The organism is Granulicella sp. WH15 (assembly GCF_009914315.1).
GTDB lineage: Bacteria > Acidobacteriota > Terriglobia > Terriglobales > Acidobacteriaceae > Edaphobacter.
The window spans coordinates 2,011,472-2,067,317 of sequence record NZ_CP042596.1 but is presented as its reverse complement, the minus strand read 5'-3'; the positions used below and the strand labels follow the sequence as shown (position 1 = coordinate 2,067,317).

Genomic DNA, 55,846 nt, shown 5'->3' with positions numbered 1-55,846 from the left:
CGCGAAGGTCGGTTGATTTGCCTCCGGAGGCCGAGGCAATCATCCTTCGTACTTCTCGCCAGCATGGTCCGCGTGGGTTGGGATCGTACCTTGGTACTGACGGAACATGAATGCCGGCGGCGATCCGGTTTTTCGTAAGCCCCTCGCGTTCGGCATAACGAAAGAAGACGCGTAACGCCACGCACGCCGATACAACGGTACGCAGCTTGACCCTCGGAATGCAGTCTTCCGCGATGTAGCGTTCGACATCCTGAAGCGTGATGTCCGCAAATGACTCGCGTCTGTGTTCTGCCCATCGCAGAAACCAGAGCACCCGGTGTCCGCTATTGATGACACTCCCCGGCGTCATGCCTCGCGTCACCTTGATGTGAAAGATATAGCTCGGCATCAAGTCCCCGTAGGGCGTCGGTCGCTTTGGAGCCGCAAGGAAGAGGTTGCGATACTGTAGCCAATTAATCGCCGCTCTTCTGAAATCGTCGAATGCGACCGAAGAAACAATTCTTTCCGAGGAGGCTTCGATGCTTTGTTTCCAACGCAGGATTCCCTGATCGACTTCCTCCTGGGTCACCGTGGAGTTAGAGCGTAGGCCAAGAAGAGGAATTAAGTTCAGCAGTTTCCGGCTGATCGAATGCACCCTCTTTCTGCTGGTGCCCCGTTGGAGCAGGTGGTTCAGATACTCGTCTCGCTCCGCCAACAAAGGCGCGGAAATATGTTGCTCGTGATGGGCTTTTTGTTGGAAGGGATACTTATAACTCTTCATTTTCTCTCGCCCTACGCTAACACGCTACGGCAACCGCGCATGACCTTCCGGCGAATAGCGCCCTGAGCCGACCAAGATAAAGACCCGTATTGGGGAGGATGTTTCCTCCCCGCTGCGACCGCGTACGCGTTCTCCGGCTCCCACCTCAGCGGGGAGGTCCACCCTGTGCCAGAAGACTTCATACTTGACGAAAAGAGTTCATGGTTGTGATGAAGTCAGTGGTGATCCTAGTGAGCTTTTTACCGAGTTGCAACGAAAGATGAGAGTCAACGAGCTGAAGCGTTTGTATCAAACATTGGAACAACGCGAGCAGTGCCAGTCCAGCCACCCGTTCCGAATGTGTATCAACGACTAGGTGGTTGTCGTTGCGTGATATTGAGTCTCCGATACCGCTAACGCCCCAATGCTCCCAATCGGAAAGTTCAGCGTATGGGCCGTCGTACAGCTCTCGACCCGCGACATCGGCCATGTCCAACAGAGTGGTTCCACCGTACCATTTCCGATGATACGGATCGGACGATCCTAGCTTCGGCTTCTTGAGACGATGCAGATGTCCGAATGTATTCAAGCCGAGTTGATTCTGCGTGATGACCACCTCTTCGACGGACAAACCCTCTTGCAGACGGCCTTGAATAAGCCGCCAATCGTGGATGATCGCAAATGATCGCCAGCGTCGCGCCCTGGCTTCAGGATCATGCCATGTCCACAGAAGTTGATACAGACCATCAATCATCGTCCGCGCAAGGAGTCCGGCATCGCGCCTCGGTTCCAAAGACAGTAATGATTCAGCATGTTGAATTTGCTTGTAGAGAAACTGCATCGCCATGAAACCGAAGTCATCGTCCTCGCGGATAGGTACGCCTCTGGAAGATTCATCTGCCAATACGAGGATCATCCTCGCCTGGTCACGCAAGAAAGGGACTTCTCGCGGGTCGCGATGGAAGAGTTTGGTCGAATCCATCAAGCGATTCTAAATGGATACTCCGCCCTACAAGGCAAAGACAGTCAGTGAAGAGTATCCCGCTAGGAAAATCTCCATCGGTTTGAAGATCATGGCTTGATTTTCCTTACAACGAGGCGGCGAGGTTATGCACCCAGTGTCCTAGAGCCGGCAGAAACGGGGCGATCAGTGTCATGTGATTGGCGGCGGCGCTGATGAACTCTTCATACCTCTTCGTGCCAGATTCGCGCTCGGTCGAAACCTCAAGACCGTTGAGTGCTGTTTGCAGCCGAGTACGTTCCGTAGCGTCGGCAATCCCTTGCTCCAAGGCAGATCGAATCTCTCCGAACGGAGATGCCTGATGAACGACATTGGTCGAATTGTCGGTCGAGCTGAAATTAATCCTCGAATTAGGTCCGTGCAGATTGAAGGTCTGAGACACTTGCGCCTCCTTTGGCTTTTCCGCAGGCGGCGACATGGCTTGTTGCAGAGCCGCCGTGCCCGCCAGATTCTCTACTTCGAGCTTTAGTACCAGAGAATACTCCTGGCTAAAGACATCGAGCCACCGTAACGAAGTCTCCTGATCTGTTCGCTCCCATACGCGTTCCGGTTCGTATACGGCATATCGGGAGGGTTCCATCACGAGGAGGTGTGGAGCTTGCCATTTCCTCCAAAAGATTCGCTCTTCAATGTCTTCGTTCGGATCATAGGGCTGTTCGTCACAAACGCCCTTTACCCACATCGGAATTTTATGGCGATGATGGTCAATGAGTTCTTCAGAAAGCTGTTTGGCCCAGTCAATCGGGCCGAACGACACGTTCTTCCCGTTCGCGAAACCCATTTGCAGCAGGCCCTTGAAAATGAGCTGTATCTGGAACTTCAAGCCGTCCATGTAAAGGTCATAGAACGCTTTGAAGATCGCGGGTGGCGTCCGTCGCGAGAGCATCTTGTCAAAGCGTTGGCTTGCCGCAGGCCCCACTCGCTGTTTCAAGTGTGGAAGCGCCTCGGCATATTCTTGGAGGTTCCTGGTCCCCGCCTTGGGCGTTTGACCGTGGAGTTGCCAGAAGCACAACTGTTCTGTCGTCCAGCCGAATTGAAAATGAATGGTATCGAAGGATTTCCGAAGGTGTTCTACCGCCGCAGACAATTCGGAAGGAACTGTTGTCTTGACGACATCTGTTTGTCCAGACATGCTCTTGAACCTCGATCAGTGACAGCAGACGCTCAAGCGTGGGCCAGTTCGCGTTTGCTCTTGCTCGACTTTGCCGTAGATGCCTTGAGGGAAGGAAGTGCTTTCCCCGTCGCTTTCGGTGATGTCACCTTGACCCGCGCATCCAGGTTGAGCCGGGCGGCAAACTGAATCAACTTCGTAATGCTGATGCGGGAGATCCTTCCCCGCAGAAGGTTGCTTACGTCCGGTTGGTGCGCTTTGAGCGTCGCCACCAGATACGCTTGGGTGAATCCGTGTTGCTCGATATGCTGCACCAACGCTTGCCAAATCTCAGCTTTGACCTTCATCTCCAACGTCTCCGCAGGAGAGAAGCCGAGGTCGTCGAAGATGTCGCCCTTGGTGATGTGTTCCGGCTTATTGCTTGCGTTTTTCACGTTTCCGTTCCTCCAGAATCCTTTGCTTCACCTGCGACAACCGGCTCGTAGCGGTATTCAAATCCTTGCGCTCGGTTTTGGCAGTGTCTTTTTCAAAGCAGTCCAGCACGTAGATCGTGTCTTCGATGCGGGCTAAATACACCATCCGATACCAGGTCTTTTCGTCGGAGTCTTTCAGCTCGAACACGCCTGCACCGATGGACTGCATAGGCCGAACATTTAATTTCGCTGGCCGCCCGTTCTGCATCTCGCGTAACGAGTTGCCGAAATCCCATTGGATCGCCTTCGGCCATGACTTGAGGACCTTCCACGAGTCGCCCTCCCAGGAGATCGTAGCCAAGCGGTTTCGTTCAGTCGGCGGCACACTCTTACTTTATAGTATTCGTACTATAAATGCAAAAAAACAGAATAAGAAGAGCCCTTTCGCCGCGACCGCTGCTCATTTTCAATACGAGAGACCCCCGACAGAACTTGAAATGCCAGGTTTAGTCCTCGATTCATTTGATACAGCGTTTATGCGCGGGTATCGCCGCCGACTCATGTAGCTCCATCATCGAGACAGGTTGATCGCAAATGTGGCACTTTATCGCCGGGTTGGCATCTGTAACGCCACGCCGCCACGGCTCAACCGGGACGGTAGAGAATGTCACCGGAGCCGTGACGTGTTCACCGCCGAACTGGTCAACCAGTACCACGCGACGGGTAAGCCTATCGAGCCCCTTGACGATGATCGGCCTAACCGAAAAGTGAATCAGTGAGGGATCGTCATAAGGGCCGGCGACAATGAATGGGAAGAACACTCCGAATGGTTTCGTGCCCTTCAAATACGCCTGCACAATCTTCAATGGGACTTCTGACTTGTGAGCCAGGTTCGCATGAAGCGTCAGGTTGAGCATCGGCTCTTTCCCTTTAGCTCCGATGTGCCATTTGGGTTCAGGAGCAGTGAGGACAACTACTGACAAACTTGTTTTCTTGGACGGAGCAGCCGCCTTACCAAATAACTTTCTGATGCCGTTGAGCGGCGTATCTTCTAGCCAAGACCTGACGACCGTCGCTCCTGCCCAGCCCAAAACCGCAACCGCGGGGCCGACGACCCAGATCCACTCGCTCCAATCCATAAGAAAATTATAGGTTGCCGTGGCAAACGGCGGTGAACCCGACAGGACGACATGACCCTTAAAAGCTTTGCGAAAGCTATTTTCATCATCCTCTCGATTGCAACGGCGATCTGCGGTTTCAGGGCAGCACGTCTCTGGTATCTCTCAAGCCTGCCGACTCCGCCGGAGTTCGAGGAGCCACGGTCCTCCATTAGTGACGACATTGAAGGGCACGCGCTGGGTATTCTAGTCACCTTGCAGAGCACGCAGCAAGCGATAGCAGCCGCATCTCTCCTTAACAAGAAAGCCGCGATATGGAGCGCATGGACCGCCGGTTTCAGCGCAGCAGCGGCGTTCGTTTCTCTCTTTGAATAATGAAAAGCGCGTGAGCTGCCGCTAAGTCAGCCACCACACTTCACCCGCAGAGCCTTTAAGGTCGGGTCGAATAATCAACTTCCGCCGAGGGCCGATGCCGCAAGCTGACCGAGTGCGGGCAGGAAGGGGCCGAGGACCGTCATCGCATTAGCGGAAACTGAGAACAACTTCTGAAATTTATCCGAGTAGCTTTCTGTACCTGCCGACGTTTGAAGTTCGGTGACAGCAGACAGCATCTGCTCGCGCTGGGGTCCAAGGACTCCCGCTTCGATTGCAGACCTGATTTTGTCGAATAGCTCCGTCTCCCCGATGTTTGCGATATTGCTGGAGGAATCGACGCTCTGGAGATTGACGCGGGCGTTTGGGCCATGGACGTTGTAAATATTGGTGACGTTCGCGGCTGAGGCACGTAGCGATGGTATCGGAGTTCCGAGCTTTTCGACCTTCATTTGGTAGTTCGGGCTAATCGCTCCTGACAAGCCAGGATGATACCCGGTGTCCATCACCTGAAACCGTTCAAGTGTGCCGTTTGGTAAAGTGCGCTCGACCGTATCCCCATCCTCGACCTGAAGAGTGTGATTGAAGGTGGTAAGCGTCTTCTGCGAGAGAAGCCCTTTAAAATCAATCTTCCGTCCATCGTTCTTGACCAGCGTAAAAGGGTTGTTGGTCATTGCCTGCAAGCTCATATTCTCTCCCGCGCACCATCGCGCAATCCGATTATCTCAGGGAGGAGTTGCACTCCTCCCTGTCTCCAGCCGCTGTGCGTCTTCCGCCACCCACCACAGCGGGACGTTCCCTCCCGCAACGCCCTCCCTACAGGCCAAAGCCAAAAGCGATAAGGAGAGGACCGAATTTCTTCTTTTATCAAGTGCCCCCTTCATGCGGCTTTATGGCAGAGCCGGTCGGAACCCGTCAAGGGTGTTCGCTGACGCTCCATGAACGCGCAGACGTGCGCGCGCCCTTGACCGAACCCGCCTCGTCCCTGCCCGCCGCCAAAACCATGAAGGGGGGCACTCAACAAAAGAAATTTGGTTGAGAGCCAAAGGCGAACAGCCCTCCTTCACGGAGGAAACACCCATGCAGACCGTAGCCACCACCAGCACCCGTCGCCTCACCAGCGAAAACCCTGAACCGCCGCAGCAACGGCAACAGCCCCAGACGGCGAGAGAAGTGATCGCCGCCAACATCAAGAGCCTCATCGAGCAGCTTGAGGCCGGACACTCCGATGCACTCACCGCGTACCTCACGGCGATGAGCCGCTTCCATAACTACAGCTTTGGCAACATCCTCGAAATCGCACGGCAGAAGCCGGACGCTACGCAGGTGGCCGGGTTCTGGAAATGGAAAGAGGTTGGCCGCAGTGTCAAGAAGGGCGAGAAGGGCATCCGCATCATTGCCCCCATCGTCGGCGTTCGTCGCAAGAAGGACACCGAAGCCGACAAGGACGTGACCAAGCAGAACACGGCGGTCTTGGTTGGGTTCCGTTCGGCGCATGTCTTCGACGTGTCGCAGACCGAAGGCGCAGAGCTTCCCGAACTGCGCGAAATGTCCGGCGACGTGGGCGAGAACCGCGACCGCTTGCTGTCCTTCATCGAACAGCAGGGTATCGAACTTGTCTTTACCGAGAAGATTGCTCCCGCGCTGGGGATGAGCTACGGCGGGCGCATCGCCATCCTTCCGGGGCAGTCGAAGGCCGAGGAGTTCGCAACGCTGGTGCATGAAGTCGCGCATGAGATGTTGCACAAGGCTGAACGCCGCACCGCCACCACGAAGACGGTACGCGAGACCGAAGCCGAGGCGATTGCGTTTGTGATTGCCAAGGCCATAGGGCTGGACACCGGCACCGCTTCCGCCGACTACATCCAGCTTTACCACGGCAACGCTTCCTTACTGGCCGAGAGCTTGGAAGTGGTGCAGCAGACCTCCGCCGTCATCCTCGCCGCATTGAAGCCGCCGACCGCAGAACAGGCGGCGATGCCCGATGCAGAACTGGCTCAGGTGGCGTAATGAAAACAGTCCTTGCCATTCTCAAGAAGGCCGGAGGTTGGCACCACGGCCTTTACCTCACAGTCGAGAACCCACCGCATGTCGCCCTCGTGATTGACGCGATGGACGAGTCCGGCCCATGTGGTCTCCCGGCTTTGTCCGTCGCCCAATACGCCGACGCACTGGCGAAGCCTGAGATGTGTTTCGAGCTTGGCCTTGCGGGTGGAGCGCACCTTACCCCGTTTTATTACCGCGACGACCACGCGGGTGTCGAACAGTTCTCCCGCACCATCGACGGCGAGAACTATGTGTTCATCCGTGACCTCTACGACGAACACGAAAAGCTCGCCGCGCTGTGGGACAAGAATCTCCGCGCCCAGGGCTTTGCCGAAGCCTTCGCACGGCAGCGGCAGACCCCACGCGCCTGACCCGTTTCCGTTCCCCGGAGCGGACACAGGCCAGCGTGTACGCCCCATGACCCCATGCAGTGCAACCCCGCTCGAAAGGAGCCATCACCATGAATACCACCATCGTCAACGCCACCGAGTACCGCGACCTTCCCCTCACCATGCTCACCGAGTCCGCCACCAACCCGCGCCGTCTCTTCGAGGAGGCCAGCCTGAAAGAGTTGGCCGAAACCATCCGCAGCCAGGGTGTTCTCTCGCCGTTGCTCGTCCGTCCCTTGAATGAGCGCGGCTTTGAGATTGTCTTTGGCGCACGGCGTTACCGCGCCGCGAAGATGGCCGAAGCTGCCACTGTGCCTGTCCGCATCAAGTACATGACCGATGCCGAAGTGTTGGAGGCGCAGTTGATTGAATTATCTGTAGTGGTCAAGAGATTTCTTTCTGTTTTCGCGGGCCTGCACGTCATGGACATGTCCACGACGTGCAGATTTGTTATTTGAGGAAGGTATCGCAAGCTGTCCATAGGCTCGTTCCAGTTGTTCTTTGAGCTCGTTGTTGTTGGCTTCCAGATCCTTGACGCGGAGTCGCAGTGTGGCGATCACTCGCTCCTGCGAGATGAGCCGTCGATGGTTCGTATCGTTCTGCACGGGCGTCTTCGATACGGCGCGAAGCTTCACGATGCGATCTCGTAGAGGTTTGGTGCTGTAGAGCCAGGCGGTGGATACGCCGGCGTGGGCCGCGACCGTGCGGAAGTTGATCGCGATCTCTTCCACTTGCATACGACGGATGGCGGCTTGCGCTTTCTCCAGCGCGGCGGCGGTTCTGAGCTTTGCGCTACGCTTCAGCCCTTCTGTATTTCTACGCATGTGTCTCCTCCAGAGTGGTGATGATGTTTACCAGATTCGTTCGTTTGCGCGCATTCATCTCGCTTTGTCGCGTCCAGCCGTTCGCATCGGCTTTGGCGATGACGCGTTCGGTCTCGCGCAGTTCGGCACGATGAACGTCCAGGAAGGTGATGTCGGTGCGGAAGTGAGCGCAGTTCAGACAGGCGTTCGGATGAGGGCAAGGGCCAGCCACCGTGGGGATCGCACAGTAGCCATTGGTCAGAGCCTGCGCGAGCACGTTACGGGTGAACCACTGCAGCTCGACCGTATCGTTGACGCTGTCTTCCACGACCTTATGTCCAGCGACATCAACCAGCGTGCCTGCAAGATACTCAGAGAGTTTCTCCCGCATCGTGCTGTCGTGGATATGGGCGTAACGGCTGGTCATCTCGGGGCCCTTGTGCCCAGGTAGCGCTGGATGATGTGGTGAGGTACGCCGAGATTGATCATGCGCGTGCCCACCGTGTGGCGGAACTGGTGTGACTGGAAGCGGAAGAGGTTCCCATTCGCATCCGTGATGCGATGGTTGTAGGCGAGCTGATTGATGACCTGCGCGAAGCTGGCCTGGCGGATCGGACGACCCCGTTCGCTGGGGAACAGAAGGTAGAAGTCTCGATGACGTTCCCGAACTGACGCTTGCTGCTCCTGCACGACATGCGCTATCTCCTGCGATACAGGGATCGCGTTCTCCCGCCGAACCTTGCCCTGGAGGTAACGGAGATAGTAGATGCCACGCGCGTCCTGCGAGAGGCAGTCCAGCGAGAGCTGCAGCAGCTCGCTGATTCGCATGCCGCACTCTTGCAAGATGAGCACCTTCCGCATCCACGATGGCTTCAGGTCATGAAGGTGCTGGTTCAGTTGGTCGAGCACCGTCGAAGGGATATAACGAGGCTGATGCTTCATTGGCTGCGGAACCTCTTCGTCGTGGATCAGCCGCTCGGGACCAACCGGCAACCACCGCTCACGATGAGCCATTTCAAGGAACGTCCGCAGGTTGATGACATGGTTCTTTCTCGCGCCGGTACACACTCGGCTCGGAAGGTAGCTCAGATAGCGCAACAGCAGCGGACGCGTGATCGAACGGGCCGTGGCTTGAGGCTTGGCGGCAGCGAGGAACTCCGAGAAGCAGACCAGAGATTGCAGCCGTGTTCGACACGTTCCCTCCGCATAGATCGGGAGACTGTATGCAAGATGTGACTTTGCCGCGACACGGAGCCAGGGCTGCCTGATCTTCAGGAAGTTCAGCGGCCCCGGAGACAGCGTTGGGTTGTGCAGCATTGATACGCGTCGCAGATCCCATATGTCCTTTTCCTGCTCCGGTCGGTCATCATACGCGTCGCTCAGAACAAGGTATGCCTGCCGCAGAGTGCTGATATACGCGCTATCGCGCGGTGTCACACGCGGTTGCTGGCTGCTATCCATGCGATGGGTTATGCCCATGCGATACATCCCGCAGCGTCGAAGATAAGCCGTGTACGAACGCTTCCACGATTCCAGGTCACGCTCCATGAGCGATACCGGAAGATGCTTTAGGCTGTTGAGCCATCTCACGAGCAGATGCACCCTCGTCAGCTCTTGTGTGCTTGTCCACTGGCCCTCAGCGAACTTCTTCCAGAACGCATACTTCAGCTCTCCGTTGATCGTTCTCGACTTGCATTCGAGCCGGAGACGACGTTGGTTTGCCTTCAGCGATAGACCTTGCATCGGCAGCTCTGCATGTCCCAGACATCTTCCGCCCAGAAGCCCTTTAGTTGAGCGAGAAGGCGATGCTGCTTGGCGTGATTCCACTCCGCGCATCGGCGGCTCATCGTTCACGCTCCCGCAGATAGCGTGCGTACGCCGCTCCCATATCTTCACCGGACAGATGCGCGTAGGTGCTCGTCGTAGTCTGGATATGGGCGTGACCCAGCCGCTTTTGCACATAGGCCGCATCCCATCCAGCTCGCAGCAACTCGGTTGCATGCGTGTGCCGGAACATGTGTGGCGTTATATGCAGCCCAGTTCGCTTACCGAGAGCGCGGAACAGATCGATGACGGTCGCATAGTTCATCGGAGCCCCGATGCGGCCGCCCCAGCAGTTCACGAACACGTAGTCGTTCGAAGCTTCTTGGCACTCGTGCACGAGGTAGTCTGCATACAGCGACATGGCCTCCTTTGAGACATGGACGACGTAGGCGGTGCGCGACTTTGCGCGTGCCCCATTCAGATTTAGACGTGGAACGATTTCGATCTCGCCATCGAACGAACGGATATCTGCGTGTCGCAGGCCAAGCACTTGGCCGATGCGCATCCCACTTTCATACAGCAGGCACAACAGCAAGCGATCCCGAAGATGGATGCAGGCATCCAGCAGCCGCTGAACGTCGGCGGCTATAAGAACCTTGGGCAACAGCTTCGTTGTTCGCACACGCATCACAGCTTGTCGCAGAGATTGTGTCCGATTGATTTGGTGAAGAAACGGCTTGTAGGGACTCTTTGCTCCGAAGCGGCGTGAACGGCTGATCTCCGTCTCTACACCCAGCCTGTCCTGATATTCATAGAACGATCCCACTGCCGCCAGCACTACGTTGATTGTCGAGTCGGAACGCGGCTCCTTGGCCTTCCTCGATGACAGACGTAGCCAGCCCACGAATGTGGCCAGATCGGTCAGAGCCAGCTTCTTCCAGTTGCGACGGGAGTCTATCAGGAACTCGTGGAAGAGCTGAAGATGATGAGCATAGGCTCTGACCGTGTTCGGGGACCGCCCGAGATGGTGAAGATACAGCAGGTATTCATTGACTTCTGTAATGGGTCGTCCGCTCGCATCGAGGACGATCCAACTGCGCTCATGGCTATCTGCCATGATGATTCGTTGCACCTTGCTCACATCTACCCCCAGAGGTTGAGCGCCAGCCCGCATTGGCGCAGTTCGCTACGCTCACTGTGCCAATGCGGGCTACCTCCATCCGGCAAGCAGAGAACTTCACTTCCAGCTACACGTCATACACGCTCTACAGATAACAATTCCACGACGGTGTGAAATGGCACGTCGTGGACGTCATGGACTGCTTCTGAAGGACTAAAGATAAATTGAAAATCTCCAGCGCCGCGACGTTCACCCGATGGAAGAGGCCGAAGGGTACAAGCGGCTTCTCACACTGGACGAACCGAAGTACAGCATCGAGCAGATTGCCGCGAAGGTAGGTAAAACGCCCGTCTACATCGCGCAGCGGTTGAAGCTGACCGAACTGTGCGAGGCCGTGGTCGATGCGTTCTACCGCAGCGATATTGGTGTGGGCCACGCGCTCATGCTGGCGAAGCTGCCCGCCGACCTCCAGCAACAGGGACTCACCGCCTGTTTCAAGGAGGTACACACCAACCACAGCGACAAGCCCGCACGGATTCTCCTGCCCGTCCGCAACCTGCGTTTCTGGATTGAGTCGAACGTGCTCTTGCTTCTCAAGGACGCTCCGTTCGATAAGCGCAACGCTCATCTGGTCGCCATCGCCGGAAGCTGCGTGGACTGCCCGAATCGTACCGGGCATAACAAGCTCTTGTTTGCCGACCTCGGCAAGCAGGACGCTTGCACCAACCCAAGCTGCTATCAGGCGAAGGTCGAGGCGCACGTCGCCGCCACCGTCGCCGCCAAACCCAGGCTCGTGCAGATCAGCACCTTGCAGGGGCAGCAGCGCGAAGGCAGCCCCGTTCTCGCGCGCAACAAGTACGTGGCAATTCGGGAGGACAAACCGGAGGACAAGGCGCGGGCGCAGTGGCCGGAGTATAAGACGTGCAAGTTCGTCACCGAGGCCATCGTGACCGAAGGGCACGGACAGGGCACCATCCAGAAGGTATGCACCAACGCCGACTGCCCGGTGCATCACCCCAAACCCAAGAAGCAGACGCCGCAGAACGTCGCGGATAACGCCAAGTGGAAAGCCGAGCAGGAGAAGCGGCGCAAGGAGGAGGCGATTTCCAATACAACGGGCATCCGTGTTCTCTCTGCCATCGGCGCAGCCGTCCCGGTGCGTCTGATGAAGCGCGACCTGCTGTTTGTGGTCGACCGGCTGGCCGCGATGCTGGACGAGAACCGTCTCGCCATCGTCGCCAAGCAGCACGGCATCAAGAAGGTAAAGAACAGCGACTCCATCGGGAAGCTGTTTGTCGCTTTCCTGCGCCGTGCCGAAGAGAGCGTGTTGGGACGGCTGACGGTCGAGTTGACTATCGTGCTGGCCGCTGCCCGCAGTAATGCTCCGTCTGCGCTCAAGGATGCAGCGACCGTGTACAAGGTGGATACCGACGCCATCACCGCCAAAGTCCGCAAGGAGTTCGCGGAGAAGGAGAAGGCCAAGGCCGTCAAGAAACCGACTGTCAAGACCCCCACCAACAAACTCAAGAAGACCGCAAAGAAAGCAGCATAGCAAGTTCACTCACAGAAGGGCGGCGCGCCACGCCGCTCTTCTGTTTATGCTCGAAAATCGCGCAGGGAGAACCCGCTTTGGTTTCTCCCTGCACCCACATCCCGCTCCGCCGGCCCCCGCCCGCCTGCTGCGCGGCAGGAGTCAAGTTCCTCCTCCTGCACCTTCCCTTTAGTTACTCGGCCGTTGATGTATCCTCGTCCCCGAAGGGCGGCTACTTAGCTAAGAGCTTTCGAATTTTGAGATTACTCTTGGTCGATACCGCCTCGGCCACGACAATGTATCGACCATCTGGAGATACGGTAATATTTCGTCCCGAAAGAACGGCTCCGTCGAGATTGCCCAGTCGTGTAAACACGCCGTGGGCATAGCGTACGACCTCGTATGGCGACTCGGGAGTTTCACGCGTAGTAAAGTATAAGCCGCCCTGGGATACCGACCAGTTGAGTACAGGATCTGGCCTTATATGCTGTGTCAGAGCGGGAAGAGGGACCCAGCTTGAAGTAAAAACATTGAAATTGCCGACGTTATCCCCTCCGAAGATTAGATCTTCATCAGGCGAGGCTTCGGCAGCGAAGATATTCGGAAACAGCAGGCTCACATCTTGCGATTGCGCGTCGAATTTATAGAGTGCTAGAGACCCGTTCCGCGTTGAACTGAAGTAGATGCTCGAACCATCTTTAGACCAAGTTGGCACGCGATCCTCGTATGGTGAATCTATGAGATGCACCAGCTTATGATCTGAGGCTTGCACCATAAAGAGATTCGAATGCCCTTTCGGTCGAGCGTCGAAGATCAATTTCGTTCCGTCCGAGGACCAAGACACACCTCCCATCCAGTGCCCCTCAAAACTCGTGAGCTGAATGAGATTTGTGCCATCGGCATCTGCCATCCACACCGCCCAATGGCCTGAGCGATCTGACGTAAAGGCTATGTGTTTGCCATCCCGAGAGTAGACAGGTTCGTGGTTCCTGGCATTGGTCGGAAGAATCCAAGTGTCCTTACGGAGCCCCGATGGAGTGACCTCGTACCGTCTGAGAGCCCAGTTTTCGGTCGAATCGACATACACCAGCCAATCGCGAGAAGGTCCCGATGCGGGCTCCAAGACGTGGGCGCTGTCCGCAGGGAGCAGACGCGGAACTACGTCAGAGAAGGCGTTCATCGTCCACAAAATAGAAGATCCTTCACGATCTGACGCGAAAACCAAAGACTTATGATCCGGCAGCCAGCTTAGACCACGGATTGCGGACTGATCGTGGGTCAACTGTCTCGTGTTTCCGGTTGTTCTATCGAGAAGATATAGATCACCGCTTCCATGAGAAGTATAGTGTGCGTACGCAATGTACCTGCCGTCACCGGAATACCGGGGATAGAAATCCCGAAGATCCTTTGTGAGGTCGTATGGCGGTGTCAGGCGTTGAATCTTGTCTGTTTCGATCTCGACTTCGACGAGTGCGTGTTGATCGGTAAGGTCGGAATACACTAGATGCCGTCCGTCAGGAGACCAAATGGGACCGATATCGTCAAACACGGGGTCCAGGTCGCTGACCCAACTCCCCGCTGCCGCACGAAAGGTCTTCACTACCTTCTCAGCACCACCACCGCGGACTGGTTTAACGACGATGGATGCCAGATAGTCCTTAACTCTTATGAAAGCAATCCGCTCTCCGTCTGGTGACCAAGCTGGGGAGAACTCAGGATCGGGCGAGTTGGTCAGACGCCGGAGCCCGGTCCCGTCAGCATTGGTGATGTATATATCGTAGTTCTTCCCATTCGCATCCCAAACGAAGGCTATGGCATGTCCGTCGGGTGAGACGGCTGGACTCGATTCTCGTCCGGGCGCAGAGGTAAGAGCTGAAATGCTGTAGGCTCTTTGTTCAAACGGTAGATTGGAATGTCGGAAATAGAAAAATGCCAAAAGTGACACAGTAAGCAACAAGGCGACGGTCAAGAACGCTATGGCACGTGGAGAGCGACCCTTCGCCGCTGTGTCCTCATGGTCAAGTATCGGAGGTTCGATCTCGGCACTTCTCGGTGAAATCCGGTGTTCTTGGAAAACTAGACGAGGAACATAACTGCCTTTGGGCAGTTCGATTCGTACAGGATCACTATCTCCCGAAACCGCATAGTAACGGTCGAGCTTAGTTCGCAGACGCCCTACAGTGATTCTTATGCTCGGATCGACCTTGGGATCCCAATCGTCAGGAGAGTCCAGAACTTCGGCGGCAATTTCTCTTTCACTGAGGCCGATACCTGGCTTGGCAAACGAGTGGCGAACGATGAATAGGAGGATATCCTTCGCTCGGCCTGCCTTCGCGAATTCTGCGCTGATACATATTCGCTGTAAAGCTTGCTCTACGTCCTCTTGTTGCTTTCTTTCGTCAACCTGAGTTTGTCCCATCGTTTTACCCGAACGTACAACATCGATGCCTCGGGAGACATTTTTAGATGGTTTTCCCTCAGTCAGCAACACACAAAGTCACCGCCTCCTCAGAGCATCGCAAAACTGCTTGAATCAGAATCCAATTTTATCTGACTTGACCACTCAATCTGTTACAGCAGTGCAAATTCGTCGCGCCTCCCAGCTCATCCGAGGGCTGCACTCCATGATTCATCGAACTTTGACAATGCGGGTTCTGCCGACACAACTCGAGTACAAATCTAAAGCATGTCAATAACTTACACCGGTGTATACCGATGGCGATACACGTCTTAATCGCTGGTGTAGCTCAGCTCCGCAACTTGGATGCCCCTCATCGGCCTCCTTAGTGTGGTCACGGATAGCCCGCACATCGCTACTTCTGATCGGACAAATTCAGTCGTCTACTCTCAGACGTTTTGCGATTTGCTAGCGCCAACTTTGTTGACACTTTTGGAGGTAGGCCAATCTCATGGACACGCTCAGACGCACTCGTATAGAACCTCATCTAGAACCTCATCGTTTACCAATATCACTCACTGCCCTTTTCGCATTCTTACTGTTTTTCATAACGGCGCTTCCCGCCTTGAGCCAGGTTTCTGGCGGAAGCATCAGCGGTACCGTGATCGACCCTGCGCAGAGCGTGATCCCGCAAGCGCAGGTGACTGCCCGAAATACCGCTACGGGAGTGGAATCGAAGGCGACGACCAACCAGACGGGATACTATGAGTTTCCCGTGGTCGTGCCAGGAAGCTACGCCATTACCGTCCAGGCATCTGGTTTCGGAAATGCGGCGACCTCCACATTTGCCGTCATCACGGGACAGCGCTCCCAGATCAACGTGCAACTGAAGTTGGGTTCAGCATCCGAGAACATTCAGGTGTCCGCTACCACTCAGCTTTTGAATTCAGTATCGGCAGACCTGGGAACTGAAGTCGAGCCGCAAAAAATCAACAACCTTCCTCTGAATCAACGGAACTTCTTTCCGCTTATCGGTCTCCAGCCTGGAGTCAACGCGAATTCTGGCTCGACGACGCTCAACGGACGTGGTGGTTTTGAGGTCAACGGCGCCCCTGGGTTGGCAAACAACATTCTTATCGATGGAGTGGATGCCACATTCGGCGAATCAAACTCGCTTGGATCGGCGATCGGTGGCACGGGAAGCAACATCAACACCATGAGCGTTGATGCGATCGACGAGTTCCGAACGACGAGTGGTGTTCCTTCGGCACAGTATGGAAGGGCGTCCGGCGGCATTCTGACCCTGACAACCAAATCCGGCTCGAACCGCTTTCATGGCAACCTGTTCGAATACATTCGGAATGACGCCCTCGATGCGAACACCTGGAACAACAAGCATGTCACTCCCATAGTCCAGATACCCAAGCTTCGCTACAACGATTTTGGAGGTAATATCGGCGGACCTGTACTCCACGACAAGGCTTTCTTCTTCTTCAATTTTGAGGGCGACATTCAGAACAGTTCTCAAACCATGACTGGCGATACGGCGACCGCTGCCTTGATATCTTCTGTCAGTAACCCTGCGATAGGAACAGAACTATCGCTCATGCCGAAGCCGAACTCGACAACCTCGAATCCACTCATTGGTTTCTACACGGGAAATCGCTCCATCACTCTGAACGAGAAGGTGTACCTGGGTCGGTTCGACTGGAATGTGGGGTCTCACCGCATCATGGTTCGATACAACTACAACGACCAGGCTCACGAGATCCAGCAGTTTCGTGCGGACGACTTCCAGGGTTTTCCTCTGACCTCTCAAAATGCGGCCATCGAGGATGTCTGGACACCAAGCTCCAATTTTGTGAATGAATTCCGCCTAGGACTCAATAGAAATATCCTGAACCGCAACACGACGGGTTATTCTACCGATCCGACGCAGTCATGGGTCATATTGACTGGCTTTTTCAGCAGCGACACAACGCAATCGCTGCTCTCTTTCCAGTCGACAACATATGGACTTGTCGATAACCTGACATGGCTGCACGGCAAGCACACCCTGCGCTTTGGCACCGATGATCGCCTCGATCCCGCTCGGAGAACGCAGTTCACCAGCCCGCGCAGCACATATGCTTCTATCGCAGACCTCCAGACGGATACCCCACAATCGCTTGCCGTTAGCTTTGGCGGCCCGAAGCATCTCATCAGCTCACAGTGGGCTGGATATGCGGAAGATTCCTACCGCATGACACCTCGGCTGACTTCGACCTACGGTGTTCGTTACGACTACTTCGCTCCAATGAGTGGCGGATACAACATCAGCGGCGATAGTCCGTTCGGCCCGCTCTTCACGAATCGCAATCATCCGTTCATGACCGCGGGCCACTTCGACATTGCACCGCGTGTAGGATTCGCTTGGGACGCAACGAGAGATCATAAGCTCGTGATTCGCTCAGGCTTTGGTCTCATGTTCGTGCCTCCGCAGGCTTTCTTCATGTTTTCGTCTGCGTTTGCCAGCCCGCTGCTGCCTTTCGATGCCAGTTTCCTGCCGAGCCAAGTACCCGCCAGCTTCTCGGTCAAGTACCCCATCTCCCGAACCTACATCGCCCAGATCACTGCCGACCCCAGCCTTATACCACAGGGCCTGACGTTCGGTCGATTCATCGCGCAGTACCATCATCCCGAAGAGTACTCAGAGAACTGGAATCTGAATGCCCAATATCAGTTCACCCCGGATCTCTATCTTCAGGTCGGCTACGTGGGCATGAGCGATCGTCATGAATTGAGCACTGCTCTTCCCAACCAGTACCTTGCCGGCACATGCTCCACGCCGTCATGCCCTGGCGGCACGGTGCCGACACCAACTATCGGGGTCATCGACTACAACGTCTTTGGCGGTTATACCCACTACGATGCCATGCAGCTCACGTTCAGCTACCGCCATAAGAACAATTCGGCTGACTTTTACTACACGTACGCAAGTCAGAACCAGACCTGGGATAGCTCCGGCACGATCGGAAACGCCTCTGCCGCTCTTCAAAATCCCAACGACGGTAAGTCCGCATCCGGCCCTTCCGATGGCTTCCAGAGGCATCGTCTCGCCGGTGACTTCCTGTATTCAATTCCTCTCCCGGCCTCGATTCAGGCCAACCGATTTGGGCGTGCCATCGCTGGCGGTTGGTCCCTGCAGAGCATCCTCGGGTTCCAAAGCGGAGCAGCTCTTAACATCCTTGCCAATCTCGATCTCGTACGAAATGGCTATACCTCTGGGACGCGACCGGACCATGTTCAAGGAACCTCCTATTATGCCAAGGGGCATCCCATCAATGGCTCCGGGTATGAGACGTGGCTGAATACAGCAGCGTTCGACGCAACAACTCCGTACAACGCTCAACATTATGGAAACCTGGGTTACAACGCTGTAAGCGCCCCGTCTGCGTTCACCCTTGACGCATCGCTCCATAAACAGATCCAGATCTACGGAGAACATCACCTGGACTTCCGCGCTGAAGCGTTCAATGCCCTGAATTACGCCTACTGGGGCGCTCCCAACGTCACCGTAGGCAATCCGAACTTTGGAATCAGCACGACAAAGAGCAATCCGCGCAATATGCAATTCGGATTAAGGTACGCGTTCTGACGCCTCCCTTTAGTAAGTCAGTTTCATTTGCATGCGGGTACATTGGTGCCCGCATGCCTATTTCTTGATTAGGACGGTTATCTTGCGCACTCCTCTTTTATTGCTTCTGTGGGCATTCGCGCCCCATCTCTTCGGCCAAACAAACGTCTACATGAATCTTATGCAAGCTGCACAGACAAGGACATCGGCGCACGGGGCCAGTGTTCATGCAGCGATCTCCGATGGAAACGACGCGATACTTTCAGGGAAGGTCCCCGTCGAGGATCTACATCGTGGCGGCCACAAAGTAATCGGCGGCATATCGGACGATCCTGAGCAGTTGCACGATCTGGTACGCGCTGGGATTGACGGCTACATCACCGATCGCCCCGACATACTCATTGACGTTCTACAGAAAGAGATTTCGCTTGCAAAGACCGCTGAAGAAAAGCGACGTTTGAAAGATTTTGATGTGGAGGCCCATCGTGGCGGACGTGGTCTTCGTCCAGAAAACACACTACCTTCCTTTGAAAATGGCTTGGACTTGGGAGTGACCACTCTGGAGATGGATACCGGCGTATCCGCAGACAACGTCGCCATCGTCTGGCACGACGAATACTTTGATTCGAAGATGTGTAGACGTGTCGACGGAAGACCCTACGACGCCAACGATCACTTCTGGATTCGCGACAAGTCGGCTGCCGAGATTCAGCAACAACTAATTTGCGATAAGACACCGTTCAGCACCACTCAACAGAGCGACGTATCGCTCTCACCTGTGTCCGTGGCGTTTGCTCGAAAGGAACATTTAGCAAACCCTTACTCGCCGGTCACTATCGATCAGATCTTCCGATTTGTGAGGTTCTACGCTTCATACTACCGATCTGGCCCAGGCAGAGAAGATCGTCTTGCCAAGGAGCGTGCCGCGGAGGGCGAACGCGTCCGCTTCGATCTCGAAACGAAACTTATACCCGATTTCTTACCCAGTGAGGACGGCAAACTGGAACGGACCAAGAACCACACAGCGGAACCGAAAGCTTTCGTCCAAGCGCTATGTCCGGCGATTCTTCGCAATCACATGCAAGAACGATCAGAAGTGCAGAGCTTTGATTTCCGCACGCTGAAGCTAGTCGAGGAACAATTCCCATTCTTGCCGACTTATTACCTAACAAGCAATCCCAAGTTGCTTCAGTTTCAAACGGAAGTTGGGATGGGTTTGTAGTGCGTATTTTGCTCAAAATTACGCAGGAAGGCACCGCTTTAGAGGGGAAGATATGTACGCCCGGTGATGGAAAGCTGATTCATGTCCACGTCTGCGTTCATTGCGGGGCGATTTCTAGGAGGGAGTTCATGTTCGCTTTGTCTGAGAAGAATCCAAACTCAGACAAAGTGACCTCCCCCTCTGTGGATGGTGCCCGTTGAGATTGTTCATCTTTGAAGAATTCAATTTTGAAATTGATAAGGAGTAGCCTGCTCGTGACACTAGAGAATTCAAATCAGCAGGATTCCGAGCTTCTTCACTTTCACGTTTGCATCCATTGTGGAAGTGCATCTCGGAGAGAAATGTTTGAAGGACGAGCACTCACATCAGGGATTTTTCTCTGTCCCAAATGCGGTCTGGAAGGACCGCTGAATGTAGAAATACGCGAAGAGTCGGAGCCTGAGCCATCAGAGGAGAGATGAATCATCCTTTCAGTGGCAGTTTTCCCTGAACTGTATGCCTAACACTATTCAGTTTTCTTGCAGCGGCCCGAACGTACTCATGTACAAGACGTGACTTGTTATTGTTACGCATCGCAAGTTTGGTAACGAGGCGAAGCCGATCTTCCACCAATGGCCGCATCGTAATGCCGTCGCGTGCGATCCTCCATGCGGCGGTTCGTGGAAGAAATGCCAGTCCTCTATGTTCACGAATCAGCTCTGAGGCTTCGTCAGGGCTCGTGAAGGCATGAATCTCGGAGGGGCGAATATCTTTGTCCGAAGCAACCACCTGAATCGTGTCGTAGAGATAAGGGTTCGCGTGGTGGCCGAGAAGCACCCAGTTGCGATTGTGCATATGCTCCAGACGTACCTCGCGGTGCGCCGCCAGTTCGTCGCCCCTCAACATAACGATATAGAAAGGATTGTCCGCAATCGTTATGAGATGGAGTTTCGAGGTGTCAGGCACTCCGGTAACCACGGCAAGATCGAGTGCTCCAGCGATGACCTGCTGTGCAAGTTCATTCGAGAAGTTGCTCCACACCTTTACCTTCGTGCCTGGGAAAAGCGGAAGATGAATAGACAAGAGCGTTGAGACTAGGAAAGGCTCGGTGTAGGCCGATTTTCCGAGGTTGAGGAGGTCGTCGGCTCCATTGGAGACCGCTCGCCCCGATAGGACCGCCCGTTCCGCGTGGAAGACCGCCTCCCTCGCCTCTTCCACGAACACCCGGCCCGCATCCGTGATCTCTACGACCTGATGGTTATGCACGAAAAGCTGGAAGCCAATTTCGTCCTCGAGCCTGAAAATCTGCTTGCTGAGTGTGGACTGACCGATGTGCAGCCGGTCTGCTGCCCTTGAGAAGTGCAACTCTTCGGCCAGCACAATCGCTGCTTGCAGCAATCGAATGTCTGGTAAGACCATGACACCCTCCGAGACGGGGATTCTGGGAAGGACAGCAATCACTTCAATACAAGCGCAATCAGACGCCGAATGCAAGTAATTGTAACCCTGAATGACAGCCATCCGCACCAGTCCGAACATGGCCTGTAATGCGTCGTCATTCCAATTAGGAATGACGCTCTCCCGAAATTTCATTGGACTAGTCGGTTCGTCCCCACTCAAGATTGGGCCAGCATCGCTCATGCCGGATAGATGCTTCATGGCCTGCGATGACCGCGATTATCGACGGAGGAGACATGCCACCATCAGGATCAATGCGAATCCTCGGTTCCGAAGACGGGGAGAACTCTCACTCTTCTCTTGCCAATGGAATCGACATACGCCAGCGTAAGCCACCTCAGCGGACGATGATTCCATCCCCCTTTACGAATGATCCGCTTCTTACTGCCGATGAGGTCGCGGAACGCCTGCATGTAAGCAAGGACTGGGTATGGGACCACTCCTCGCGTAAAACTCCGCGCTTACCTGTAATCCGCATGGGAGATGGCACGCTCCGCTATCGGGCAAGCAGGATCGAAGACTTCATCAATGAGCGGGAACGAATCTCTGCTATGCGTGCAGGACGCAGGTAAAATAAAGGTGCCCGCTGTTTTCCGCCACAGAAACCGAGAAATCAATGGGTAGATCGCACCAGTCTGGGTGGATCATGCTGCGCGGGAAGCGGTGGTACGGCTACTACCGCAAGCAGGTGATTGATCCCGAAACCGAAACCGTCCGAGTCAGCAAAGTTCCCGTTCGACTCGGCCTCAAATCGCAGATGACGAAGGCGGCAGCGCGTGATGCGCTGCACAAAGAGATTGCCAAGCAGACAGGCCAGATCACCGATGGCAGGATACTGAAGGACGGAACTGTCACCTTTGAGTGGTTCGTTCGCAACCGCTACTTTCCGCTACGAGAGGGAGACTGGCGGACAGAAACGGCGAAGGAGAAGAAGGCGCAAATCGAAATCGACCTGATCGCTAAGTTCGGATCAGAGAGGATCGAGTCGCTGGAGAAGTTTGCGCTGCAAACGCACCTGAACGATCTAGCCCTGCGTTATTCGCAGGATCGAGTGAAACAGGCGCGCTCCTATCTCAAATCCATCTTCGACGAAGCCATTGAGCAGGAGTTCCTGGTCAAAGACCCGAGCCGAAAGGTGAAGATTCCCAAGAATCTTCGGCCCAAGGACAAACGGATTCTGACCTGGGAGGAGCTGAGAGCTGTATTGGCTCAGGCCCCGTGGCGAGATCGGCTCGTATTGATGCTGGATATGACCGATGCCCTTCGTCCAAGCGAGTTGTTTGCACTACGCTGGCGTTCCTTCGACGACGTGAGTACGTTGTCGATCACCGAAACCGTCTACCGGAGGGAGATCAGACCCTTTGGGAAGACTCCAGGGAGCATGACCAAGGTTCACCTGCCCGATGGACTGGCAGAGGAACTCAGGCAATGGAAACTGGAGTGCAAAAAGGCATCGTGCAAGATTCCTTCGTGCCAGAAACTGGCACACAAGATGTCTTCACCCGATGACTTTATCTTCCCGAATGCCGATGGTGGATTCCTGGACACGGCGAACTACCGCACCCGCGTCCTCCAACCGATTGCGGACGACTTGGAGATTCCCAAGCTGAACTTCCAGATTCTCCGGCGGACCATCGCCACACGAGCACAGAAGCTGGGATCGGTGAAGGATATTCAGTCACACCTGCGGCACTCGCGGGCAGATACCACGGCCAACGAGTACATGCAGGAGCTGCCGGAGAGCGTGCAGCAAATGGTAGGGACGGTTTACGCGATGCTCACCGAAGCAACGACGCCGCAGCAGCAGATTATGTAGGTTTGCGGCGGGAAGAACCGGCAGAGTTGGAGGCAGTTGTCTCCGTTTTGCCACCAAATGCCCCCAAACGGGTTTGGAAGGTTCTTGTAAGTTGTTGATTTGATGGTGGGCACAGCAGGATTCGAACCTACGACTTCCACCGTGTGAAGGTGGCACTCTACCGCTGAGTTATGCGCCCGACTGTTATCACCGTGCATCTCGGATGCCGGGAACAGCGCTCTGGTAGCAGAGCTCGCACACCGGAAAACCGGGCGCCTAACCTGCTGACAAACCTAGTGTAACACTCCATCCGGGCATCTGCCAGGGCACCTCCGTAGAGCCTCCAGCCTCACCAGTTAACCTCGCCCTGCGCCCCCTCTAAGCCTTACAATCGAACGACGCTATATGCCCGGGTCCCCCTCCCATCCACGCTCCTCCGCAGGTCCCACACCGGGCGAAAAACCGGCTCCGAAGCCCGCCATCGGCGCTTCCATCCCGGCTGGAGCTGCGAACGAGCTGGAAGATACAGAAATCGACGGTTCCGCGCAACCTAGCTCCTCGGATGGGGTTCGAGAAGATATGGCAACGCTGGCTCTCAATCCGGCCCAGTTGGAACAGATGGCAGCCTCTCAGACAGAGCTGCACCTGGGCGGCGACTTCGCCGGCATGGAAGACTCCGCCGTCATGCTCGAGCTGAGCGCCGGCAACATGAGCGCCTTCGACTTCCTCCTCGAAAAGTACCGCAAGCCTATCGTCCACTTCATGTACCGGATGACGCACAACCAGGCGGTCGCCGAAGAATTGGCTCAGGAGGTCTTCCTCCGGGTCTACCGTTCGCGCGAAACCTACCGCGCCGAGGCCCGGTTCAGCACATGGCTCTACCGCATCGCGACGAACCTCGGCGTCAACCACGCCCGCGACACGCGCCACGAGCGCGCTGCCTCGACGGTCTACCTGGACGAGACGGACTCCGAGACCGGCACCACTCCCGATGTCGCCGATACAACCCCTGGTGCTGAGTCGGCGATGTTGCGCCGGGAGCGTCTAGCCGCCATCCGCGAGCACGTCATGGCGCTGCCCGAACGGCAACGCTCCGCCGTGCTCATGCACAAGTACGAGGGTATGGACTACAAGCAGATCGGCGAGGTACTCAAGCTCTCCGAATCCGCCACTAAATCGCTGCTCTTTCGCGCCTATCAGACCTTACGCGAGAAGCTGAAACCTTTCCTCTAACCGCAATCGTATCTCCTCTGAAGGAAAACGGGCAGAGAGCGCACAAACAAGACGACGCAATCCCAGAGACTCAGAGCGGGCCACTGAAACCAAAAAGGGAGAATCCCATGAACTGCAAAACTTTTCAGAACGAACTGCCGGACCTTCTGCTTGCCCCCGCGGACCAGCGCAATCCTGCCGCCGTCGCCCACATGAAGGAGTGCCCGCCCTGCGAGCAGGAGTTCCTCTCCTTCCAGGCGACCTTTGGCCTGCTCGATAGCTGGACCGCTCCCGAACCGAGCCCCTACTTCGATCAAAAGGTCACCGTCCGCATTCGCGAGGAGCAGGCCGCGCCGAAGATGGGCTGGTTCGAGCGCCTGCGGACCCACCTCCAACTGAACACCGGACGCCAATTTCGTCCCATTATGGCTGGAGCCCTGGCCGTAGTGCTTCTCGCCAGCGGTGGTACGGCTACCCTGAGCACCTTCATGCGCCCCGCCCAGCCGGAAAACGTCACCGTATCGGCTACCGTCGACGACCTGCAGATCCTCGACCGCAACGAGCAGGCGTTCCAGCAGATGGATCAGCTCTTGCAGGACGACGACGCCCCAGCCGCTGCTCCCGACCAGGCCCACGACAGCACGCAACCGATCGCATAGCGCCCTAACAGCAGGTTCACGTTATCCTGTCAGCGCGCGGTGTCGTGCATGCCTGACAGACAGAAAATAATAGACTTATAAAAATAAGCCGAGAAGCATTCATAAAGAACGAAACATAGGCACCACCACCAAAATGCGCCGCCTCACCCTATTCCGGATCGCGCACGGCTCTGCCCTCCGGGGCAAGCGTGTGCTCGGTGCTGCGCTGGCGACAACCCTGCTCTTCCCCACCCTATCCCTGGCTTCGGCGCAGACGCACCGACCTGCCGCTCCCCCCCCGGCTGGGATCTACCAGCCCTACGGCGGCCGCGTGCCCGGCGGCATCCAGGGGCCGCACCTCTCGCAGTGGATGGAAAACCATCGCAACCTGACTCCCGCTCAGCAGCAGCACGCACTCGAAAACGAACCCGGCTTCCGTCTTCTTCGGCCCGAGCAGCAGCGGCGCGAGATCGATCTGCTGAACCGCCTCAACTCTATGTCGCCGGAGCAGCGCCATCGCTATATCGCTCACACCGAGGCGATGGAGCGTTTAAGCCCCCCGCAGCGCCAGCAAGTCCGCAACGCCATGCAGCAGCTCGGCAGCCTGCCCGAGGATCGCCGTCGCATCGTGGCCCACATCTTCCGCGACGTCCGCAACATGCCCGAGCCGCAGCGCCAGATGTACCTGAACTCCCCCCAGATGCGCGGGGTACTGAACGACCGCGAGCGCTGGACGCTGAACGGGCTGATCCTCGTGAACCCGTACCTGCCCCCGCCGGAGCCTGTACCGGCTCCGATGCCGCCGCCGATATACCGGCCGGTCCCACCGCTCGAGTAACGTCAGCTTCGCAAAAGGTTCTTCGCCAGAAAGAGCACATTCGCGGGCCGCTCCGCAAGCCTGCGCATAAAGTACGGATACCACTCGGCCCCAAAGGGAATATAGACCCTCACCCCATATCCCTGGCTCGCCAGCCGCCGTTGCAGGTCGCGTCGAACCCCATACAGCATCTGGAACTCAAACAAGCTCTTCGGCAGCTCGTTTTCCTCGATAAATGCGCACATCGACTGGATGATTGCCTCATCGTGCGTCGCCATACCGCAGAAGACCCCGCTGGTCGCGAGGTAGAACATCAGCCGCGTATAGTTCTCATCTACATCGGCTTTTTCCGCGAACGCAATCGCGGCAGGCTCCTGATAAGCCCCTTTGCAGAGTCGAATCCGGATTCCCTGCCCAACCAACCGTGCCGCATCGTCCGCGGTCCGGTGCAAGTAGGCCTGGAGTACCGTACCGACACGCCCCGGCCAGCGCCCATGCAGCCGCTCCGTCATCCCCACGGTCGCCTCGGTATAAGCCGAGCCCTCCATGTCGAGCCGCACAAAGTTGCCCGCCTCATCGGCATGGGCAACAATCCCGGCGACGATCGCCTCCGCCAGCTCCGGGTCGAACTCCATCCCCATCTGCGACAGCTTCACGCTGACATTGGCGTTCAGCCCACGCTGCCCTATCTCGTCGATCAGCCGATGATAGACACTCGCACTGCGATGCGCCTGCCCGGCATCGGTGACGCCTTCACCGAGCGAATCCAGCGACACTGCAATCCCCTCACGGTTGACCGCCTCCGCGGCCCTGAGCGCGGCCTCAACCGTCATCCCCGCCACAAACCGGCTTGAAAGTCTCCTGCCCACCGACGAGCGCTCTGCCCACGTCCGAGCAATCCTGTTCCGTGACATCGCAATGAAAAAAGAACGCAGCATCCCATCACCCCATCATTGGATGCTGCTCGCAATTTAATGAATGATGCACGGACGAGGTAATTGCCTACTGCTGCGCCTGCGGGCTTACCTTGGCGACGTGTTCTACCGGCGGCGTCACCATTCCACTGGTATCCTTCATTGCAGCAATGGCCTCGTCGTACCGCCCAGCCAGCGAGTTATACCGAATCACCGCCATCTCTTCCAGCATCTTCATGCCGTCCTTCAGATAGCTCATGCGGCTGCGCTCGTCATGCCCCCAGGTCACCGGCACTTCAACAATCGAGTACTTCAGTTTTCTCGCAATAAACAGCAGCTCCGGATCGAACCCCCACCGCTCGATCGTCTGCAACCGGAAGATCACCTGCGCGGTCTCCCGGCGAAAGGCCTTGAACCCGCACTGGGTGTCTTTAAAGGGCAGCCCCATCACCGTGCGAGTAATCCAGTTAAAACATCGTCCAAAGAACTGCCGATAGAGCGGCTGGTGAATCGTCTGCCGGGCGCGGTCGAGCCAGCGCGATCCAATGGCGACATCCGCCCCCGCCTCCAGCGCGGCTATCAGCCTCTCGGCCTCGACCATCGGAGCCGACAGGTCCGCATCGGTAAACATCACGACCTCGCCCGCAGCCTGCAACAGTCCGTTGCGTACCGAGTAGCCCTTCCCCCGGTTACCGAGTTTTAATCAGGTGCAGCCGCGGATAGTGGTCCATCCACCGCTCCACGATCGCCACGGTGGCGTCGCGCGAACCATCATCGACCACCAGAACCTCGGCGTCCCAACCCTGTTCTTCCACGCAATCCATCACGCGCTTCAGCGCGTCTTCAATGCGTGCGGCCTCGTTGTAGGCCGGGATAACGATACTCAACTGCGGATGTGACATTACACGAACTCCGATCCGTCCACTCACTTAAAATCAATCCTCTGCAGACGGTCAGGCCCACCATCGCCGCGGTTCATCATACTGCAATATTTAGACGAATGGCACGGACAAAACGATCCATATTCCACACTTTAGTTTGCCTGACTTGAAGTGCAATCCCTGCTACACTCCCGCTTATGCTGGACGATCTGAACCGAACGCAGCCGCCCCCTCCGCCGCCCCCGCAAAACCCAGCCTACAGCGCCCCATTCCGCCCCTACGGGTACGGTTACCCCACCCCGCCCCGCCGCTCCCCCTGGTTCTGGATCGCGGTCATCGGCGGCGGCTTCGCGGTCGTAGCCCTACTCATCACGGCGATGGTCTGGTCCAGCATCAACACCCTCTCCGGCGGCGACACCTCCGCCTTCGGCTCGCACATCGCCGTCATCGACATCGACGGCGTCATCATGGACGCCGACAAGGTCAACAAGCAGCTCCAGAAGTTCGGCAACGACTCCTCCGTCAAGGCCATCATCCTTCACATCAACTCCCCCGGCGGCGGCGCGGCGGCCTCGCAGGAGGTCTACAACGAGGTCCTCCGCGTCCGCTCCGAAAAACACAAGCAGATCGTCGCCTCCATCGAGTCGGTCGGAGCCTCCGGCGCCTACTACATCGCCAGCGCCTGCGACCGCATCTACGCCAACCAGGCCTCGGTCGTCGGCTCCATCGGCGTCATCATGGAGTGGACCAACTACGGCGACCTGATGCACTGGGCCAAGCTCAAATCCGTCGTCATCCACGCCGGCGAGCTGAAGGACGCCGGCGATCCCACCCGCGACATGACGCCCAAAGAGGCGGCTTACTTCCAGGCTCTCACCGACAACATGTACGCCCAGTTCATCCACGACGTAGCCATCGGCCGCCACACCTCCGACGCCAAGATCCAGCCGCTCGCCACCGGGCAGGTCTGGACCGGCCAGCAGTCGCTCCCGCTCGGCCTCATCGACAAGATCGGCGGCTTCCGCGTCGCCCTCACGGACACGGCCAAGAGCGTCGGCATCTCCGGCGAGCCCTCCATCATCCGCCCCAGCACCCAGAAAAAAGGACTCGCCGCCCTGCTCTCAGGCGACGCCGACGACCTCTTTCCCAACCCCTCCAAGCTCCTCGACCACGCGCCGGGCTTCTATTTTCTCTGGAAGTGAACCCGGAGTTTCGTTCAAATCATTGACAGGATGACCCCTTCGAACAGAATTTCGGAAACCTTCACCCCATTCCATCCGTCTTATCTTGCAACGGACCTCAGCCGTTTTATTCCCACCCAGAGTCTGTAGCCCCATTTGGGCGCGGTCCTCCAAGGTCGGCAACAGGCTAAAGTTCGAAAGGATGAATCATGACGAAGGCAGACCTGGTAGATAAAGTGACGGATCTCGGCGACCTTACCCGGCGTGATGGCGAAGTGATCGTTGAAACCCTCTTCGATTCCGTCATCGGAGCCCTGAAGACGGGCGATAAGATCGAAATCCGCGGCTTCGGCAGCTTCCGTACGCGGCAGCGCAACGCCCGCGTGGGACGCAACCCCAAGACCGGAGCCCGTGTGGACGTACCGGCTAAGCGAGTTCCCTTCTTCAAACCCTCGAAGGAGCTTCGGGATCTCGTGAACCCGAAGGCCGTGACGGAAGTCCACTAGCCGAACGGTATCCCCGCCAGCTCTCGGTGTACGGCCTTCAAACGAAGGCCTGCAACGTCGTCTGCATCCCTTTAATGTGCTTCGCGTATTTTCCTATTGCGCGCCCAATTCCCCTGATGTAGCATTTTCAACAGAATGCGTCTCTACTTTACCCAGTCCGCCTGCTTTGGCTACCGTTCCTATTGGTGGCACAGCGCGGCTTCGACTGGAACAGAGTGCAGATCCTGAGTCTCTAAGCGTCAGGAAACATTCACCGAATCCAATCGAGCCGCGACCCCAAAGGGTCGCGGTTTTGTTTTGCACCCAACGCAAGCACCACGGAGAATGATGAGATGATCGCCGCCCAGCCAGCCAGCCAGCCCACAACCGTAACCCTTCCCTCAACCATCCGCCGCATCGTCCTGACCGGCTTCATGGGAGCGGGTAAAACCACCGTCGGCAAGCTGCTCGCGGCTCAACTAGGCTGGGAGTTCCTCGACCTCGACGCCCACCTTGAGGCTCGCGCCAACTCCACCATCCCCGAGATCTTCGCCCAGCACGGCGAGGCCAAGTTCCGCCGTCTCGAGTCGAATGCCCTGGCCTCCGCCCTCGGCCGCTCACACACCGTTCTGGCCCTCGGCGGCGGCACACCCGAGCAGCTCACCAACCGCCTCCTGCTCGAGCAGACCCCCGGCACCACCATCGTCTTCCTCGACGCGCCCTTCCCCACTCTCTTCGACCGCTGCGTGCTCCAGGACGTCACCCGCCCCGTCCTAGCCGACCCCGCCCAGGCCGAGCAACGCTTCGCCCAGCGCACCCCCCTCTATCGCCGTCTCGCCCACCACACCCTCACCACGGCCGAACAGACGCCCGAGGCGACCGCCGCCAGCCTGCTCGAAGCTCTTGCCACGCCCAGGCCCAGCCTCCGGTAACTGTTTGGGCTATTCTGAATTGCCTGGGGACACTACAAGCCTCACGGCGCATCCTACCCATGTACACGTCGTACAGGAGCCGCGTCTGTCCACCTCGAGTCTCAACCCAGGCAATCCAACCCCCATGCCCGACCCCACGCAGCCCAGAAAGGACACGCGCGGCAATATCCTGTTCTTTTTCGGTGTCCTGATCCTGCTCCTGCTGGCCTACCATCTGGCCAAGGAACTGGAGATCCTCTACGTCAGTGCCCTCTTCGCCGTGGTGCTGATGCCCGTGCTCCACCGGATCACCTCATGGAGCATCCGCGGCTACCACCCCAGCCGCGCCATCGCCATCGTTCTGCTGCTGCTCGCAGCCGCTCTCGGCCTGATCCTTTTCTTCACCATCGGCCTGCCGCCGGTCCTCAACGATCTGCGCGGCTTCATGACCGACCTGCCCGGCCGCATCCCCGGAGCCGTCGACCGGCTCAAGCACATCCCCCTGGCCGACAAGCTCGGCGTCGAAACCATCGCCTCCCGCGCTGAGAACACCGCCGCCGCCCTCGGCAGCTACATCTTCACCTCGCTGCCCGACTGGCTCACCCACGTCTTCGACATCCTCACCACCATCTTCCTCTGCATCTATTTCATGCTCGAAGGCGAGCACGCCTACGAGTTCTTCCTCTCGCTCTTCCGCCCCCCCGCCCGCCAGCGGCTGGATGCCACCCTGCGCAAGGCCGAGCTGAAGATGAGCAAATGGCTCCTCGGCCAGGGGCTGCTGATGCTCACCCTCGGCGTCTGCAGCCTGACGGCCTTCGGCATCCTGCACGTGCGCTACTTCGTCCTGCTCGGTGTGCTGATGGGGCTGTTCAACATCATCCCCGTCGCCGGAGGCGTCATCACCATCGCCATGGCGGCGGGCGTCGCGGCCATCGACTCCTGGCAGAAGATGTTCGGCGTCCTCATCTTCTACCTCATCTACGTCAACCTCGAAAACGCCATCCTGACCCCACGCATTATGCGCTCTTCAGTCAACCTGATGGGCCTCACGGTACTGGTAGCCTTGCTGCTGGGCACAGCCCTCGGCGGCATCGTCGGCGCGCTGGTCGCCGTCCCCACGGCAGCGCTCATCTCTGTCCTCCTCGAAGAGTACGCCGTACAGCGACCGAGCCAGAGCTAGTATCCTTATCCTGTGGCTACCTCCCAACCCGGCCCCCAACCCGGCACAGTCAGCTTCTCCACCTCCGAACGCCACTCGATGGCCCTGCCCATCCTGCTCGCGCTGGCGGTCCTGGCTGTAGCCGCCGCCTTTGCCACCCACTACCTCCGGGCCACCTCGGTCCACGTCGAGCACATCGACACCAAACTCCTGCCTACCCACACCGTCTACAAAGCGGACTCCATCGTCGTCGGCCCGTCCACCGCACAGGACGACCTCTTCGTCGCGACCACTATCCGCTTGGACAACAAGCAGCGCAACCCCGCTACCATCGACACGATCAACGGCACCCTGACCACCGCCGACGGCAGCGTCCTGAACCTGCCCGCCGCGCAGAAGGACGAAATCCCCCTCTCCGAGCAGAGCTTCCCCGCGCTAAAACCGCTGCTGCTCCAGCCCCTGCTGCGCGAGTCCACCATCGCCCCCGGCCAAGCCCTCACCGGCACCGTACTGCTCCACTTCCCCATCACCCAGAGCCTCTGGGACGCACGCAAATCCGCCGTCCTGACCATCGGCCTCTACAACCAACCCAGCCTCACCCTGACGATACCGAAACAATGACCCGACGCCGCTGGATAGCCGATGAATGGAACGCCTCCACCGCCGCTCTCACCGGAGAGCAGGCCAACCACCTCGCCCGCGTGCTCCGCGCCGAGCCCGGCCAGGTCTACGACGTAGTCGCCGGCGGCTTCCTCCACCGCGCCGAGATAACCTCCGTCAGCACCACCCGCGTCGAGTTCACTCTGCACGAGGAACTGGAGGCCGACGCCGCCCTACCCATCCGGCTCTACCTGGCCATCTTCAAGTTCGACCACATGGAGTGGGCCATCGAGAAGGCCACCGAGCTGGGCGTCGCCGAGATCGTCCCCATCCTGGCCCGCCGCACTGAAAAGCACCTGTCCCAGGCCGCCATCAAGCGAGTAGAACGCTGGCGCCGCATCGCCCACGAGGCCTCGCAGCAGTCCCGCCGCACCGACGTCCCCACGCTGGCCGACCCACGCCCTCAAGGCCGCACTCACCACCGATACCTCGCTCACCAAAATCCTGCTGAGCGAGACCGAGCAGACCACCACCCTCCTCTCGGCTGTCACAGGAGCCAGCGACCTATCGCTGGCCATCGGTCCCGAGGGCGGCTGGACGCCGGAGGAGATGAACCTCTTCACCGAACACCACTGGACCCACGTCACCCTCGGCCCCAGAATCCTCCGCGCCGAGACAGCCGCCATCGCCGCCATAGCCATCGCCAGCTCCCAACTGACTTAGAAGAAAACTGAAAGGGCGCGGATTGAATCCGCGCCTTTTCAGTACTGATCCGTTTGCTCGTTTAGCTGAAGATATCCTTCACCTTATCGAACAGCCCGCGGCTGTGCGGAGCATTCTCGACCACCATCGTCTCCCCGAGCTGCTTCAGCAGATCCCGCTGCGTCTTGGTCAGCTTGGCCGGAGTCGCAACCCGGATCTCGACGATCAGGTCGCCCTTGCCGCGCTCGTTCAAGTGCGGAACGCCCTTGCCCCGCAGCTTGAACTGACGCCCGCTCTGCGTACCCTCAGGAACCTTGATCGTCTCGGTGCCCTCAAGCCCCTCAATCTCGATCTCCGTACCCAGCGCCGCCTGCGGAAACGAGATCGGCATCACGCAGTGCAGGTCGTCGCCGTCGCGCTCGAAGAACTTGTGCGGCTTCACGTCCAGCACCACGTACAGATCGCCCGCCGGACCGCCAAACCTGCCAGCCTCGCCCTCGCCCTGGTAGCGAATCCGCGTATCCTGCTCCACGCCCGCCGGAACCTTGACCACGATCTTGTGCTCGCGCATCACCGTCGTCTGGCCCGCGCAGGTCTTGCACGCGTCGGTAATCAGCGTGCCTGTACCCGAGCACTGCGGACACGTCCGTGCTACCGAGAAGAATCCCTGCTGGAACCGCACCTGCCCCGCACCCTTGCACTGCGGGCAGGCCTGCGGCTGCTTGCCCCGAGCCGTGCCCGCGCCCTTGCAGTCCTCGCAGACCTCCGCCCGACGGATCGTGATCTCCTTCTCCTTGCCGAAGACCGCTTCCTCGAACTCTAGCGTCATGTCGAAGCGAAGATCACGTCCCCTCTGCACGCGGCTGGCCCGCCGGTTGCCGCCCATGTTGAACATCTCGCCGAAGATATCGCCGAAGATGTCCCCCATATCCTGCCCGGAGAAGCCTCCGCCCTGGAAGGGATTGCCCCCACCCGGCCCGCCGCCCTGGAACGCGGCATGTCCATAACGGTCATAGGCGGCACGCTTGTCCGAGTCGCTCAGCACCGAGTAAGCCTCGCTGCAGGCCTTGAACTTCTCCTCCGCATCCGGATTATCCGGGTTGCGGTCGGGATGGTACTGCATGGCCAGCCTGCGATAGGCAGTCTTGATCTCCGCATCGCTCGCGTCCCGGGATACCGTCAGGAGTTCGTAGTAATCCATCTTTGTCACGTTTGCCGTAGCCATCGTCTCTCTAAATATTCCTCTTCCGACACAAAACCGGATACCCCATGTCTCGAACCGGAGACATGGGGCTTCGTATCCCCGTCGATCAGTACTTCAGAAACCTAATCGCTCACCTGCGCCGAGTTCACCGCAATCTTCACCATAGCCGGGCGCAGCAGCTTCTCGCGGATCTTGTATCCCCGCCGAATCTCTTCGATCACCTGGTGATCCGGAAACTCCGCAGTTTCGATGCTTCCCAGCGCCTCGTGGATTCGCGGGTCGAACTGCGTGCCGACCGTCTCGACCGCCACCACCTGCATCCCGCGCAGCGCCTCTTCCATCTGCTTCAGAATCAGTTCCACACCCGTGCGCAACTGATCGGCCGACCCCTGCGCCTTCAGCGCCAACTGGAAGTTATCCATCACGCCCAGGAACGGCTCCACAGTGCTCCCGATCGCGTACTCCCGGGCATCGGCGCGCTCCTTGGCCTCGCGCTTGCGAGCGTTATCGAACTCGGCCTGCAGCCGCGCCAAACGGTCGAGCAACTGGTCTCGCTCGCCCTTTACCTGCTCCAGCTCAGCGGCGGAACCGTCCGCCACAGCCTCAAAACCCTCGTCCTCACTGACGCCCTGCTCCAGCTCCGTGGTTACCTTTGTCTCATCCGACATCTCTGCACGACTCCTATCTCTCTCTGCGCTGTGCCGACCCTCGGGTCTATCCTGGCTCGCCCCACTCTGGTCCGCCGCTCCAGCATCCTTTTCATTATTTCCGATTCCGGCCCATCGCGTCACCCTGCCCCAGCGGTTCTGCATGATTCCCCACCCTTTATCACCTTCCTGGCCCACTGCCCCGTACTTCGTCCCGATTCAGCGTCCGTGCCTCTCCGGCCCCGCCTCCAGCATCCTTTCAAACACCTGCGCGATGTACCCCACCGCGTGCATCGTCCGCTCATACTGCATCCGCTTCGGCCCGATCACCCCTACCGTCCCCCTGGCGTTACCCGCCATCCTGGCCGGAGCCGCGATCAGCACCAGACCGGCCATCTCGGGAGCCTGCTCCTCGAGATCGAAGATCACGCGCACGCTCTCCTGCCGCGCGTCGATATACGCATTCAGCAGATCCACCAGCCGCTGCTTGGTCTCGAGCGCGCCCAGCATCTCCCGCAGCCGCTCCCGGTCGTCCACGCTGCCCATCGGCTGCGACCCCACCAGGTTAGCCACGCCTTCCACGTACACCGACCGCACATCCGCCTGAAAATCCGGTGCCGCCATGGCCCAAAGCTGCTGCGCCGCCGCCAACAACCGTTGATACTCCGTCCGCTCCTGCTCTACCCGCAGAGCGATCTCCGCTCGTATGCGCTCGACGCTCCAGCCGCGGAAGTTCTCGTTCAAAAAGTTCGCCGCCGTCTCCAACTCCACTGCCGAAAGGTCGCGGTCGAGCACCAGCACCCGGTCCCGCACCATGCCGCTCTTGGTCACCACCACGGCCAGCACCCGCGCCGTCGCCAGCCGCGAAAAATGGACGTGCTCCAGCGTGTCCTTGTCCGGCATGGAGGCGATAGCCACCCCCACCCCGCTCGAAAGCGTGGCCAGGACATGCGAGGTCCGCTCGAGGATCGCCTGCGTGCCGGAGACATCGCGGAACCGCGCGTCGATCTCCAGCCGTTCCAGCCGCGAAGCCCCCTGAATCGCCGAGCTCGCCGTCTGCTCGCCGAACCGCTCGATGTACATGCGGAACGCCCGCGCCGTGGGAATCCTGCCCGCCGAGGTATGCGGCTGCTCGAGCAATCCAGCCTCGGCCAGTGCCGCCATCTCGTTGCGGATCGTCGCCGCGCTCATTCCCGCGCTGATCCCCTGCGCCCCGGCCTGCAACCGCGCAATCGTAGCCGACCCCACCGGCTCGCCGGTTTCGATATAGCTCTCCACCACCGCAGTCAGGATGGCACGTTGCCGTTGAGTTACTTCCGCCATAGCCCGCGCCTCCTTCCCCTTGGTTTCAAGTCTACGCGCCCGGTCAAGTCTTACCAGTACAGAGAAGCCCCCGATCTTCGGGGGCCTGCTCCGCACTGCACCACTCAACTTGAATCTTACCGGTGACCGCCGCCGTGTCCACCACCGCCAGGACGTCCGCCGCCAGCGAAACCTGCGCTGCGCTCGCCACCCGCCTCGTGACCGGCATTTCCAATGTGACCGGCGCCGTCACGAGCCTCGTTGCCGTGGAAGTGGTTGAACGCCGTCTCACCGCGGCCCGGGAACGGTCCATGGTAGCCATGACGCGGATCGAAGCGGTTATCGACGTGTCCGAACCACCCCGGACGTCCGTGATACCACGGCCCCGCGCCGATGAAGAGCCCGCCATTGAACCAATCCGGCCCATAGTAGCCATAGGGGGCGCAGTCATAGGGAGCATAGTCGAAGTACCCATAAGGGCACACAGGCGCCGCGCCAATCCCGATACCGACGGAGATCTGGGCCGGGGCGACAGACGCACCGCCCAACAGCACGGCGGCGATAGATGCAAATGCGTAAGTTTTAAAATGAGTCATAGGTCACCTCGTTCTGTTGATTGGAACACTAAAGATGTCTACGAGTTGCGCGACGACACGGTTTTGATCCGTCCCCCCGAACGCCGCCAATCCGCGCGATAAATACCCTGACACCTCTGCTATCTTAGCCCTCCCAGTAGACGGGAAGATCAATCCGGACTCACACGCAACAACCAGCCGTTTCATTTCAGGACAGCACAACCGTATCCCTCGCGGTGGGTTCCAATACGGCTCTACTCTTCGCGCAGGACCTCGAGCGGTTTCTGCCCCAGAATGCGATGGCTCGCCGCCCATCCCGTCCCCACGGTCAGCACCGCCGTCAGAGCCAGCCCCGCCGCGCTAAGCCCCCACTGTACGTGGTTCGGCACGTCCAGCCGCAGCAGCAACCGCCACACCACCACGTTGGCGAAGAACACTCCGACCACTCCAGCCACCAACCCCAGCACCGCAAACTCAATCGAAAAGATGCTGGCAATCCGCGCCCGCGTGGCTCCCAGCGTCTTCAGCACCACCACCTCGCGAATACGCCGATACCGCGTCCCCGCGATGCTCGAAGCCAGGATCACGACCCCGGCAAAGATCGAGAACGCCGCCAGGAACTGCACCACGTAGATGATCTGGAGCACCACCCCGCGAATCGTCTCGAGCGCCTGCGCCACGTTGATGACCGTCACCGTCGGGTACGCCGCATAGAGCGCCCGCTGCAACTGCCCCACCCGCGCCGGATCGGCATGAACGCCGCCGTACCAGACCACCGGCAACCCCGCCAGCGCCTGCTTCGGCATCACAAAATCCGCCCGGCTGAAGGCATGTTGCCCATCGGCCTTGGTCAGCGCCGCCACCCGCGCCGTGAACTCCCGCCCTTGCGCCACGAAGGTCACGCTCGAGCCGACCTTCACCCCCAGCCGAACTGCCTGACGCTCGGCGATCGCCACCAGAGGTTGTTTGTCGGCCGTAGCCGCCTCTGCTCCCGTCCACCACGCGCCAGCCACCATCGTAGCCCCCGGCGGCGGCGTATCTGACCATGTCAAACTGATCGACTGCAACATTCGATGCGGAAAGTTCTTCAGCTTGATCGTCGCGGCCTGCACCCCATCGAGCTGCGTGATCCGCGCAGTCACCACCGGCAGCAGCTCCGGCGGCGCGGTCACCTGCGGCGAAGCCAGCAGCAGCTTCCTCATCCCGTCGATCTCGGAGTTCGTGATATCGACCAGAAACACATTCGGCAGGTTGGGCGCAGAGGTGATGTAAAGCTGCGTCACCACCGCGTGCTGCATCAGGAAGACCATCATAATCTGCATCACGCCCAACCCCAGCGCAGCCAGCAGCGCCGCCGAAGGATTGCCCGGACGATACAGATTGGCCAGCCCATGCCGCAGCGACGACGGCAGATGCAGGCTGGTCCGAGAGAGGAAATACTTGAGCGCCCGCAACACCACAAACGAGGCCAGCACCAGCACCGCCAGCACACCGAACAGTCCCACCGAAAACCACTTGCCCACCGTGGCCGAGTCCGACACCCGCGATGCGATGAACGAGAGCCCGCCCAGAATCAGCGCAAATGCCCCAATCTGCGCGACGTTCTTCCGCAACCTCCTCAGCAACCCGGCAATAAATCCCTCATCGGCAACCGACTCATCCACCGCTCGCCGCAAAATAAGTATGGGCCGCACACCACGTATATCCAGCAGCGGCGGCAACGTGAACAGCAACGTCGTCAGCACGCCCGCGCCCAGCCCTGCGGCAATCGCCCGAGGATCAATGTGTAGCTCAGGCCGCACGTTGACAAGGCTGGAGAGCAGATAAGGAAACGCCATCTGCACCCCAACGCCCAGCACGACTCCCAACACGCCACCAGCCACACCAAGTAACAAAGTCTGTATCAAATAGATACGAATGATCTGCCCCGACCGCGCCCCCAGTGACTTCATGATCGCGATCGTATCCAGCCGCTGTTGCAGGTGCGCCCGCATCGCCATCGCCACACCCACCGCGCCCAGCACCAGCGCCACCAGCGACATCAACGAGAGCAGGCTCGTCGCCTGATCCAGCCCCGAGGTCAGCGCCGGGTTGGTCTCGCGATAGTCCGTCACCTGCGCCTCGGGCAGCAGCTTGATGAGCCGCGCCTTCAGCTCCGCCACCGCCTCATCCGAGATGGCCGCGCCGTTCTTCGGACGCGGCACCCGGAACAGGTATCGCTGCACCGCATGAGAGCCTTCTGTCACCAGCCCGGTCTCATCCAGCCCGCGCCGCGACATAAGCACCCTCGGCCCCGCCGCAAACGAGCCGGACAAGCGATCCGGCTCATTGGTCACGACCGAGACGATGCGAAAGAGCTGGTTGCCGATCTTCAACTGATCGCCCATCTGGAGATGCAGCCGCACCAGCAGGTCGTCGGCCACCGCAATCGACGTGTCATCGAGCACCTTCGGCAGCGCCGCCGCTGGCTCCAGGTCCACCGTGCCGTAGAACGGATACTTCGCCGGGTCCACCGCCTTCAGCGACACCAGCAGCGGGTCCATCGTCTTCGCCGACGACGCCATTGAGACCAGCTCGGTCACCGGCGTTATCTCGATGCCCTCGCGCCTTATCTCCTCCAGTCCCTTCGCTTCTTCGGTCGACGGCTGCTGCGTCATACGAGCCGAAAGATCGCCCGCCATGATCGCCCGCGCCCGCAACAACAGCGTCGCGCGAAACGAAGAGCTGAACCCACGCACACCCGTCAGCGCAGCCACGCCAATCGCCACCGACAGAATGACGAAGAAGAAACGAGTACGCGACGACCGCATCTCACGCGCGGCGATGCGGGCTGCGGTGCGATAAGAGAGACTAGCCATTAATATTCAGCTCGTCTGACAGCACTAAGCCATCCTTCAACACAATCCGCCGATCCGCATAGGTAGCCAGCACCGGGTCGTGCGTCACCAGCACCAGCGTCGTGCCTTCGGTCTTGTTCAGATTCAGCAGCAGCTCCAGCACCGCAGCCCCGTTCACCGAGTCCAGATTGCCCGTCGGCTCATCGGCCAGCACAATTGGAGGCCGCAGCACGAAAGCCCGCGCCAGCGCCACCCGCTGCTGCTCGCCACCCGAGAGCTGCACCGGGTAGTGATCCATCCGGTCTCCCAGCCCCACCGACTCCAGCAGCGCCCGCGCCCGCTGCAATCCATCCGGCTTGCTCGCATCGGAGTTCAGCTCATACGGCAGCAGCACATTCTCGAGCGCCGTCAGTGTAGGGATCAGTTGATACGACTGAAAGACAAACCCGATGGTACGCCCACGCACCTGCGCCAGCTTGTCCTCGGCGAGATAGGAAATTGCAACTCCATTCAGGCTCACCTCGCCCGCCGAGGGCGTATCCAACCCCGCCAGCAGCCCCAGCAGCGTCGATTTACCCGAACCCGAAGAACCCATGATCGCCGCGAACTGTCCGCGCGCGATCTCGAAGTCGATCCCCTTCAGGATGTCGACCGTACGGCTGCCGTTCCGAATCGATTTGCGCAGTCCACTGACCGAGATCATGCTCGCCGCAGGTTTGTCTGATGAAGCATCAATCACGGCCGAAGGTCTCCTGATGGATCGCACACGCGAGGTTTGCTACCTTGAAGGTCATGCGGAACCTCGTCGTCTGTCTCATTCTAGCTGTTGCCACTCCCTGCCTCACCGGCTGCAAAACCGACGCTGCGGCCACCCATGCTGTAGCGCAACAGGCATTGGATGCGCCACAACCGGCTTCGATGCCAGCCGATTCGCGCCCGCTCCTCGTCTGCTTCGGCGACAGCCTCACCGCGGGCTACGGCGCGGACGAGGGCGCGAGCTACCCGGACTTCCTCCAGAAGTACCTCGACCAGCTCGGCTATCAGTACCACGTCGTCAACGAGGGCATCAGCGGCAACACGACCAAGGACGGCGTGGACCGCCTGCCCGGTGTCATCGCGATGAAGCCGCAGATCGTCGTGCTCGAGTTCGGCGGCAACGACGGGCTGCGCGGCCTCAAGATCGAGACCAGCAAAACCAACCTCGCCACCATGATCGACGGCCTCAAATCCTCGGGAGCCAAGGTCGCGCTCGCGGGCATCACGCTGCCACCGGACTACGGTCCCGACTACGTAAAAACCTTCACCGCGAACTATCCCGCGCTGGCAAAGCAATACAGCGTTCCACTGCTGCCGTTCCTGCTGCGAAACGTCTACGGCGTCCCCGGCATGATGCAGGCCGACCGCACCCACGCCACCGCCAAGGGCAACGAGATCGTCGCACGCAACGTACTCGGGCTAGTCAAGCCCATGCTGAAGAAGTAAATATCAGTCCCTCCACTGGTCGCAAACAAAAGATGCTCGCTTCCGACCAGCGGGAGGACCTCAGAAGATCATCCCGCCCATACCACCCCGAGAACAGTACGAAGTACTAGCCGATCACCACAATCGGCTGCATCAACGTGCCCGCGATGCGCTTGGCGATGGCCAGCAGCTCCGTCGGACTCGTAAACACCTTCACCAGCGAGGCCTGCGAGAACTCCGGCAGGTTGACCTGCATCCCATTGCGCAGACGCCCCGCAATCTGCTCATCCACCGTCACCGACGGCATCTCCGGGATCAACGTGCGCGGATGCGGCAGCAGCGTCTCAATCGTGCCATCGGTCGAAGCCTGCTTGAGCTGATCGACGGTGATGGCCTGATCGAGCGAGAACGCTCCAGCCCGCGTACGGCGCAGCGAAGACAGATGCGCGCCACATCCAGCCAGCACGCCCAGTTCATGCGCCACCGAGCGGACATAACCACCCGCCGAGACACGCATCTCGAAGGCCGCCACCTGCTGCTCCGCGTCGAGCGAGACCAGATGAAACTCGTGGATGAAGATGCGGGCAGGCTTCACCGGCACCGGCAATCCCGCGCGCGCCAGCTTGTGCGCGGGCACGCCGCCCAGCTTCTTAGCCGAGAAGATCGGAGGCACCTGATCGATCGCCCCGTGAAAGACCTCGGCCATGTGCCGCAGCTCTTCGAGCGAAGCCGTCAGCGGCTTCGGTTCCGTACTCGGCGTGCCGTCCGCGTCGTAACTATCGGTCGCAAAGCCAAAGCGAATGTGACCGGTGTACACCTTCTCCGCCTGCCCGAAGAACTGCGCCAGGCGCGTGTACTTGCCGACCAGCAACGGCAACACTCCGGTCGCCATCGGGTCCAGCGTGCCCAGATGACCAATAGAGCTTTCGCCGGTAGCGCGCCGCACCAGCGAGACCACATCGTGCGACGTCATACCGCTCGGCTTATCCAAAACAAGAAGACCATTCATCGTTACTTCGAACCCCGCATCCCTAAAGGCCCGAACCGGCGCGCCGCACCAGAGACAGGAACTCGTTCCGCGTCTGCAACTGCGTATTGAACACCCCCAGCATCGCCGAGGTGACCGTCGAAGAGTGCTGCTTCTCCACGCCGCGCATCATCATGCACAGGTGGCTGGCCTCGAGGATCACGGCAACGCCCTGCGGACGAATCGCAGCCGTAATGGCCTCGGCGATCTGCCGAGTCAGCCGCTCCTGCACCTGCAAACGCCGCGCAAATACATCGACGATCCGCGGGATCTTGCTCAGCCCGATCACCTTGCCCTGAGGCACGTACGCGACGTGCGCCTTGCCGAAGAACGGCAGCAGATGGTGCTCGCACTGCGAGTAAAACTCGATATCCTTCACGATCACCATCTCGTCGTAGTCGACGTCGAAGAGCGCCCCGTGCAGCACCTCGTCGATGCTCTGCTGATAGCCCCGCGTGAGAAACGCGGTAGACTTCTCCATCCGCTCCGGCGTGCGCAAGAGGCCGTCGCGCTCAGGGTCTTCGCCCATGCGGCGCAACAGTTCGCGGTATATGTTCTGGGTGGAGATCCCTGCTAACGGGTCTCCGGGTTGTTCGGGTTGAGACGGCATCATGCAGCCTTTCTAAAAACAAACTAAGTGGTCACGTCTGAGTACAGATCGAACGAGTTGTTATCGGTCTCTTCCACGTGAACCCGCTCGAGATGTGCGTGCGGAAATGCGCGGAAGATACGATCAACCTCGATGGTTAGATTCTCTGTAGACGGCACCAGCTTCCGAAAAAGATCGAGAGTATTGAGATTCGTATGATCGAACCGATCCAGCAGATACTGCCGGGCAAAGCTGTCGAGGTCGGCCAGGTTGCAGACCATGCCGGTCATCGGATCGACCTGCCCGGAAAATGTAACCTGAACAGTGTAATTATGCCCATGCCCATGCGGGTTGTTGCACTTACCGAAGACGGCCTGATTGCGTGCGTCATCGTAGGCATCGGTGTGCAACCGGTGCGAGGCGCTGAAGTGATAGCGGCGGTTGAGATAAGCCTTCATGCTTATTCTTCCCCATAAAAATCAGCAAACAGGTCGGGCATCTCGTACACGCGCACGCGATGCAGCCGCGCATTGGGGATCTTGCCCGCGAGCCGTCTCCACACCGCGATGGCGATGTTCTCCGTGGTCGGAATAACGCTGGCAAAGTCTGGTATCTCGAGGTTCAGATGGCGATGGTCGTACACCCCCACGACCTCGCGCTCGAGGATATCCTTCAGCTCCTTCAGGTCCACGACGAAGCCCGACACCGGATCGACCTCACCGGCCACCGTCACCTCCAGCGTGTAGTTGTGGCCGTGCCCGTTGCGGTTCGCGCACTTGCCGAAGAGGCGCAGGTTCTCGGCTTCGGAGAGCGCGTCGTTCCAGTAGTAATGCGCGGCGGAAAACTCGGCTTTGCGGGTAAGAAAGATCATCGTTTAGGCACCAGCAGTTAGTTTAGATCACCATCAACGGCTCACGTTCGAGTAAGTGCGTCCCTTCCACTCGACGCTCTTGCGAACCTTCACCTGCATATAGCTGCGGAAGAGCACAAAGACCAGCAGCGGCAGCCCCGCCACCGAGATAGCGCAGTCGGCCACGGAGAAGTTCGACTTGGCCACACGCGTGTAGAGTCGCCAGAGCACGCGAGCCCACAGCGCCATAATCAGCAGTCGCTGCGTCGTTGTGAAGAACGGATAGAGCGCCAGCGCCGGAAGCCCCACGAAGAGCAGGAGGTCGAGCAGGCGCATCAGCATCAGCGGCAGAATGCTCGGAAACAGCAGAGCCAGATTCTTCGTCCAGCCCGCGATCATCTCGCTCGCGCTGCGGTACATCCGGGCCGAGAGCGCGTCGGGCGCGTAGCGAAACCGGATCGTCCGCTTGGCACGCTTGAAGAGGTTCGCCAGAGCCACATCCTCCAGCACCATCGGCCCCACGGCCTTGTGCCCGCCCAGCGCGAAGTAGTCCTCCTGCTCCACCATCAGGAACTGGCCGTTCGCCGCCGCCACACGGTTGGCTGGATCGTTCACCTTTTTAGGCGGATACGCAATGGCCAGCTCGGAGAAGATCAGCGGCATCAGCGCCCTCTGCCAGAAGCCCTCCGTCAACTGCCGCGGCGAGTACGAGAGCAGCTCCGCCCCGTACTTCTCCATCTCCCGCCGCGCCCGCGAGAGGCTTCCCTGCTCGTGGATCGTATCGGCGTCGGTAAAGAGCAGCAGCTTCCCCTGAGCCTGTTGCGCCCCGGCCCAGCAGGCGTTGTTCTTGCCGGTCATGCCGCCATTGCGCTGGTCGAGCGCCGGAGCCTCCAGCAGCGTCACCCCTGCCCGCTGGCTGGCACATTGGGCCGCAATCCGCCCCGTCCCGTCAGTCGAGTGGTCGTCCACGACGATCAGCTCCCAGTCTCGCCCCAGCTCAAAGCCCGTCTCCGACTGCGCCAGCAGCGAGTCCAGGCACGCGGCCAGCGAGACCTCTTCATTCCGCGCCGGTACAATCACCGTCAACGCCAGCTTCGGCTCGCCTTCAGCCTCTTCTTGTTCCACCGTAAAAATCTCTTCGCTCACGACTTCGTATTATAGGAAGCAGGAGCCTCTCGTGCGCAAAGCGTCCTCATTCCCGGTCCTAGCAACCCTTCTGGCGATCTGCCTCTCCGGCATCGGCTGCGACCGCGGCCAGCATCCCGGCAACATCGGCAAGCCCGCTCCCCAGTTCGTCATGAGCGACGGCGTCACCACCGTCGACCTCAGCAAGCTGCGCGGCAAGATCGTCGTGCTGAACCTGTGGGCCACCTGGTGCGCCCCCTGCGTCGAAGAGCTGCCCAGCCTGCTCGCCCTGCAACAGCGCAACCCGCAGATCGTGGTCGTCGCCGTCAGCACCGACCAGGACGACGCCGTCTACCGCCACTTCCTGGTGCAGCACCACGTCAACGTCCTCACCGTCCGCGATTCCAGCATGAAGGTTAACCAGATGTACGGCACGGTCCTGATCCCCGAGACTTACATCATCGACCGCAACGGCGTCATCCGGCGCAAGTTCGTCAGTGCGCAGGACTGGACCGGCTCCGAGATCTCCGACTACCTCCACAAGTTATAACTGCTGGTAAAATCCCCGTATGACTCAAGTTGAAGTCCTGTACCGTTACGGAGCCACCCCGTCCGAGTCCGCGACGCTGGCCATCGCTAACATCCGCGAGGTCTACGGCGTGCGCAAGATCGTCTTCCACGAAGCCGAAAAGACGGTCCGCGTCGAGTACGATTCGACCCGCCTGACCGAGCCTGTCATCCACCAACTGCTGCGCCGCGCCGGTCTCGATGTGGTGGAAAAAGTGCAGCTCTATACGCTTCCCGAGCCCGTAGAACCTGCTCCTGCGGCGTAGCTTGCCTAACCGGGCTATCTCTTGTATTCTTAGAAAGTTGGGTTCGCGGCCACGGTCGCTTGAGCCATACAACACAACGTGCGCCCGTAGCTCAGCTGGATAGAGCATTTGGCTACGAACCAAAGGGTCGGAGGTTCGAATCCTTCCGGGCGCACCATAAAATCAATAATTTCGGCGAATTCCGAAAATCTCAAACCCATAAAAACAGAAAAAGACGTGTAGCGTCTTTTTCTGTAGCACCATTTGCACTACCTTCGTGTTGGCCTCTTGCTTCGCCTTCATTCGGCCTACCGTAAACGTTTAGTGTCGTAGATACATTGGCATGGCGCATACTCGCCCACCTATACTCACAATATGTTTGGCCTCTTCAAACCCCGAGCCACTTGCGAGGAATTGTCCGTCTTTTTTGCCGCTCGTTTTACGGCTTTTCTATGGCCGGGAATTTCCCCCGGCATTGATGACGAACTCTCTCTTATGGTCCAGTTTGGTGCTGACGAGGATCGTATCCGCTCCGAAATTGCGGCCTTTTGCGCATTTGCGTACTATCGCGGAATGGTCAAGGCATTTGAGGATGGATCAATCTCAAAGGCACAACTCGACCGACTAGAAGAAGCCTTTACCCATGCTCTTGAACACAAAGTGCGCATGGTCAGTCCCGCTCATATCCCGAGTCTTGGCTACGACACCTTTTCGGATTGGCTTCTTGCAAGATTGCAGCGCTACACAATTGTCGTAGCCAGTGCTATCGAACCGAACGAAATAACCAGCAGATTAGTTAGGCACTTCTCTGATTTTGCATGTGTCGGCTCTCCAGACGAGGTCCTTCGCGAAAAATTTCGTCTGACTTATGAGAAGACGGTAGCAAACGCAGCGGAGCTTATTGCTTCACATCGGCTACGCTAAAATAAGAGGCAACAACCGCGATTCAATGGACGCCAAAAGGCCAGCGCATACAGACCAGCGGAGAAGATCCTCCTCAGAGCATCCCAAGTTCCTTCTCCGCTCCCAGCCGAGCCTTCTTCAGCGATGCCACCGGCTCCTCGGTCGGGTAGAACTCCATCGCGATCCAGCGGTTGTACTTCAGCTCCCGCAGCTTGCGGTAGATCGGGTCAAAATCAATCTCGCCCGTCCCCGGCTCGTGCCGTCCCGGCACCTCGGCCACATGGATCAGGCCCACCCGGTCGATGTTCTTCTCCAGCTTCTCGATCAGGTTCCCGAAGCTCCGCTGCTCGTGATAAAGGTCGTAGAGCACCTTCAGATTGGGCGCATTCACCGCCGCCGCAATCTCGAAGCCATCGGTCACGCTGGCCAGAAAGACATTCGGGCGCTCGATAAAATCAATCGGCTCGATGACGATCTCGATCTTCTCCTTAGCCGCCATCTCCGCCGCACGCTTCAGGTTCTCGATGGCGATCACGCGCTGATCGGCCATCGACACCGTCTCCGACCGCCTGCCCGAGAGCAGGATCACCTGCGGACACTCCAGCTCCTTCGCAAACCTCAAGTGCTCAGCGAACTGCGTCACGAAGAGTTTTCGCTCCTCCGGTACCGCAAAGGCCGCACGCACGCCGCTCATCGAGTCGATGACCAGCCCCAGCCTGCGCAGCTTCGCCATCACGCGAGTCCGCTCCTCGGGCGTCCACTTCTGGAACTCACCCGTCAGCTCGATCCCCTGATAACCGGCCTCGGCCACCATCTCCACGGCGCGGTCGAAGCCCGCGGGCTTCTCAATCGCCCACAGCATGAAGGAAAAACGCACACCCTTTGCAGCCGCATTGCCCTGCGCCCACCCCGGCACGGCCATCGCAGCCGCCGCACCCGCCATCATTCTGCCCAACTCACGACGATTCATCCTCAGAGCGCCCTCAGATACTCGTAGTCCACCTTCACCGCATCGAGCGCCTTCATCTCCAGAAACGGCGGCTCCTGCTCCACGTAGTAGTCGTGAATACCGGCCTCCTTGGCCGCCCTCAAAATGGGCCGGTAGTCGATGTGCCCACGCCCCAGCTCGGTTCCCTTTGGCCGTTCGGCGGAACTGCGCGCGATCGTCGGCCCCGTACCCGAGACAAAGTCCTTAATGTGCAGCATCTTGTATCGCCCCGGATAGCGCCTGAAGTAATCAGCCGGATCATACCCGGCCACGACCACCCAGCCGCAGTCCAGCTCCATATCCACCAGTCCCTTCTCGGTCCGCTCCAGCAGCACGTCGTAGCCGACCCTGCCGCCCTCCACCTTGCGGAACTCGAAGTTATGGTTGTGATACGCATACTGCAACCCGGCCTTTTTAGCCTTGAGCGCCAGCGCGTTCACCCGGTCCGCCAGCACCTTGAAGTCGTCGAGCGTCTCTGCCCCGCTAACAGCATTAGCGGCAAAGATCCCCGAGCAGACGACATAATGCGCTCCTATCGCATGAGCCTCATCGAAGAGCGGCCCCACCTCGCTCTCGCTCAGCTCCGACTTGCTGCTCTTGAGCTGCATATGCGCGCTGTGGCACACCAGCCCGGCCCGGTCCAGTTGCGCCCGAAACTCCTTGCCGGTAAGCCCTGCGATGCCCGCCGTCTCCACCATCGTGTAGCCGATCTCCCTGACCCGCCGGAGCGTCCCCGGCACATCCTGCTTCAGTTCGGCACCAACGCTATAGAGCTGCAGTCCAATAGGCACCGAAGCAGGCAGAGGCCAGCCCCTCTGCCACCCCGCCATCGCCGCCAAAGCCGCACTCCCCTGCAAAACCGCCCGTCGTGAGATCAACCCGATACCTCCGCATCCCGAAAAACTCTTCGGCCACGAAGATACACGTTTGCCCACAGGCCCGGCATCCACAAACCCGCTATCCGGAACAAACGTCCTACTTGGAATCACCCGGCATCAGCGCCTGCGGCAGGTCCGTCAGGGTCGCCTTGCCTGCGTGATAGTCGATCCGCCATATCCGGTCGAACTGCATCTCCGGCCACGGGCTATACGGCGGAGTCGCCCCCAATGCCTTTGCTAGCGCCGGAATATTGCCGTGGTGCCACGAGACCAGCACGATCTTCCCCGCATACTTGCCGCTCAGCAGCTCCTTCGCCAGCTCCGGGTAGTCGTCGTTCATAATATTGCTCTCGATGAGTAGACCCAGCGCCTTCGCCAGCGGCGTAATCGTCTCCACCGGACGGTTGCTCTTCTTGCTGGCATGGGTCGCGATCAGAACCTGCGGCCTTTCAAGCGGCACCAGGCTGCTTCCGGCGGGCGGAATAAAGAGCTGAGCCAGCACCGCCGCTCGGGCAAATCCCGCCTCCGAAAGATCCTCCCTGCCGTCGTATAACTTCTCCGCGTGGCGGATCAGGTAAATCGTAGCCGGAGCCTGGGCCACACACTGGACAACAGCTCCCCCAAGCAGCAAAAAGCCGCAAAATAAAAGACGAAGAATACGCATATCTCCCAGCATCTCCTATGCCAATAGTTTTTATATGAACCCAGTGCAAATTGACCCTCTTCAATAATTGACGACCAAATTAGTCCTGATTACACTAAACTCTGGGACCGAACAGCTTTAGAGCGTGTTCGGCGGTACGCCTGGCTCCGTTCAAGCAGAGAACCTGCGGCGGCAGCCAGAGAGGTGGATGGGCAAATGTTGCAGGCTTTTATCATCACGCTGCGCGAGGGCGTGGAAGCTTCCCTGATCGTCGGAATCGTCTTTGCCTATCTCTCGAAGATCGGTCGGCCAGAGCTGAAAAAGACCGTCTTCTGGGCGCTCGCCTCGGCCATCGCGGCCAGCGTCGCCGGTGCCGTGGTCCTGGCCCGCACCCAGTTCAACTCCGACGTCTTCGAGGGCTGGGTGATGCTGGCCGCCGCGGCCTTCGTCATCAGCATGATCTGGTTCATGCACAAGACGGCCCGCTCCATGAAGGGCGAGATCGAAGCCAAAGTAGCGAAATACACCGGCGGAGCCGGAGTCTCGAAGCTCGGCCTCTTCTTCTTCGTCTTCCTGCTTGTCCTGCGCGAAGGCGTCGAAACGGTCCTGATCCTCTCAGCCGTCTCGCTCAACTCCACCGAGCTGCTCAGCTTCACCGGAACCCTGCTCGGCATCGCCGTATCGGTCGTCTTCGGCGTGCTCTTCATCCGCGGCAGCGTCCGGATCAACCTGCAACGCTTCTTCCGCGTCACCTCGGTCATCCTCTACTTCGTCACCTTCCAGCTTCTGGTCTCGGGCCTGCACGAGCTGTCGGAGAACGGCGTCCTGCCCTCCAGCGCCGCCGAGATGCGCTTCATCGGCCCCATCGTCCGCAACGACCTCTTCTTCTTCGTCACCATGCTGGCGCTCGCCGGGCTCATGATCCTGATGGAGCAGCGCCGCCGCGCGCCCGAGGCCCTGCCCGCCGACGCCACCGCCGCCGACCGTCGCCGTGCCCAGTGGAGCCAGCGCCGCGAGCGCATGTGGATGACCGCCGTCGTCTCCACCAGCTTCCTCTTCATCTTCCTCTCGACGGCCGAGTTCATCTACGCCAAAAGCTCCACGGCCCTCAGCCCCACCTCGGCGGTAACGCTGGTCGGCGACCAGGTCACCCTGCCCACCGCCGCCATCAACGACGACAAGCTCCACCGCTTCGGCGTCCACATCGACGACGGAAAGGGCGGCTCCCCCGAGGTCCGCTTCCTGCTCTACAAGAAGCCCGACGGCAACATCGTCTCGGTCGCCGACGCCTGCCAGATCTGCGGTCCGGTCGGCTTCTACATCGGTGCCCAGGGCATCACCTGCAAGATGTGCGCGTCGCCCCTGAACGCCGCGTCGATGGGCCAGCCCGGCGGCTGCAACCCCATCCCGCTCAAGTCCACCGCGGGCGGTGGCCAGATCGTCATCGCCGCATCCGACCTCAAGGCGCTGGTCCCGCACTTCGAAAAGTGATGCCCGGAACGAGTCATCTCCTGAGCCTCGCGCCCCTCTCCAAGACGAGAGGGGTTTGCCATGTCATGCACCTTTGGGAGGCTCGGTAGATGTTCCTCCGCCTTCTCTACGAGTCCTTCGTCCGCCAGCGCCGCCGCAAGGCCCTGGCCGGTGTGGCAATCCTGCTCGGCACCACCGCCGTCACCGCCATGCTCGCCCTCGCCACCACCATCGGCGACCGCATCCACCGCGAGCTGGCCGTCTACGGCGCGAACATCGTCGTCTTCCCCCAGGCCGACCAGCTCGAGGTCAAGGTCGGCGGCGTTGACCTCAAGCCCTCGACCGGCGGAGCCTACCTCAAGGAGTCCTCGCTCGACAAGCTGAAGACCATCTTCTGGGCCAACAACATCACCGGCCTAAGCCCCGAGCTTCCCTTCACCCTCCAGCTCGCGGGCCAGTCCGTACCCGCCACAGGACTCTGGTTCCACCACCCCTTCGGCAACGGCAGCGCGCTCACCGGAGCACCCGAACTCCACCCGTCATGGAAGCTCACCGGAGCGTGGCCCGCAGCCGATAACGAAGCCGTCCTGGGCCATGAACTTGCCGCCAAACTGAATCTCCACCCCGGCGACACCTTCACTTCTGCGCAAACAACCTACAAGATCACCGGCATAGCCGACACCGCCGGTCCCGAAGATAGCCAGATCCTCCTCCCGCTGGCTGCCGCACAGACGCTCTCCGGCCACCCCGACGCCATCTCCCGCGTAGAAATATCCGCCAAGACCCGCCCCGAAGACGCCTTCGCCCGCAAGGACCCAGACACCCTGCCCGCCGCGCAGCGCGAGATCTGGTACTGCCGCCCCTACGCCAACTCCATCGCCTACCAGGTCCGCGAGGCCATCCCCGGCGCACAGGCCGAGCAGGTCCGCCGCGTCGAGCAGTCCGAAGGCTCGCTGCTCGAAAAGATCGGCGGCCTCATGTGGCTGGTCAGCGCCGCCGCCCTGCTCGCCGCCGGATTCGCCGTCTCCGCCGCCATGGCCACCGCCATCCTCGAGCGGCGCGGCGAGATCGGCCTCATGCGCTCGCTCGGAGCCAGCCGCGGAGCCATCGCGCTGCTCTTCTACTCCGAGACCGGCCTGCTCGCCGTCTTCGCCGGAGCACTTGGCTACCTGGCTGGTTCCACTCTGGCCTGGTGGCTCGGAGCCAGAATCTTCGCCGGGGACGCGGGCGGCGCGACCGGCCCGGTCCTGAACCCCGTGCTGCTTCCAGTGGTCGTCGCGATGGCCCTCATCGTCGCCATCGCCGGGTCCACCCCCTCCATCCGCGCCGCGCTGCGCATGGACCCGACCGCGATCCTGAGGGCAGACGCATGACGCCCAAACTGACGCTGACCCACGTCCTGCGCCGCTCGCTCATCCACCGCCGCGCCCGCAGCCTCTCCGCGCTCATCGCCCTCACCGTCTCCGCAGGAGTCGCCACCGCGCTCCTCACCCTCTACGCCGACCTCGACCAGAAGCTCCACCACGAGTTCCGCAGCTTCGGGGCCAACGTCGTCGTCTCAGCCCCTAAAGGAAGCAGCGGCATCGACGCCCCGGCAATAGCCAAGGCCCGCCAAACCGCTGGCCCCGAAGCCACCCTCGCCGAGTTCGCCTACGCCGTCGCCACCACCGACCGCAACACCCCGGTCGTCGTCGCCGGGGTCGACTTCCCCGCCATCCACAAGCTGGATTCCTGGTGGCAGGTCGCAAGCTGGCCCACCGCCCCCGATGCCGCCCTGCTGGGCCAGCGCGCCGCCGGATTCGTCGCCGACGAGCACGCCGTCAAGCTCACCTTCGCGGGCAAATCCGCCACCTTCACCGGCTCCGGCCGCGTCAAGACCGGCGGCGACGAGGACAGCCGCATCTACCTGCCGCTCGCGGCCTTCACAGCCTGGACGAACGTCTCCCCCAGCGTCCTTGAGCTACAGATCCCCGGCTCTGCCGCGCAGGTCGAATCCACCATCGACCGCCTCCGAACCGCGCTGCCGGGCCTTCAGGTCGAACCAGTCCGTCAGCTCGTCGAAGGCGAGTCCCGCATCGTCGATAAGACCCACGCGCTCATGTTCGGCGCGGTCCTGCTGATCGCCCTCACGGTCGCCGTCTCGGTGCTGGCGACGCTCTCGGCCAGCGTGCTAGAGCGCCGCCGCGACTTCGCCCTGATGAAGGCCCTCGGTGGTAGCGAGCGCCAGATGATGAGCCTCTTCCTGCTCGAAACGCTGCTGCTCGCCTCAGGCGGTGTCGCCCTGGGCTACTTCGTCGGCTCGGCGCTAGCCTGGGTCATCAGCGAGGCCAACTTCCACACCGCCACGCTTCCGCGCATCCAGGTCCTGCCCCTGGTCCTCGTGCTCAACCTCCTCATCGCCGCGCTGGCCGCGCTGTTTCCCGTGCAGGTTCTCCGCAGGCTGGAGCCTGCGGCCCTGCTGAAAGGCGAGTAAGGTAATAACATGGCAGCCGAAGTCATGACCTCCCTGAACAAGGGCACCACCCGCGCCGAGTGCGCCGTCATCGCCCTCGAAGGCGTCTGCCGCGAGTACTCCGGGCGCGGCGAGCCGGTCCGCGCGCTCGACGACGCCACCTTCTCCATCGTCAAGGGCGAGTGGGTCGCCATCACCGGCCCCTCCGGCTCGGGCAAGAGCACGCTGGTCAACCTGCTGGGCTGCCTCGACCGCCCCACCACCGGCGAGCTGAAGATCGACGGCATCGACGTGGCTGGAATGTCCGCCACGGAGTTGGACCGCTTCCGTGCGGACAAGATCGGCTTCATCTTCCAGCAGTTCCACCTAATTCCTTATTTGTCAGCGCTTGAGAACGTAATGCTCGCGCAGTACTTCCATTCCATGACGGATGCGGTAGAAGCCCGTGCGGCGCTGGATAAAGTCGGTCTCGGGCACCGTGCCGATCACCTGCCCAGCGAGCTTTCCGGCGGAGAGCAGCAGCGCGTCTGCATCGCCCGCGCCCTCATCAACAATCCACCGATTTTGTTAGCTGATGAGCCAACGGGCAATCTCGATCAGGCCAATCAGAAGATCGTCGCGGACCTGCTCCAGAACCTGCACCGCACCGGACACACCATCGTCATGGTCACGCACGACCCCGAGATGGCCGGGCTGGCCCAGCGCCGGATCGCCCTGAGCCATGGTAAGGTCTTCTGCCACCCGGTCGGGCAGGTCGTACATTTAGGGCGTTAAAAGCGTCCTCACGCCGGACGGGCGGCACTTCGTGCGGTCTTGGACGCTACGCGTAAAAGACTAACGAACGCCCCACTTCAGCTTCGACCGCAGCACACTGAACAGCCCATTCGGCCGCAGCCGCAGCAGAGGCACGCTGAACTGCGAACGCCCGCAGTGAACCTGATCGCCCAGCATCAGCTCCACCGCCTCCTGCCCGTCCACGGTCAGGTAAGTCTGGTTCGGCACGCCCTCAATCTGGATGTTGACCATGCAATCCGACGGTACCACAATCGGCCGTATCGTCAGCAGGTGCGGGCAGATCGGCGTAATCACCATCGCGTCCACGCTCGACATCAGGATAGGCCCGTTGGCCGCAAGATTGTAGGCCGTGGAGCCGGTCGGCGTGGAGACAATGATTCCATCCGCCCGGAACGTCGCCACAAACTGCTGGTCGATCCGAACGGTGTAGTCGGCCATCCGGGCGATGGTTCCCTTGGCCACAACCACGTCGTTCAGCGCGTCCCACTCGCGGATAGGCCGGTCTTGTCCATCGCGGAACAGCTCGCAGTGCATCATGAAGCGCAGGTCGATATCGGCCACGCCCTCGCACCACTTTTCGAGCGTCACGTAGAGGTCCGAGAGCGGAATCTCCGTCAGAAATCCCAGCGACCCGAGGTTGACCGAGAGGATCGGCGTGCCCGTCCCGGCGAAGGCGCGGGCCGCAGAGAGCAGCGTGCCGTCGCCGCCGAGCACGATGACGAGCCGTGGCTTGGAGAGCGGAAGATCGGTGCGAAGAGTACCGGGCTGATCGAGATAACCGGCGCTGTCCTCATCGAGGACGGCCTCGTAGTCGTGCTGGCGGAGCCACTCGATGAGGCCGGGAAGCAGATGGGCAACCTCTGGCTTCTGTGGCTTGGAGATGATGGCGGCTTTGAACATTCAGGAGCTAGTGTAATCCGTTGTGGCGAAGAAAACGTGGGTTCAGCTAAAAGCTGACGTGGAGGAGATACTCATGGTTCCCCTCCATTCCTTTAATGGGCGAATCGATGAGGTCGAGGCCGGTTCCGCCGAGGTCGAGCGTCGCGTGGCAGACGCGGTCGATGGCGAGCTGGCGGGCGGCCTGGTCGCGCACGATGCCGCCCTTGCCGACGTTCTCCTTGCCCGCCTCGAACTGTGGCTTGATGAGGATGACGGCGCTTCCCTTCCACGGCTGATCGCCCTCGGCCAGCGCTTTCAAGACCGCCGGAAGCACCAGCGTAGCGGAGATGAAGGAGACGTCCATTGCAAAAAAGCTGATAGGCGGCTGCTGGATCAGCTCGCCGTCGGTCAGCAGGCGGGCGTTGGTGCGCTCGCGCAGGCTGACGCGCGGGTCGGAGCGGAGCTTCTCGGCGATCTGGCCGTAGCCGGTATCGACCGCGAGCACCGAGGCCGCGCCGGACTGCAACATGCAGTCGGTAAAGCCGCCGGTGGAAGCGCCGACGTCCATGCAGGCGAGGCCGGTCAGGTCGATCTTCCAGTATTCGAGCGCACGCTCGAGCTTGAGGCCGCCGCGGCTGACGTACTTCAGGTCCGAGCCGAGCAGGCGGAGGATAGAGGTATCGGCGACGGGAGTACCGGGCTTATCGACGCGCTGTTCATCGACGAGGACGCGACCGGCAAGGATAAGGGCCTGGGCACGCTCGCGCGAGGCGGCATGGCCCTGGTCGACGAGCAGTTTATCGAGACGGATCTTCACTAAAAGGACACCACTCCTTCGATTCTCGCAGATATGAAGGTTTATTTTTTCTGTCCTTTCCTCCTACGCCGGTTTCATGCGTATGGTTTAAAAAACAAGCTCCCAGGTTCGCATTGTTTAACTTTGTTCATAGGTGCCATTTATGTACGGAGATACAGGTGTGCTGAACGGGCGGATGCCAGCGCCGCAGGACGACGCAGCTTTGCTGGCTCTGGTACAGCGCGGCGATGAGGCCGCGATGGCTACGATCTTCGACCGCTACGGAAAGATCGCCTACTCGGTGGCGCTGCGCGTGCTGCGCGACCCGGCGCTGGCGGAAGAAGTCTTGCAGGAGCTGTTCATGCAGCTCTGGCGCAGTACGGAGAGCTTTACCGCGGCGGCCAGCCACCGCAGCAACTGCCTGCCGGGGCGGCTGGCCATTGCGAGCCGTAACCGCTCCATCGCGCTGCTGCGGCTCAGGCAGCCGACCGATCAGGAGGACGGGATTTCGCCTTTGCCGCCGTGCAACCTGGCCGATGAGAGCGCGCGCGACGCCATCATCGAGCGGGTGCGCGACACGGTCCGGACGCTGCCCGCCGGGCAGAGGAAGACGCTCGAGATGGCCTTCTTCGACGGCCTGACGCACGCCGAGATCGCCGAGGTGACAAGCGACCAGCCCGAGGCCGTCAAGGCCCGCATCCGCGGCACGCTGCTCACCGTCAGGGAGGCCCTGCAATTATGATTCCGGTCAAGCAGATCGACCCCGACGATTTGGCCCTGTACGCCATGCAGATTCTGCCCCCGGATGAGGCTGCCGAGTTGGCGTTGCTGCTACGGCATGGCTCCGAGGCGCGGCGCGTGCTGGCCGAGATACAGGGAGACCTCGCGCTGTACGCCCTGACTGCCGAGATGCGGGAGCCTCCCGCGCAGGCCCGGCAGAGGCTGATGCAGCAGGTGGCCGAGGAGAAGAGGACGCCGCCGGAGGATTTCTACCATAGCCGCGGAGCCGATGCGCCGTCGTCGAGTCGCTCTCTCTTCGACGAGGAACCTCCGCCGCGAAACCCCATGACGACGGTGCTGGGATGGGCCGGTTGGGTGCTGGCTGCGGGCATGGCGGTCGAGATGGGCATACTGTACCACCAGCGCGAGCAGCTTAGAAGCGCGATGGCGACGCAGACCGAAGAGGTCGTAACTCGTTCTAGCGGCGCTGAGCGGGCG

General features: G+C 59.7%; 58 protein-coding genes, 2 tRNA genes and 2 pseudogenes (2 of these 62 cut by a window edge). 30 read left to right on the top strand and 32 right to left on the bottom strand.

What is annotated here, in order from left to right:
• From FTO74_RS08660 to FTO74_RS08635, 6 genes are all read right to left on the bottom strand, one after another.
• On the bottom strand, window positions 1–760 hold the 5' portion of the coding sequence (locus FTO74_RS08660) for a tyrosine-type recombinase/integrase (protein WP_162537781.1). The gene continues 494 nt to the left of window position 1, outside the view; 760 of the gene's 1,254 nt are visible here — the first part of the coding sequence; its start codon is at window positions 758–760; the stop codon falls past the left edge of the window.
• Between the two features lie 178 nt (window positions 761–938).
• Window positions 939–1,721 carry a DUF5677 domain-containing protein gene (locus FTO74_RS08655; protein ID WP_162537780.1) on the bottom strand — a complete coding sequence of 261 codons (783 nt, stop codon included), beginning with the start codon at window positions 1,719–1,721 and terminating at the stop codon, window positions 939–941.
• A gap of 106 nt (window positions 1,722–1,827) precedes the next feature.
• Window positions 1,828–2,892: a hypothetical protein gene (locus FTO74_RS08650; RefSeq protein ID WP_162537779.1), complete on the bottom strand. Its 1,065-nt coding sequence runs from the start codon at window positions 2,890–2,892 to the stop codon at window positions 1,828–1,830.
• 32 nt (window positions 2,893–2,924) lie between these two features.
• Complete coding sequence (locus FTO74_RS08645) at window positions 2,925–3,305, bottom strand: helix-turn-helix transcriptional regulator (RefSeq protein ID WP_162537778.1); 381 nt, start codon at window positions 3,303–3,305, stop codon at window positions 2,925–2,927.
• Window positions 3,286–3,669 (bottom strand): type II toxin-antitoxin system RelE/ParE family toxin, encoded by a 384-nt coding sequence (locus FTO74_RS08640; protein WP_162537777.1) that lies wholly within the window; start codon window positions 3,667–3,669, stop codon window positions 3,286–3,288. The genes FTO74_RS08645 and FTO74_RS08640 overlap by 20 nt, the downstream gene beginning before the upstream one ends.
• A gap of 133 nt (window positions 3,670–3,802) precedes the next feature.
• Window positions 3,803–4,423: a hypothetical protein gene (locus FTO74_RS08635; RefSeq protein WP_162537776.1), complete on the bottom strand. Its 621-nt coding sequence runs from the start codon at window positions 4,421–4,423 to the stop codon at window positions 3,803–3,805.
• A 51-nt stretch (window positions 4,424–4,474) separates the two neighbouring features.
• Between FTO74_RS08635 and FTO74_RS08630 the strand changes: the two genes are divergently transcribed.
• Window positions 4,475–4,777, top strand: a complete 303-nt coding sequence (locus FTO74_RS08630) for a hypothetical protein (RefSeq protein WP_162537775.1) — start codon at window positions 4,475–4,477, stop codon at window positions 4,775–4,777.
• Window positions 4,778–4,851: 74 nt separating this feature from the next.
• Here the strand turns inward: FTO74_RS08630 and FTO74_RS08625 are convergent, their stop codons facing one another.
• Window positions 4,852–5,463: a hypothetical protein gene (locus FTO74_RS08625; protein ID WP_162537774.1), complete on the bottom strand. Its 612-nt coding sequence runs from the start codon at window positions 5,461–5,463 to the stop codon at window positions 4,852–4,854.
• A gap of 391 nt (window positions 5,464–5,854) precedes the next feature.
• On the opposite strand from FTO74_RS08625, the gene FTO74_RS08620 reads away from it, so the two are divergent.
• From FTO74_RS08620 to FTO74_RS08610, 3 genes are all read left to right on the top strand, one after another.
• Complete coding sequence (locus FTO74_RS08620) at window positions 5,855–6,784, top strand: ArdC family protein (RefSeq protein WP_162537773.1); 930 nt, start codon at window positions 5,855–5,857, stop codon at window positions 6,782–6,784.
• Window positions 6,784–7,191: a hypothetical protein gene (locus FTO74_RS08615; RefSeq protein ID WP_162537772.1), complete on the top strand. Its 408-nt coding sequence runs from the start codon at window positions 6,784–6,786 to the stop codon at window positions 7,189–7,191. Before FTO74_RS08620 ends, FTO74_RS08615 begins: the two co-directional genes overlap by 1 nt.
• An 89-nt stretch (window positions 7,192–7,280) precedes the next feature.
• Window positions 7,281–7,667, top strand: a complete 387-nt coding sequence (locus FTO74_RS08610; protein WP_255462583.1) for a ParB/RepB/Spo0J family partition protein — start codon at window positions 7,281–7,283, stop codon at window positions 7,665–7,667.
• Here FTO74_RS08610 and FTO74_RS08605 read toward each other — a convergent pair.
• The 4 genes from FTO74_RS08605 to FTO74_RS08590 all read right to left on the bottom strand — a co-directional run bounded on the left by FTO74_RS08605 (window position 7,581) and on the right by FTO74_RS08590 (window position 10,893).
• Window positions 7,581–8,033, bottom strand: coding sequence for a DUF6262 family protein (locus FTO74_RS08605; protein ID WP_162537771.1), 453 nt, complete (start codon window positions 8,031–8,033; stop codon window positions 7,581–7,583). The genes FTO74_RS08610 and FTO74_RS08605 overlap by 87 nt on opposite strands.
• Window positions 8,026–8,439: a hypothetical protein gene (locus tag FTO74_RS08600; RefSeq protein WP_162537770.1), complete on the bottom strand. Its 414-nt coding sequence runs from the start codon at window positions 8,437–8,439 to the stop codon at window positions 8,026–8,028. Before FTO74_RS08600 ends, FTO74_RS08605 begins: the two co-directional genes overlap by 8 nt.
• Window positions 8,436–9,755 carry a tyrosine-type recombinase/integrase gene (locus tag FTO74_RS08595; RefSeq protein ID WP_162537769.1) on the bottom strand — a complete coding sequence of 440 codons (1,320 nt, stop codon included), beginning with the start codon at window positions 9,753–9,755 and terminating at the stop codon, window positions 8,436–8,438. The genes FTO74_RS08600 and FTO74_RS08595 overlap by 4 nt, the downstream gene beginning before the upstream one ends.
• 100 nt (window positions 9,756–9,855) lie before the next feature.
• Window positions 9,856–10,893 (bottom strand): tyrosine-type recombinase/integrase, encoded by a 1,038-nt coding sequence (locus FTO74_RS08590; RefSeq protein WP_162537768.1) that lies wholly within the window; start codon window positions 10,891–10,893, stop codon window positions 9,856–9,858.
• A 259-nt stretch (window positions 10,894–11,152) separates the two neighbouring features.
• On the opposite strand from FTO74_RS08590, the gene FTO74_RS08585 reads away from it, so the two are divergent.
• Entirely contained in the window at window positions 11,153–12,448 is a 1,296-nt protein-coding gene (locus FTO74_RS08585; RefSeq protein ID WP_162537767.1) for a chromosome partitioning protein ParB, read from the top strand.
• 211 nt (window positions 12,449–12,659) lie between these two features.
• Here FTO74_RS08585 and FTO74_RS08580 read toward each other — a convergent pair whose 3' ends face one another.
• The gene (locus tag FTO74_RS08580) at window positions 12,660–14,918 is read right to left on the bottom strand and encodes a PD40 domain-containing protein (RefSeq protein ID WP_162537766.1); all 2,259 of its coding nucleotides are present in this window, start codon (window positions 14,916–14,918) and stop codon (window positions 12,660–12,662) included.
• A gap of 418 nt (window positions 14,919–15,336) precedes the next feature.
• Here FTO74_RS08580 and FTO74_RS08575 point away from each other — a divergent pair, with 418 nt between their 5' ends.
• Complete coding sequence (locus FTO74_RS08575) at window positions 15,337–18,462, top strand: TonB-dependent receptor (protein WP_255462582.1); 3,126 nt, start codon at window positions 15,337–15,339, stop codon at window positions 18,460–18,462.
• A gap of 82 nt (window positions 18,463–18,544) precedes the next feature.
• Window positions 18,545–19,663 carry a glycerophosphodiester phosphodiesterase family protein gene (locus FTO74_RS08570; protein WP_162537764.1) on the top strand — a complete coding sequence of 373 codons (1,119 nt, stop codon included), beginning with the start codon at window positions 18,545–18,547 and terminating at the stop codon, window positions 19,661–19,663.
• 462 nt (window positions 19,664–20,125) lie between these two features.
• Here FTO74_RS08570 and FTO74_RS08565 read toward each other — a convergent pair whose 3' ends face one another.
• Window positions 20,126–21,301, bottom strand: coding sequence for a LysR family transcriptional regulator (locus FTO74_RS08565; protein WP_255462581.1), 1,176 nt, complete (start codon window positions 21,299–21,301; stop codon window positions 20,126–20,128).
• Between the two features lie 8 nt (window positions 21,302–21,309).
• Between FTO74_RS08565 and FTO74_RS08560 the strand changes: the two genes are divergently transcribed.
• Window positions 21,310–21,672 carry a helix-turn-helix domain-containing protein gene (locus tag FTO74_RS08560; RefSeq protein WP_162537763.1) on the top strand — a complete coding sequence of 121 codons (363 nt, stop codon included), beginning with the start codon at window positions 21,310–21,312 and terminating at the stop codon, window positions 21,670–21,672.
• Between the two features lie 44 nt (window positions 21,673–21,716).
• Window positions 21,717–22,916 carry a site-specific integrase gene (locus tag FTO74_RS08555; RefSeq protein WP_162537762.1) on the top strand — a complete coding sequence of 400 codons (1,200 nt, stop codon included), beginning with the start codon at window positions 21,717–21,719 and terminating at the stop codon, window positions 22,914–22,916.
• Window positions 22,917–23,019: 103 nt separating this feature from the next.
• On the opposite strand, the gene FTO74_RS08550 is transcribed toward FTO74_RS08555, so the two are convergent.
• Window positions 23,020–23,094 (bottom strand) — tRNA-Val (locus tag FTO74_RS08550).
• 206 nt (window positions 23,095–23,300) lie between these two features.
• On the opposite strand from FTO74_RS08550, the gene FTO74_RS08545 reads away from it, so the two are divergent.
• From FTO74_RS08545 to FTO74_RS08535, 3 genes are all read left to right on the top strand, one after another.
• A complete protein-coding gene (locus FTO74_RS08545; protein ID WP_162537761.1) occupies window positions 23,301–24,128 on the top strand; it encodes an RNA polymerase sigma factor in 828 nt (275 codons plus the stop codon).
• Between the two features lie 107 nt (window positions 24,129–24,235).
• On the top strand, window positions 24,236–24,766 hold the full coding sequence (locus tag FTO74_RS08540; protein ID WP_162537760.1) for a hypothetical protein: 531 nt from the start codon (window positions 24,236–24,238) through the stop codon (window positions 24,764–24,766).
• A 133-nt stretch (window positions 24,767–24,899) separates the two neighbouring features.
• Window positions 24,900–25,583 carry a DUF3106 domain-containing protein gene (locus tag FTO74_RS08535; protein WP_162537759.1) on the top strand — a complete coding sequence of 228 codons (684 nt, stop codon included), beginning with the start codon at window positions 24,900–24,902 and terminating at the stop codon, window positions 25,581–25,583.
• 2 nt (window positions 25,584–25,585) lie between these two features.
• Here the strand turns inward: FTO74_RS08535 and FTO74_RS08530 are convergent, their stop codons facing one another.
• A complete protein-coding gene (locus tag FTO74_RS08530; RefSeq protein WP_255462580.1) occupies window positions 25,586–26,476 on the bottom strand; it encodes a proline dehydrogenase family protein in 891 nt (296 codons plus the stop codon).
• Between the two features lie 88 nt (window positions 26,477–26,564).
• Window positions 26,565–27,378 (bottom strand): annotated as a pseudogene (locus FTO74_RS08525) (dolichyl-phosphate beta-glucosyltransferase).
• Window positions 27,379–27,554: 176 nt separating this feature from the next.
• Here FTO74_RS08525 and sppA point away from each other — a divergent pair.
• The 7 genes and pseudogenes from sppA (at window position 27,555) to FTO74_RS19965 (ending at window position 32,416) form a co-directional block, all read left to right on the top strand.
• On the top strand, window positions 27,555–28,559 hold the full coding sequence (gene sppA, locus FTO74_RS08520; protein ID WP_162537757.1) for a signal peptide peptidase SppA: 1,005 nt from the start codon (window positions 27,555–27,557) through the stop codon (window positions 28,557–28,559).
• 188 nt (window positions 28,560–28,747) lie between these two features.
• Window positions 28,748–29,044 carry an HU family DNA-binding protein gene (locus tag FTO74_RS08515; protein ID WP_162537756.1) on the top strand — a complete coding sequence of 99 codons (297 nt, stop codon included), beginning with the start codon at window positions 28,748–28,750 and terminating at the stop codon, window positions 29,042–29,044.
• A gap of 332 nt (window positions 29,045–29,376) precedes the next feature.
• Window positions 29,377–29,955, top strand: coding sequence for a shikimate kinase (locus FTO74_RS08510; RefSeq protein WP_162537755.1), 579 nt, complete (start codon window positions 29,377–29,379; stop codon window positions 29,953–29,955).
• Between the two features lie 124 nt (window positions 29,956–30,079).
• The gene (locus FTO74_RS08505) at window positions 30,080–31,114 is read left to right on the top strand and encodes an AI-2E family transporter (RefSeq protein ID WP_162537754.1); all 1,035 of its coding nucleotides are present in this window, start codon (window positions 30,080–30,082) and stop codon (window positions 31,112–31,114) included.
• A gap of 12 nt (window positions 31,115–31,126) precedes the next feature.
• Window positions 31,127–31,714 (top strand): hypothetical protein, encoded by a 588-nt coding sequence (locus tag FTO74_RS08500; RefSeq protein ID WP_162537753.1) that lies wholly within the window; start codon window positions 31,127–31,129, stop codon window positions 31,712–31,714.
• Window positions 31,711–32,094 (top strand): annotated as a pseudogene (locus FTO74_RS19970) (RsmE family RNA methyltransferase); the annotation flags it as partial. The gene FTO74_RS08500 and the pseudogene FTO74_RS19970, both read left to right, overlap by 4 nt.
• Before the next feature lie 100 nt (window positions 32,095–32,194).
• Complete coding sequence (locus FTO74_RS19965) at window positions 32,195–32,416, top strand: RsmE family RNA methyltransferase (RefSeq protein ID WP_345934258.1); 222 nt, start codon at window positions 32,195–32,197, stop codon at window positions 32,414–32,416.
• A gap of 61 nt (window positions 32,417–32,477) precedes the next feature.
• Here FTO74_RS19965 and dnaJ read toward each other — a convergent pair whose 3' ends face one another.
• The 6 genes from dnaJ to FTO74_RS08465 form a co-directional block, all read right to left on the bottom strand.
• On the bottom strand, window positions 32,478–33,605 hold the full coding sequence (dnaJ, locus tag FTO74_RS08490) for a molecular chaperone DnaJ (protein WP_255462630.1): 1,128 nt from the start codon (window positions 33,603–33,605) through the stop codon (window positions 32,478–32,480).
• Between the two features lie 116 nt (window positions 33,606–33,721).
• Window positions 33,722–34,267, bottom strand: a complete 546-nt coding sequence (locus FTO74_RS08485; protein ID WP_162537751.1) for a nucleotide exchange factor GrpE — start codon at window positions 34,265–34,267, stop codon at window positions 33,722–33,724.
• 198 nt (window positions 34,268–34,465) lie between these two features.
• Entirely contained in the window at window positions 34,466–35,569 is a 1,104-nt protein-coding gene (gene hrcA / locus FTO74_RS08480; protein ID WP_162537750.1) for a heat-inducible transcriptional repressor HrcA, read from the bottom strand.
• 116 nt (window positions 35,570–35,685) lie between these two features.
• Window positions 35,686–36,144, bottom strand: a complete 459-nt coding sequence (locus FTO74_RS08475) for a hypothetical protein (RefSeq protein WP_162537749.1) — start codon at window positions 36,142–36,144, stop codon at window positions 35,686–35,688.
• Between the two features lie 233 nt (window positions 36,145–36,377).
• Window positions 36,378–38,981 (bottom strand): FtsX-like permease family protein, encoded by a 2,604-nt coding sequence (locus FTO74_RS08470; protein WP_162537748.1) that lies wholly within the window; start codon window positions 38,979–38,981, stop codon window positions 36,378–36,380.
• A complete protein-coding gene (locus tag FTO74_RS08465; protein ID WP_162539783.1) occupies window positions 38,974–39,663 on the bottom strand; it encodes an ABC transporter ATP-binding protein in 690 nt (229 codons plus the stop codon). The genes FTO74_RS08470 and FTO74_RS08465 overlap by 8 nt, the downstream gene beginning before the upstream one ends.
• An 89-nt stretch (window positions 39,664–39,752) precedes the next feature.
• Between FTO74_RS08465 and FTO74_RS08460 the strand changes: the two genes are divergently transcribed.
• Entirely contained in the window at window positions 39,753–40,442 is a 690-nt protein-coding gene (locus tag FTO74_RS08460) for an arylesterase (RefSeq protein ID WP_162537747.1), read from the top strand.
• Between the two features lie 106 nt (window positions 40,443–40,548).
• Here the strand turns inward: FTO74_RS08460 and truB are convergent, their stop codons facing one another.
• The 5 genes from truB to FTO74_RS08435 are packed head-to-tail and all read right to left on the bottom strand — an operon-like array spanning window position 40,549 to window position 44,033.
• Window positions 40,549–41,430 (bottom strand): tRNA pseudouridine(55) synthase TruB, encoded by an 882-nt coding sequence (gene truB / locus FTO74_RS08455; protein ID WP_162537746.1) that lies wholly within the window; start codon window positions 41,428–41,430, stop codon window positions 40,549–40,551.
• A 22-nt stretch (window positions 41,431–41,452) separates the two neighbouring features.
• Complete coding sequence (gene folE, locus FTO74_RS08450; protein WP_162537745.1) at window positions 41,453–42,061, bottom strand: GTP cyclohydrolase I FolE; 609 nt, start codon at window positions 42,059–42,061, stop codon at window positions 41,453–41,455.
• 20 nt (window positions 42,062–42,081) lie between these two features.
• Entirely contained in the window at window positions 42,082–42,495 is a 414-nt protein-coding gene (locus tag FTO74_RS08445; RefSeq protein WP_162537744.1) for a 6-carboxytetrahydropterin synthase, read from the bottom strand.
• Between the two features lie 2 nt (window positions 42,496–42,497).
• A complete protein-coding gene (locus tag FTO74_RS08440) occupies window positions 42,498–42,908 on the bottom strand; it encodes a 6-carboxytetrahydropterin synthase (RefSeq protein WP_162537743.1) in 411 nt (136 codons plus the stop codon).
• A gap of 33 nt (window positions 42,909–42,941) precedes the next feature.
• Complete coding sequence (locus tag FTO74_RS08435; RefSeq protein WP_255462579.1) at window positions 42,942–44,033, bottom strand: glycosyltransferase family 2 protein; 1,092 nt, start codon at window positions 44,031–44,033, stop codon at window positions 42,942–42,944.
• 31 nt (window positions 44,034–44,064) lie between these two features.
• Between FTO74_RS08435 and FTO74_RS08430 the strand changes: the two genes are divergently transcribed.
• The 4 genes from FTO74_RS08430 (at window position 44,065) to FTO74_RS08415 (ending at window position 45,748) form a co-directional block, all read left to right on the top strand.
• On the top strand, window positions 44,065–44,562 hold the full coding sequence (locus FTO74_RS08430; RefSeq protein ID WP_162537742.1) for a TlpA disulfide reductase family protein: 498 nt from the start codon (window positions 44,065–44,067) through the stop codon (window positions 44,560–44,562).
• Between the two features lie 19 nt (window positions 44,563–44,581).
• Complete coding sequence (locus tag FTO74_RS08425; RefSeq protein ID WP_162537741.1) at window positions 44,582–44,845, top strand: hypothetical protein; 264 nt, start codon at window positions 44,582–44,584, stop codon at window positions 44,843–44,845.
• An 80-nt stretch (window positions 44,846–44,925) separates the two neighbouring features.
• Window positions 44,926–45,002, top strand: a tRNA-Arg gene (locus FTO74_RS08420).
• A gap of 197 nt (window positions 45,003–45,199) precedes the next feature.
• Complete coding sequence (locus FTO74_RS08415) at window positions 45,200–45,748, top strand: hypothetical protein (protein ID WP_162537740.1); 549 nt, start codon at window positions 45,200–45,202, stop codon at window positions 45,746–45,748.
• A gap of 73 nt (window positions 45,749–45,821) precedes the next feature.
• On the opposite strand, the gene FTO74_RS08410 is transcribed toward FTO74_RS08415, so the two are convergent.
• The 3 genes from FTO74_RS08410 to FTO74_RS08400 all read right to left on the bottom strand — a co-directional run bounded on the left by FTO74_RS08410 (window position 45,822) and on the right by FTO74_RS08400 (window position 48,257).
• Entirely contained in the window at window positions 45,822–46,697 is an 876-nt protein-coding gene (locus tag FTO74_RS08410) for a TIM barrel protein (RefSeq protein WP_162537739.1), read from the bottom strand.
• 2 nt (window positions 46,698–46,699) lie between these two features.
• On the bottom strand, window positions 46,700–47,593 hold the full coding sequence (locus FTO74_RS08405; protein ID WP_162537738.1) for a sugar phosphate isomerase/epimerase: 894 nt from the start codon (window positions 47,591–47,593) through the stop codon (window positions 46,700–46,702).
• A gap of 97 nt (window positions 47,594–47,690) precedes the next feature.
• The gene (locus tag FTO74_RS08400; protein WP_162537737.1) at window positions 47,691–48,257 is read right to left on the bottom strand and encodes a histidine phosphatase family protein; all 567 of its coding nucleotides are present in this window, start codon (window positions 48,255–48,257) and stop codon (window positions 47,691–47,693) included.
• Between the two features lie 195 nt (window positions 48,258–48,452).
• Here FTO74_RS08400 and FTO74_RS08395 point away from each other — a divergent pair, with 195 nt between their 5' ends.
• The 4 genes from FTO74_RS08395 (at window position 48,453) to FTO74_RS08380 (ending at window position 52,932) form a co-directional block, all read left to right on the top strand.
• Window positions 48,453–49,727, top strand: a complete 1,275-nt coding sequence (locus FTO74_RS08395) for a Fe-S-containing protein (protein ID WP_162537736.1) — start codon at window positions 48,453–48,455, stop codon at window positions 49,725–49,727.
• 89 nt (window positions 49,728–49,816) lie between these two features.
• Entirely contained in the window at window positions 49,817–51,079 is a 1,263-nt protein-coding gene (locus tag FTO74_RS08390) for an ABC transporter permease (protein WP_162537735.1), read from the top strand.
• Entirely contained in the window at window positions 51,076–52,179 is a 1,104-nt protein-coding gene (locus tag FTO74_RS08385; protein ID WP_162537734.1) for an FtsX-like permease family protein, read from the top strand. The genes FTO74_RS08390 and FTO74_RS08385 overlap by 4 nt, the downstream gene beginning before the upstream one ends.
• Before the next feature lie 9 nt (window positions 52,180–52,188).
• Window positions 52,189–52,932: an ABC transporter ATP-binding protein gene (locus FTO74_RS08380; RefSeq protein WP_255462578.1), complete on the top strand. Its 744-nt coding sequence runs from the start codon at window positions 52,189–52,191 to the stop codon at window positions 52,930–52,932.
• Window positions 52,933–52,992: 60 nt separating this feature from the next.
• On the opposite strand, the gene FTO74_RS08375 is transcribed toward FTO74_RS08380, so the two are convergent.
• Window positions 52,993–53,853: an NAD(+)/NADH kinase gene (locus tag FTO74_RS08375; protein ID WP_162537733.1), complete on the bottom strand. Its 861-nt coding sequence runs from the start codon at window positions 53,851–53,853 to the stop codon at window positions 52,993–52,995.
• Window positions 53,854–53,899: 46 nt separating this feature from the next.
• Window positions 53,900–54,649 (bottom strand): TlyA family RNA methyltransferase, encoded by a 750-nt coding sequence (locus FTO74_RS08370; RefSeq protein WP_162537732.1) that lies wholly within the window; start codon window positions 54,647–54,649, stop codon window positions 53,900–53,902.
• Window positions 54,650–54,791: 142 nt separating this feature from the next.
• Between FTO74_RS08370 and FTO74_RS08365 the strand changes: the two genes are divergently transcribed.
• Together FTO74_RS08365 and FTO74_RS08360 are read left to right on the top strand one after the other, a co-directional pair.
• On the top strand, window positions 54,792–55,370 hold the full coding sequence (locus FTO74_RS08365) for a sigma-70 family RNA polymerase sigma factor (RefSeq protein ID WP_162537731.1): 579 nt from the start codon (window positions 54,792–54,794) through the stop codon (window positions 55,368–55,370).
• On the top strand, window positions 55,367–55,846 hold the 5' portion of the coding sequence (locus tag FTO74_RS08360) for an anti-sigma factor (protein WP_162537730.1). Its footprint extends 387 nt past the window's final position; only the first 480 of its 867 coding nucleotides appear in the window; the start codon lies at window positions 55,367–55,369; the stop codon falls past the right edge of the window. The genes FTO74_RS08365 and FTO74_RS08360 overlap by 4 nt, the downstream gene beginning before the upstream one ends.

Bases quoted from the DNA above. Each gene is read 5' to 3' on its own strand.
- FTO74_RS08655 (WP_162537780.1), bottom strand. From the start codon at position 1,721: ATGGATTCGACCAAACTCTTCCATCGCGACCCGCGAGAAGTCCCTTTC.
- FTO74_RS08650 (WP_162537779.1), bottom strand. From the start codon at position 2,892: ATGTCTGGACAAACAGATGTCGTCAAGACAACAGTTCCTTCCGAATTG.
- FTO74_RS08635 (WP_162537776.1), bottom strand. From the start codon at position 4,423: ATGGATTGGAGCGAGTGGATCTGGGTCGTCGGCCCCGCGGTTGCGGTT.
- FTO74_RS08630 (WP_162537775.1), top strand. From the start codon at position 4,475: ATGACCCTTAAAAGCTTTGCGAAAGCTATTTTCATCATCCTCTCGATT.
- FTO74_RS08625 (WP_162537774.1), bottom strand. From the start codon at position 5,463: ATGAGCTTGCAGGCAATGACCAACAACCCTTTTACGCTGGTCAAGAAC.
- FTO74_RS08620 (WP_162537773.1), top strand. From the start codon at position 5,855: ATGCAGACCGTAGCCACCACCAGCACCCGTCGCCTCACCAGCGAAAAC.
- FTO74_RS08615 (WP_162537772.1), top strand. From the start codon at position 6,784: ATGAAAACAGTCCTTGCCATTCTCAAGAAGGCCGGAGGTTGGCACCAC.
- FTO74_RS08610 (WP_255462583.1), top strand. From the start codon at position 7,281: ATGAATACCACCATCGTCAACGCCACCGAGTACCGCGACCTTCCCCTC.
- FTO74_RS08605 (WP_162537771.1), bottom strand. From the start codon at position 8,033: ATGCGTAGAAATACAGAAGGGCTGAAGCGTAGCGCAAAGCTCAGAACC.
- FTO74_RS08600 (WP_162537770.1), bottom strand. From the start codon at position 8,439: ATGACCAGCCGTTACGCCCATATCCACGACAGCACGATGCGGGAGAAA.
- FTO74_RS08595 (WP_162537769.1), bottom strand. From the start codon at position 9,755: ATGCAAGGTCTATCGCTGAAGGCAAACCAACGTCGTCTCCGGCTCGAA.
- FTO74_RS08590 (WP_162537768.1), bottom strand. From the start codon at position 10,893: ATGGCAGATAGCCATGAGCGCAGTTGGATCGTCCTCGATGCGAGCGGA.
- FTO74_RS08585 (WP_162537767.1), top strand. From the start codon at position 11,153: ATGGAAGAGGCCGAAGGGTACAAGCGGCTTCTCACACTGGACGAACCG.
- FTO74_RS08575 (WP_255462582.1), top strand. From the start codon at position 15,337: ATGGACACGCTCAGACGCACTCGTATAGAACCTCATCTAGAACCTCAT.
- FTO74_RS08565 (WP_255462581.1), bottom strand. From the start codon at position 21,301: ATGAAGCATCTATCCGGCATGAGCGATGCTGGCCCAATCTTGAGTGGG.
- FTO74_RS08560 (WP_162537763.1), top strand. From the start codon at position 21,310: ATGACCGCGATTATCGACGGAGGAGACATGCCACCATCAGGATCAATG.
- FTO74_RS08555 (WP_162537762.1), top strand. From the start codon at position 21,717: ATGGGTAGATCGCACCAGTCTGGGTGGATCATGCTGCGCGGGAAGCGG.
- FTO74_RS08545 (WP_162537761.1), top strand. From the start codon at position 23,301: ATGCCCGGGTCCCCCTCCCATCCACGCTCCTCCGCAGGTCCCACACCG.
- FTO74_RS08540 (WP_162537760.1), top strand. From the start codon at position 24,236: ATGAACTGCAAAACTTTTCAGAACGAACTGCCGGACCTTCTGCTTGCC.
- FTO74_RS08535 (WP_162537759.1), top strand. From the start codon at position 24,900: ATGCGCCGCCTCACCCTATTCCGGATCGCGCACGGCTCTGCCCTCCGG.
- FTO74_RS08530 (WP_255462580.1), bottom strand. From the start codon at position 26,476: ATGTCACGGAACAGGATTGCTCGGACGTGGGCAGAGCGCTCGTCGGTG.
- sppA (WP_162537757.1), top strand. From the start codon at position 27,555: ATGCTGGACGATCTGAACCGAACGCAGCCGCCCCCTCCGCCGCCCCCG.
- FTO74_RS08515 (WP_162537756.1), top strand. From the start codon at position 28,748: ATGACGAAGGCAGACCTGGTAGATAAAGTGACGGATCTCGGCGACCTT.
- FTO74_RS08510 (WP_162537755.1), top strand. From the start codon at position 29,377: ATGATCGCCGCCCAGCCAGCCAGCCAGCCCACAACCGTAACCCTTCCC.
- FTO74_RS08505 (WP_162537754.1), top strand. From the start codon at position 30,080: ATGCCCGACCCCACGCAGCCCAGAAAGGACACGCGCGGCAATATCCTG.
- FTO74_RS08485 (WP_162537751.1), bottom strand. From the start codon at position 34,267: ATGTCGGATGAGACAAAGGTAACCACGGAGCTGGAGCAGGGCGTCAGT.
- hrcA (WP_162537750.1), bottom strand. From the start codon at position 35,569: ATGGCGGAAGTAACTCAACGGCAACGTGCCATCCTGACTGCGGTGGTG.
- FTO74_RS08475 (WP_162537749.1), bottom strand. From the start codon at position 36,144: ATGACTCATTTTAAAACTTACGCATTTGCATCTATCGCCGCCGTGCTG.
- FTO74_RS08470 (WP_162537748.1), bottom strand. From the start codon at position 38,981: ATGGCTAGTCTCTCTTATCGCACCGCAGCCCGCATCGCCGCGCGTGAG.
- FTO74_RS08465 (WP_162539783.1), bottom strand. From the start codon at position 39,663: ATGATCTCGGTCAGTGGACTGCGCAAATCGATTCGGAACGGCAGCCGT.
- FTO74_RS08460 (WP_162537747.1), top strand. From the start codon at position 39,753: ATGCGGAACCTCGTCGTCTGTCTCATTCTAGCTGTTGCCACTCCCTGC.
- truB (WP_162537746.1), bottom strand. From the start codon at position 41,430: ATGAATGGTCTTCTTGTTTTGGATAAGCCGAGCGGTATGACGTCGCAC.
- folE (WP_162537745.1), bottom strand. From the start codon at position 42,061: ATGATGCCGTCTCAACCCGAACAACCCGGAGACCCGTTAGCAGGGATC.
- FTO74_RS08445 (WP_162537744.1), bottom strand. From the start codon at position 42,495: ATGAAGGCTTATCTCAACCGCCGCTATCACTTCAGCGCCTCGCACCGG.
- FTO74_RS08440 (WP_162537743.1), bottom strand. From the start codon at position 42,908: ATGATCTTTCTTACCCGCAAAGCCGAGTTTTCCGCCGCGCATTACTAC.
- FTO74_RS08425 (WP_162537741.1), top strand. From the start codon at position 44,582: ATGACTCAAGTTGAAGTCCTGTACCGTTACGGAGCCACCCCGTCCGAG.
- FTO74_RS08415 (WP_162537740.1), top strand. From the start codon at position 45,200: ATGTTTGGCCTCTTCAAACCCCGAGCCACTTGCGAGGAATTGTCCGTC.
- FTO74_RS08410 (WP_162537739.1), bottom strand. From the start codon at position 46,697: ATGAATCGTCGTGAGTTGGGCAGAATGATGGCGGGTGCGGCGGCTGCG.
- FTO74_RS08400 (WP_162537737.1), bottom strand. From the start codon at position 48,257: ATGCGTATTCTTCGTCTTTTATTTTGCGGCTTTTTGCTGCTTGGGGGA.
- FTO74_RS08395 (WP_162537736.1), top strand. From the start codon at position 48,453: ATGTTGCAGGCTTTTATCATCACGCTGCGCGAGGGCGTGGAAGCTTCC.
- FTO74_RS08390 (WP_162537735.1), top strand. From the start codon at position 49,817: ATGTTCCTCCGCCTTCTCTACGAGTCCTTCGTCCGCCAGCGCCGCCGC.
- FTO74_RS08385 (WP_162537734.1), top strand. From the start codon at position 51,076: ATGACGCCCAAACTGACGCTGACCCACGTCCTGCGCCGCTCGCTCATC.
- FTO74_RS08380 (WP_255462578.1), top strand. From the start codon at position 52,189: ATGGCAGCCGAAGTCATGACCTCCCTGAACAAGGGCACCACCCGCGCC.
- FTO74_RS08375 (WP_162537733.1), bottom strand. From the start codon at position 53,853: ATGTTCAAAGCCGCCATCATCTCCAAGCCACAGAAGCCAGAGGTTGCC.
- FTO74_RS08365 (WP_162537731.1), top strand. From the start codon at position 54,792: ATGTACGGAGATACAGGTGTGCTGAACGGGCGGATGCCAGCGCCGCAG.